49 protein-coding genes and 3 pseudogenes are annotated in these 57,671 nt (G+C 62.8%); 40 read left to right on the forward strand and 12 right to left on the reverse strand.

Going from position 1 to position 57,671, the window contains the following annotated elements; translation table 11 throughout:
• Positions 1 to 128: 128 nt before the first annotated feature.
• Both XH84_RS34425 and XH84_RS34430 read right to left on the reverse strand, forming a co-directional pair.
• Positions 129 to 752, reverse strand: a complete 624-nt coding sequence (locus XH84_RS34425) for an alpha/beta hydrolase (protein WP_245471968.1) — start codon at positions 750 to 752, stop codon at positions 129 to 131.
• A 455-nt stretch (positions 753 to 1,207) separates the two neighbouring features.
• A pseudogene (locus XH84_RS34430) lies at positions 1,208 to 2,143 on the reverse strand (alpha/beta fold hydrolase); the annotation flags it as partial.
• Between the two features lie 108 nt (positions 2,144 to 2,251).
• On the opposite strand from XH84_RS34430, the gene XH84_RS34435 reads away from it, so the two are divergent.
• Positions 2,252 to 3,169, forward strand: coding sequence for a LysR family transcriptional regulator (locus XH84_RS34435; RefSeq protein WP_128916165.1), 918 nt, complete (start codon positions 2,252 to 2,254; stop codon positions 3,167 to 3,169).
• Between the two features lie 137 nt (positions 3,170 to 3,306).
• Here XH84_RS34435 and XH84_RS34440 read toward each other — a convergent pair whose 3' ends face one another.
• The gene (locus XH84_RS34440) at positions 3,307 to 4,740 is read right to left on the reverse strand and encodes a DUF1254 domain-containing protein (protein ID WP_128916166.1); all 1,434 of its coding nucleotides are present in this window, start codon (positions 4,738 to 4,740) and stop codon (positions 3,307 to 3,309) included.
• A 303-nt stretch (positions 4,741 to 5,043) separates the two neighbouring features.
• Between XH84_RS34440 and XH84_RS34445 the strand changes: the two genes are divergently transcribed.
• Positions 5,044 to 5,805, forward strand: coding sequence for an IS5 family transposase (locus XH84_RS34445; RefSeq protein WP_128916167.1), 762 nt, complete (start codon positions 5,044 to 5,046; stop codon positions 5,803 to 5,805).
• On the opposite strand, the gene XH84_RS34450 is transcribed toward XH84_RS34445, so the two are convergent.
• Together XH84_RS34450 and XH84_RS34455 are read right to left on the reverse strand one after the other, a co-directional pair.
• Positions 5,773 to 6,270, reverse strand: coding sequence for an SDR family oxidoreductase (locus XH84_RS34450; RefSeq protein WP_128916168.1), 498 nt, complete (start codon positions 6,268 to 6,270; stop codon positions 5,773 to 5,775). The genes XH84_RS34445 and XH84_RS34450 overlap by 33 nt on opposite strands.
• Positions 6,267 to 7,220: an alpha/beta hydrolase gene (locus XH84_RS34455; RefSeq protein ID WP_128916169.1), complete on the reverse strand. Its 954-nt coding sequence runs from the start codon at positions 7,218 to 7,220 to the stop codon at positions 6,267 to 6,269. Before XH84_RS34455 ends, XH84_RS34450 begins: the two co-directional genes overlap by 4 nt.
• A gap of 300 nt (positions 7,221 to 7,520) precedes the next feature.
• Here XH84_RS34455 and XH84_RS34460 point away from each other — a divergent pair, with 300 nt between their 5' ends.
• The 13 genes and pseudogenes from XH84_RS34460 to XH84_RS34515 all read left to right on the forward strand — a co-directional run bounded on the left by XH84_RS34460 (position 7,521) and on the right by XH84_RS34515 (position 20,464).
• On the forward strand, positions 7,521 to 10,388 hold the full coding sequence (locus tag XH84_RS34460; protein ID WP_128916170.1) for an ATP-binding protein: 2,868 nt from the start codon (positions 7,521 to 7,523) through the stop codon (positions 10,386 to 10,388).
• Between the two features lie 157 nt (positions 10,389 to 10,545).
• The gene (locus tag XH84_RS34465; RefSeq protein ID WP_128916171.1) at positions 10,546 to 11,661 is read left to right on the forward strand and encodes an HlyD family secretion protein; all 1,116 of its coding nucleotides are present in this window, start codon (positions 10,546 to 10,548) and stop codon (positions 11,659 to 11,661) included.
• Entirely contained in the window at positions 11,658 to 13,262 is a 1,605-nt protein-coding gene (locus XH84_RS34470) for a DHA2 family efflux MFS transporter permease subunit (protein WP_128916172.1), read from the forward strand. Before XH84_RS34465 ends, XH84_RS34470 begins: the two co-directional genes overlap by 4 nt.
• A gap of 134 nt (positions 13,263 to 13,396) precedes the next feature.
• Positions 13,397 to 13,876 (forward strand): annotated as a pseudogene (locus tag XH84_RS41225) (epoxide hydrolase); the annotation flags it as partial.
• Between the two features lie 141 nt (positions 13,877 to 14,017).
• The gene (locus XH84_RS34475; RefSeq protein ID WP_128916237.1) at positions 14,018 to 14,434 is read left to right on the forward strand and encodes a cupin domain-containing protein; all 417 of its coding nucleotides are present in this window, start codon (positions 14,018 to 14,020) and stop codon (positions 14,432 to 14,434) included.
• A gap of 38 nt (positions 14,435 to 14,472) precedes the next feature.
• The gene (locus XH84_RS34480) at positions 14,473 to 15,159 is read left to right on the forward strand and encodes a VOC family protein (protein ID WP_128916173.1); all 687 of its coding nucleotides are present in this window, start codon (positions 14,473 to 14,475) and stop codon (positions 15,157 to 15,159) included.
• 71 nt (positions 15,160 to 15,230) lie between these two features.
• Complete coding sequence (locus tag XH84_RS34485) at positions 15,231 to 15,821, forward strand: NADPH-dependent FMN reductase (protein WP_128916174.1); 591 nt, start codon at positions 15,231 to 15,233, stop codon at positions 15,819 to 15,821.
• Between the two features lie 69 nt (positions 15,822 to 15,890).
• A complete protein-coding gene (locus XH84_RS34490) occupies positions 15,891 to 16,898 on the forward strand; it encodes an alpha/beta fold hydrolase (RefSeq protein ID WP_164935829.1) in 1,008 nt (335 codons plus the stop codon).
• 100 nt (positions 16,899 to 16,998) lie between these two features.
• Complete coding sequence (locus XH84_RS34495; protein WP_245471969.1) at positions 16,999 to 18,093, forward strand: redoxin domain-containing protein; 1,095 nt, start codon at positions 16,999 to 17,001, stop codon at positions 18,091 to 18,093.
• Between the two features lie 101 nt (positions 18,094 to 18,194).
• On the forward strand, positions 18,195 to 18,626 hold the full coding sequence (locus XH84_RS34500; protein ID WP_128916176.1) for an alpha/beta fold hydrolase: 432 nt from the start codon (positions 18,195 to 18,197) through the stop codon (positions 18,624 to 18,626).
• Positions 18,623 to 19,060 carry an Ohr family peroxiredoxin gene (locus XH84_RS34505; RefSeq protein WP_128916177.1) on the forward strand — a complete coding sequence of 146 codons (438 nt, stop codon included), beginning with the start codon at positions 18,623 to 18,625 and terminating at the stop codon, positions 19,058 to 19,060. The genes XH84_RS34500 and XH84_RS34505 overlap by 4 nt, the downstream gene beginning before the upstream one ends.
• A gap of 432 nt (positions 19,061 to 19,492) precedes the next feature.
• The gene (locus tag XH84_RS34510) at positions 19,493 to 20,203 is read left to right on the forward strand and encodes an SDR family NAD(P)-dependent oxidoreductase (RefSeq protein WP_128916178.1); all 711 of its coding nucleotides are present in this window, start codon (positions 19,493 to 19,495) and stop codon (positions 20,201 to 20,203) included.
• Between the two features lie 15 nt (positions 20,204 to 20,218).
• A pseudogene (locus tag XH84_RS34515) lies at positions 20,219 to 20,464 on the forward strand (tautomerase family protein).
• Positions 20,465 to 20,937: 473 nt separating this feature from the next.
• Here the strand turns inward: XH84_RS34515 and XH84_RS34520 are convergent.
• From XH84_RS34520 to XH84_RS34535, 4 genes are all read right to left on the reverse strand, one after another.
• The gene (locus XH84_RS34520) at positions 20,938 to 22,260 is read right to left on the reverse strand and encodes an epoxide hydrolase family protein (protein ID WP_128916179.1); all 1,323 of its coding nucleotides are present in this window, start codon (positions 22,258 to 22,260) and stop codon (positions 20,938 to 20,940) included.
• A 350-nt stretch (positions 22,261 to 22,610) separates the two neighbouring features.
• Positions 22,611 to 24,056 (reverse strand): IS1182 family transposase, encoded by a 1,446-nt coding sequence (locus XH84_RS34525; protein WP_128916180.1) that lies wholly within the window; start codon positions 24,054 to 24,056, stop codon positions 22,611 to 22,613.
• A gap of 609 nt (positions 24,057 to 24,665) precedes the next feature.
• Positions 24,666 to 25,706, reverse strand: coding sequence for a Bug family tripartite tricarboxylate transporter substrate binding protein (locus XH84_RS34530; RefSeq protein ID WP_128916181.1), 1,041 nt, complete (start codon positions 25,704 to 25,706; stop codon positions 24,666 to 24,668).
• 212 nt (positions 25,707 to 25,918) lie between these two features.
• Complete coding sequence (locus tag XH84_RS34535; RefSeq protein ID WP_128916240.1) at positions 25,919 to 26,890, reverse strand: LysR family transcriptional regulator; 972 nt, start codon at positions 26,888 to 26,890, stop codon at positions 25,919 to 25,921.
• A 177-nt stretch (positions 26,891 to 27,067) separates the two neighbouring features.
• Here XH84_RS34535 and XH84_RS34540 point away from each other — a divergent pair, with 177 nt between their 5' ends.
• The 23 genes from XH84_RS34540 (at position 27,068) to XH84_RS34650 (ending at position 53,837) form a co-directional block, all read left to right on the forward strand.
• Positions 27,068 to 27,688, forward strand: coding sequence for a UbiX family flavin prenyltransferase (locus XH84_RS34540; RefSeq protein WP_128916182.1), 621 nt, complete (start codon positions 27,068 to 27,070; stop codon positions 27,686 to 27,688).
• Positions 27,689 to 27,716: 28 nt separating this feature from the next.
• Entirely contained in the window at positions 27,717 to 29,138 is a 1,422-nt protein-coding gene (locus XH84_RS34545; RefSeq protein WP_128916183.1) for a UbiD family decarboxylase, read from the forward strand.
• Positions 29,139 to 29,265: 127 nt separating this feature from the next.
• Entirely contained in the window at positions 29,266 to 30,105 is an 840-nt protein-coding gene (locus XH84_RS34550; protein ID WP_128916184.1) for a helix-turn-helix transcriptional regulator, read from the forward strand.
• A gap of 143 nt (positions 30,106 to 30,248) precedes the next feature.
• On the forward strand, positions 30,249 to 33,251 hold the full coding sequence (locus XH84_RS34555) for a xanthine dehydrogenase family protein molybdopterin-binding subunit (RefSeq protein WP_164935831.1): 3,003 nt from the start codon (positions 30,249 to 30,251) through the stop codon (positions 33,249 to 33,251).
• Entirely contained in the window at positions 33,248 to 34,063 is an 816-nt protein-coding gene (locus tag XH84_RS34560) for an FAD binding domain-containing protein (protein ID WP_128916186.1), read from the forward strand. The genes XH84_RS34555 and XH84_RS34560 overlap by 4 nt, the downstream gene beginning before the upstream one ends.
• Entirely contained in the window at positions 34,060 to 34,578 is a 519-nt protein-coding gene (locus tag XH84_RS34565) for a (2Fe-2S)-binding protein (protein ID WP_128916187.1), read from the forward strand. Before XH84_RS34560 ends, XH84_RS34565 begins: the two co-directional genes overlap by 4 nt.
• On the forward strand, positions 34,571 to 36,115 hold the full coding sequence (locus XH84_RS34570) for an AMP-binding protein (RefSeq protein WP_128916188.1): 1,545 nt from the start codon (positions 34,571 to 34,573) through the stop codon (positions 36,113 to 36,115). Before XH84_RS34565 ends, XH84_RS34570 begins: the two co-directional genes overlap by 8 nt.
• Before the next feature lie 29 nt (positions 36,116 to 36,144).
• Positions 36,145 to 36,951, forward strand: coding sequence for an enoyl-CoA hydratase/isomerase family protein (locus XH84_RS34575; protein WP_128916189.1), 807 nt, complete (start codon positions 36,145 to 36,147; stop codon positions 36,949 to 36,951).
• Between the two features lie 71 nt (positions 36,952 to 37,022).
• The gene (locus XH84_RS34580; RefSeq protein WP_128916190.1) at positions 37,023 to 38,354 is read left to right on the forward strand and encodes an MFS transporter; all 1,332 of its coding nucleotides are present in this window, start codon (positions 37,023 to 37,025) and stop codon (positions 38,352 to 38,354) included.
• A 378-nt stretch (positions 38,355 to 38,732) separates the two neighbouring features.
• A complete protein-coding gene (locus XH84_RS34585; protein ID WP_128916241.1) occupies positions 38,733 to 39,617 on the forward strand; it encodes a helix-turn-helix domain-containing protein in 885 nt (294 codons plus the stop codon).
• 200 nt (positions 39,618 to 39,817) lie between these two features.
• Entirely contained in the window at positions 39,818 to 40,891 is a 1,074-nt protein-coding gene (locus XH84_RS34590) for an ABC transporter substrate-binding protein (RefSeq protein WP_128916191.1), read from the forward strand.
• A 61-nt stretch (positions 40,892 to 40,952) separates the two neighbouring features.
• A complete protein-coding gene (locus XH84_RS34595) occupies positions 40,953 to 41,777 on the forward strand; it encodes an ATP-binding cassette domain-containing protein (protein WP_128916192.1) in 825 nt (274 codons plus the stop codon).
• Entirely contained in the window at positions 41,774 to 43,030 is a 1,257-nt protein-coding gene (locus tag XH84_RS34600; RefSeq protein ID WP_128916193.1) for a sugar ABC transporter permease, read from the forward strand. Before XH84_RS34595 ends, XH84_RS34600 begins: the two co-directional genes overlap by 4 nt.
• Positions 43,031 to 43,057: 27 nt before the next feature.
• A complete protein-coding gene (locus XH84_RS34605) occupies positions 43,058 to 43,786 on the forward strand; it encodes an SDR family oxidoreductase (RefSeq protein WP_128916194.1) in 729 nt (242 codons plus the stop codon).
• A gap of 22 nt (positions 43,787 to 43,808) precedes the next feature.
• The gene (locus XH84_RS34610; RefSeq protein WP_128916195.1) at positions 43,809 to 45,434 is read left to right on the forward strand and encodes an FGGY-family carbohydrate kinase; all 1,626 of its coding nucleotides are present in this window, start codon (positions 43,809 to 43,811) and stop codon (positions 45,432 to 45,434) included.
• A 150-nt stretch (positions 45,435 to 45,584) separates the two neighbouring features.
• Complete coding sequence (locus XH84_RS34615) at positions 45,585 to 46,916, forward strand: extracellular solute-binding protein (protein WP_128916196.1); 1,332 nt, start codon at positions 45,585 to 45,587, stop codon at positions 46,914 to 46,916.
• Complete coding sequence (locus tag XH84_RS34620) at positions 46,913 to 47,950, forward strand: ABC transporter permease (protein WP_128916197.1); 1,038 nt, start codon at positions 46,913 to 46,915, stop codon at positions 47,948 to 47,950. The genes XH84_RS34615 and XH84_RS34620 overlap by 4 nt, the downstream gene beginning before the upstream one ends.
• A 3-nt stretch (positions 47,951 to 47,953) precedes the next feature.
• Positions 47,954 to 48,874, forward strand: coding sequence for an ABC transporter permease subunit (locus XH84_RS34625; RefSeq protein ID WP_128916198.1), 921 nt, complete (start codon positions 47,954 to 47,956; stop codon positions 48,872 to 48,874).
• Between the two features lie 9 nt (positions 48,875 to 48,883).
• Positions 48,884 to 49,645, forward strand: a complete 762-nt coding sequence (locus XH84_RS34630; protein WP_128916199.1) for a glycerophosphodiester phosphodiesterase family protein — start codon at positions 48,884 to 48,886, stop codon at positions 49,643 to 49,645.
• Complete coding sequence (locus XH84_RS34635; protein WP_128916200.1) at positions 49,642 to 51,171, forward strand: alkaline phosphatase D family protein; 1,530 nt, start codon at positions 49,642 to 49,644, stop codon at positions 51,169 to 51,171. The genes XH84_RS34630 and XH84_RS34635 overlap by 4 nt, the downstream gene beginning before the upstream one ends.
• 97 nt (positions 51,172 to 51,268) lie before the next feature.
• Complete coding sequence (locus XH84_RS34640; protein WP_206734051.1) at positions 51,269 to 52,216, forward strand: sugar-binding transcriptional regulator; 948 nt, start codon at positions 51,269 to 51,271, stop codon at positions 52,214 to 52,216.
• 146 nt (positions 52,217 to 52,362) lie between these two features.
• Positions 52,363 to 53,382 carry a zinc-dependent alcohol dehydrogenase gene (locus XH84_RS41510; RefSeq protein WP_128916201.1) on the forward strand — a complete coding sequence of 340 codons (1,020 nt, stop codon included), beginning with the start codon at positions 52,363 to 52,365 and terminating at the stop codon, positions 53,380 to 53,382.
• A 65-nt stretch (positions 53,383 to 53,447) separates the two neighbouring features.
• Positions 53,448 to 53,837 (forward strand): NUDIX hydrolase, encoded by a 390-nt coding sequence (locus tag XH84_RS34650; RefSeq protein ID WP_128916202.1) that lies wholly within the window; start codon positions 53,448 to 53,450, stop codon positions 53,835 to 53,837.
• A gap of 64 nt (positions 53,838 to 53,901) precedes the next feature.
• On the opposite strand, the gene XH84_RS34655 is transcribed toward XH84_RS34650, so the two are convergent.
• Together XH84_RS34655 and XH84_RS34660 are read right to left on the reverse strand one after the other, a co-directional pair.
• The gene (locus tag XH84_RS34655; RefSeq protein WP_128916203.1) at positions 53,902 to 55,518 is read right to left on the reverse strand and encodes an inositol monophosphatase family protein; all 1,617 of its coding nucleotides are present in this window, start codon (positions 55,516 to 55,518) and stop codon (positions 53,902 to 53,904) included.
• Between the two features lie 73 nt (positions 55,519 to 55,591).
• Entirely contained in the window at positions 55,592 to 55,939 is a 348-nt protein-coding gene (locus XH84_RS34660; protein WP_128916204.1) for a type 2 periplasmic-binding domain-containing protein, read from the reverse strand.
• Positions 55,940 to 56,046: 107 nt separating this feature from the next.
• Here XH84_RS34660 and XH84_RS34665 point away from each other — a divergent pair, with 107 nt between their 5' ends.
• Both XH84_RS34665 and XH84_RS34670 read left to right on the forward strand, forming a co-directional pair.
• Positions 56,047 to 56,415 carry a hypothetical protein gene (locus XH84_RS34665; protein ID WP_245471972.1) on the forward strand — a complete coding sequence of 123 codons (369 nt, stop codon included), beginning with the start codon at positions 56,047 to 56,049 and terminating at the stop codon, positions 56,413 to 56,415.
• Between the two features lie 93 nt (positions 56,416 to 56,508).
• Positions 56,509 to 56,799: a hypothetical protein gene (locus XH84_RS34670; protein ID WP_124157569.1), complete on the forward strand. Its 291-nt coding sequence runs from the start codon at positions 56,509 to 56,511 to the stop codon at positions 56,797 to 56,799.
• 213 nt (positions 56,800 to 57,012) lie between these two features.
• On the opposite strand, the gene XH84_RS34675 is transcribed toward XH84_RS34670, so the two are convergent.
• Entirely contained in the window at positions 57,013 to 57,492 is a 480-nt protein-coding gene (locus XH84_RS34675; RefSeq protein ID WP_347338712.1) for an ATP-dependent DNA ligase, read from the reverse strand.
• Positions 57,493 to 57,671: the final 179 nt, after the last annotated feature.

A 57,671-nucleotide genomic window follows, 5' to 3' on the forward strand; every position in this document is an offset into this window, starting at 1 on the left:
TGATGCCGACCGCGAAGACAACCATGCACCCGGCAGTGTCTCCTCAGCGATTAGATGCTTGACGCCCCGGTAGCGATTAGACAACAGCATCAAAAGCGGAAGTTGGCGCCAACACGTGCGACTAAACGCTAAAGAAAGCGCTTCAAGAATGTCAGCGCCGTCTGGGCCACCCCCGACCAGCCGCTTTCTACAGGCATAGAGCGACCGCGTCGCGGCAGTTCGATAAATTCGGTGACGGCGTGCTCGTAGCGCCACTGCTGGTCATAGGCCTCGCGGGTGACTGATGACGAGAGAGTTTGATCGCGCGCGAAGGAGATCATCAGCAACGGTCCGCGCCCGGCGGTCGCGGCGTCGACCGGAGCTTCGGCGCGGGCGTCGCGCGGAACCCCCCCGCCGAACGATGCCGGTTCGATCGCAATGGTCGCGGCAGAAAGCCCGCGCGCGGCCAGGATCTGCGCGATCAGTGCACCGAACGCATGGCCGATGAGCGCCGGGCGGCGCTCCAGCGCGCCGGCGATGCGGGCCAGATGCGCCGCGACCTCGCCGATGGTTTCCGGGCCCGCGGCGCCGCCCAGTTCCGCCGGCCATTCAGGTGCCAAGGGAGCATAGCCGGCTGCTTCGAACCCGTCATTCCAGCCGCGCCAGATCGCGGGCTTGGACCACAAGCCATGGATGAAGATGACCGGCGGCTTTTGCGATGCGTTGGTTCGCGCAATGATCGCAGCGTCGCCGGTCTCCATGATCATGATCATCGGCCCTTGTCTGGAGCAGGTCAGCGCGACGCGGTGGCGGGGACAGGCGAGGTGTCGCTGGGGCCGACGCCGCTCAGGCGGACGACGGCGCCCTCGGCGCGGGTGAAGGCAAAATGCGCCACGCCCCCGGGCTCGGTGTAGAGGCCGCCTGCACGCAATGACTTGACGAAGGCGTCGGACTCGTTGCTGCCGTAGCCGAAGTACCAGGTGCCGGAGATCACCGTGGCGGAGCGGTCATCGCGGTGGGTGTGAGGTGCGATCGTGGTATTCGGCGGCACGTGGATTTCGAGCACGTAGGGGCCGGGCTTCGCCGGGTCGCCGCTCAGCAGCACCGTACGGATGGCGCCAACTCCGGACGTGCCGGCACCCGCGCCGGACTGCGGCATAGCCTGCGTCTGCTCCAGCGTCAGGGTCGTCTGCCTCAGGTGCTCTCTCTCCGCGGCGCCGGGTCGCTCGTTGAGGAAGCTCTCGATCGCGGCTGCCGTGGCCGCGGGCTGCTCCTCCATCAGCCAGTGACCGGAGCCTGCGATGACGCGCTCCTGCACATCGACCGCGCCGGCCTGCATCACCGCCGCCATTGCAGGGCCGAAAGATGCTGCGCCCCCGACCGCGAGAACCGGCATGAGCAACTTGCCATGGGCGGAGAGCCAGGCGCGGTTGTCGATCGCGTCCTGATCGAAGGCGGCGAACTGGCGGAAGCCGGCGTGCATTCGCCCCGGCGCAGCGTAGAGCTGAGCGTAATGAACCCGGGCCGGCTCCGGAAAATTGGCCGGATTCGCTGAGAACTCATTCCAGAACCGGTCGAGATAGATTCGTTCGCGGCCCGCCACCAGGCGCTCCATATCCGGCCCGCCGAACCGGAAGTGCCACAGCAACGGGTTCTTCAGGATGTCTTCCCACGGACCGACGCCCGGCACCGGCGCATCCATCAGCACCAGCTTCGTCACGCGTTCGCCGTGCCGCGAGGCCACGGCAAAGGCGACCATGTTGCCAATGTCGTGCGCCACGATGTCGGCGCGTGGCGCGTGCAGCGTGTCCATCACGCCGACGATGTCCTCCGCTTGGTTGACCTTCTCGAAACCCGCGTCGGCGCGAGCCGAAAGGCCCATGCCCCGCAGGTCGGGCACGATGACGGTGTGATTGCGCGCAAGGTTCGCCGCGAGCGGCGCCCACATGTCGCCGGTCTCGCCATAGCCATGCAGCATCACGACCGCCGGGCCGGCCCCGCCCACCCGGACGTGCAGGATGGTGCCGTTGGTCGCGATCTCCTCGGTGCGGAACGTATTGGGAAAGTCCGTGGGCACGTCGGCCGCGGATGCGGCGGTGCCGGCCAGGGCGGCAAGTGCGGCTCCGGTCAGGGCAAACCGACGAAGCTGGGTGGGGACGGACATGGGCGGTCTCCTGTGTTTGTCGTCTTTCTCACAGACGCAAAACTAGACGAGGGAGATCGTTGGGATTAGCTAGGGCTCGGGCTAAGCATTTTTGAATGGAGCGCAAAGGTGGCAGCCGAGACCTCGGATCGAGCCCGGGAACTGGAAGTGTTCTGCGCCGTCATCGACGGCGGCAGCTTCTCAGCCGCGGGCCGGGCGCTTGGCCTGACACCATCGGCCGTGAGCCGCACCCTGGACCGGATCGAGCAGCGGCTCGGCGCACGCCTGCTGTTGCGGACGACGCGCGCATTGACCCCGACCGCGGAAGGTCGCGCCTATCTCGGCGCGGCCCGCCGTATTCTCGCCGACCTCGACGAAGCCGAGCAGGCGATCTCCGACCAGGGCTCGCCGCGCGGCCGCATCCGGGTCAGCGCCGCGGTCTCCCATGGGCGTCTCTGCATCGTGCCTCTGCTTGGCGAGTTCGTGCGGCGCTATCCCAACATCCTGGTCGACATCAATCTCAGCGACGGGATCGTCGATGTCGCTGCGGGGCAAGCGGATGTGGCGGTTCGCGGCGGGCCGCTGGCAGACAGTGCGCTCACGGCGCGTCGGCTCAGCGAGAACGGCCGAACCATCGTCGCCTCGCCGCACTACCTGGCGCGCTGGGGCGTGCCCGAAAAGCCTGAAGACCTCTACAACCACAACTGCCTGAACTTCAGTTTTCGCCGGGCCGAGCCGGTCTGGCCGTTCCGCCGGGACGGCGCCGACTTCGTCCTCAAGGTCCAGGGCGCCATCGAGGCGAACAGTGGCGAGACGCTGAGCCAATTGGCACTCGACGGCGTTGGCATCGCCCGCGTCGGCAACTTCAGCCTGGGCGACGCGCTTGCGAAGGGGCGCCTCGTCCCGCTTCTCGAACCGTTCAATCCGGGTGACAAGGAAATCTTCCATGCCGTCTTCGTGGGCGGCGCGAACATGCCTGCTCGTGTTCGGGTATTCGTCGACTATCTTGTGGAGTGCATGGGCGGCGGTCGCGCACGGCATCCATGAGCGACGGCATTCAATGGTCGATCTGCGCAACCTGAGAAGAACTCAGGTTGCCAAAATCTGGTCCGATCTGCCGTGGTGAGCGGACCTCGGTCAGGCGCGGCGCAACTTCGCAGGAGGGCCAATAGCGGTCAAACCTGCTATTGCGCCCCAAGACCGACTGTTGGTTGTACCCGCGAGATAACGGGCGGATTCCAGCGTCCGGTCAACACCTCGGACCTTGGGCCGTAGACTCGCATGGTGAGGTTGAAAGGCCCCTTCGGAGCAGGCAGCCAGTTGGCCTCCCTGTCCGTGCCTGGGCTCTCGTTCTGAAAGTAGAGCGTCAAAGAGCCATCCGTGTCGACCTTGAACGGCATCCAGCTGCTGACCGCAAAGCGGTTGAGCGCGTTTGCAACCTGAAATCCCTCTGAATCATACAGCGTGATTGACCAGAATGCCTGTGTCGGCGGCGTCGCACCTTTCTCGAACGTGATTGTGTATTTGCTCGACCCGTCGAGCGGCTTGCCGGTTTCGTCGCCGAGATTGAGCGGGTAGATGGCATCTTCGGGCAGATTCGCCCCAAGACCTAATTGGGCGACGATCGCGCGCTTAAGGTAATAGTTTCCGTAGACACCCATGGTGTCAGTATTCATCGACCAATAGTTCGCAACGCGGGCGAGTGTTGGCACTTTCCAGGCCATCAACTTCTGTGCAGCCTCCGGAGCAAGTTCGACGGCCTTCTTGACCGCAGGTGCAAGGCCCGTGAAATCAAAGGTCTTGCCAGGCTCGATGCCGATCCGCCTCATCTGTGCGATGATCGGCTGATCGGTGGCGTGCGGGGGATGCAACTTGAGAAGTTCGGCAGCATAGGCGAAGTATTTTTCGCCGCTCATGGTGTCGACCTGAGTCTTTGGCGGAGTCTTCACATCTACGGTCCGATCAATGGTCTGCTGGACTGGCTTGAGGGCCTGCCCCCATCCGGACAGGGGCGTGATTTTGTAGTTCGCCTGAATCCGTCGCACCGCCTCGTAGTCGGGCGGACCATCGGTCTTAGTGCGACCAATGATCCAAACGTAAGGTGTTGGCGCACCGATCCGTGTCATGCCAGCCGGAATTGTGCCGTTCCAACCCGGCGGCGTGATCAGATAATTTCCCGCTTGCGTGCCTGTGGTTCGCCAGCCGGGCGACGCGAAAACATCGGTCCACATGTCCAGCATGGGCATCAAATAGTAGCGCCCGTCAGTGTCAGGCACCGAGAGCACCAACGGCTCCGTGGTGAGATCGAGCCAAGCGGAAGAGTAAAGTGTGTCGAAGTTCGGCCGGACAACTGCTTTCATGTCCGCGGGCGGGAATGCGGGGATATTGACGAATGCGTTCATCGGGCCGCCGATACCCGTGCCAGGCTCCGAGTTGATAAGTTGCTTTCGAGTCACGTCCATGGATATCAGCGGGTAGAAATAGATGTAGCTGTCGGTGGCAATAACGATCGCCTCTTGCTCCGTGATGGTTGACGCGGTCTGCTGGGCTGCCGCCGGCGTGACTGGGACTGCACTCAGCAAGAGTGCTGATGAGAACGCGACTAGAACGCGATTCATGATTTGCTCCCTCCCTGCAATCCCGGCCGTGACATCGGTCTCAGACGCTTGTCGCGCCAAGACCTGTAGACAGCGAAGCGACCACCAACCCAAAAATTGACGTGGCTGTCTGAACGTGCAGCCTAGAAAATGATGGTCAGTAAACCCGGTGCCGTATTTGACTCAGATCAATGGAGTCCGCTTCGGGTCATGAACGACAAAACTCACTCTGAGCACAATAGTCCGCTTTCGGGTGCATGCGACCAGTTGAGCTTGGGCCCCGAACCATGATTCAAGCTCTCCACGTCGTCAGGGGCTCGAATCATGCGCTACGAACTCGCCGACCCTGAATGGACCGCCATCAAACCAATGTTGCCGAACAAGCCGCGTGGCGTTCCTCGGGTGAACGACAGACGGGTCCTGAATGGCATCTTCTGGGTCCTCCGATCAGGAGCACCTTGGCGTGATCTGCCGACTGCGTTTGGCCCATACACCACCTGCTACAACCGCTTCGTTAGGTGGCGGCGCGCCGGTGTTTGGGGCCGCATCATAGAAGCGCTTGCCACCGCCCATGATGCCGCTGTCCAGATGATCGACACCTCCATTGTCCGCGTGCATCAGCATGGAGCCTGCATCACAAGGAACCAGCGCCAATCGATGGGAAGGTCCCGCGGCGGCTTGACGAGCAAAATCCATGCGGTGGTCGATGGCAATGGTCTGCCGGTACGGCTGGCGCTGAGCCCGGGTGAGGCCCATGATGTTCGACTCGCCGGAAAACTGCTGTCTCGTTTGAAATCCGGGTCAATGCTGCTTGCCGACCGTGGCTATGATGCGGACTGGATCAGGGAGCTTGCCATTAAGAAGGGCGCGTGGGCCAACATCCCGCCGAAAAGCAATCGCAGCGATCCGATCTGCTTCAGCCCCTATCTCTATCGTGCTCGCAATCAGGTCGAGCGGTTCTTCAACAAGATCAAACAATGTCGTCGGGTGGCGACGCGCTACGATAGGCTCGCCGCGAACTACCTCGCATTTGTTCAACTCGCGTCAATCAGGCTATGGCTGCGTCTTAATGAGTCCGCATCCTAGTTCCTGATACGTGCCGACACGCGCTTCGACTGCGGGGGAGCCGGTGGAGATGAACGGGACAGTTTCATCTGCCAGCCCTACGCCCGGCGCATACCAAAATGCTGCGCTTTGCAGCAGATATCGGCGCACGCCGGCGTCGCGAAGCGATGCAAGCAGGTTTGCGTTGCCCTCCAAGCGGACTCTTCGATCGCGCGCTGCCGCTGCTTTCATTTCGGCTCTCGTGTAGTGCCGGGGCAGGGAGGTCAACTCATTGATCACGGCATCGGGCCGGATCCGTCCAAGGGCGGCCTTTACCGCGGGGCCATCCAACACGTCTGCAAGGATCACCTCCGCGCCGATGGCATTCAGGGTGGAGGCGGACTCAGGCGATCGGGTCAGCGCGAAAACCTCATGCTGGTTCGCTCTCAGGTGCCGAACTAACGGCCGGCCGATCGCGCCAGTTGCCCCGGCAATCAGAACTTTCATTGCGCTTCCCTCTCATCTTGCTTTGCGGCTTTAGCGGCGGAGGACCGATGCTGTTGCGCTGGAAGCGATTGGAGCTCTAGAGGCTTGTTTGCTGCCAACCGAGTGTCGATCCACTCTATTATGTCCGCTGTAACAGTCTCCCTGCCGAGATCGTTGAGCAGATCGTGGAACGCACCGGGATAAAGTTTCAGGGTTTTATCTTTCGAGCCGGCTGTCTGGAAAAATAACTGGCTCCCGCCCGGACTTGCCGCCTCGTCCTCAGTGCCATGCAAGATAAGAAGGGGCAAAGCAAGCCGGGGGAGGGCAGTCTTGAGCTGCTCATCTGCGGCAATCAATTCCGATATGGCTTTGGCCGTCTGACGTTCACCTGCGATTAGCGGGTCCCGGTTCCGGGATCGCACGATTTCGGGATTGCTCGAGAAGTCCTCGTTCTTGAGCTTCACCAAACGAAGATGCGGCATCACACGACCGATCAGATTAAGCGTCGCGAGTGCAACTGCCGGAGCAGGCACCTGCAACGCGGAGCTTTCCGAAATGAGACCCGCGAGTTCGGATTGCTGGTCAAGCGCGTAGAGAGCTGATATCACGCCGCCCGCGCTGTGACCGAGAAGGAAAACCGGAAGTCCCGGCTGGCGGGCCTTAACGACACGAACGAACGTCGCGAGGTCATCGACATAATCGGCAAACGCATCGACATGGGCTCTCTCCCCTCCGGACTTGCCACGTCCGCGATGGTCCATCGCATGGACTGCGAAACCTGCCAGTACGAACTGCTCTGCCGCCCAAGCGTAATGTCCGCTATGTGAATTGAAACCATGGGCAATCACAATGGCCGCGCGCGACCCTGCCTCTGGCAGCCATGAATGAGTGAAGATCGTGACGCCGCCCACGCCTTTAAACGTGCTTTCGGCAAAATCAGACCGCGAGTTGAGCGTGTGTGAGAGATACATTTTGTGTTCCTGATGGCTTGACTTACTGTTCGACCGCACTTCACGGTCGTAGCTAGGTCCATCAGCCAGAAATTGCGCGTTATTGGTTGTGAGATGCTGTTAGCCGTTATCAAGCTGCCAGGGCGCACTGCCAGTTCCTCCGCGGCGGGAACGGGCGGCATGAGAGCCTGATAACGGTCGTCTGTGCCGGGTGGGGATCGCTCGCCCGGGAAAGTCATGGTCATCAGCAGTTGTCGTTGCCCCAAGGTGTCGCTTGTTGCGCTATAATGCCGCCCGAACCAGGATCTTGAGCCAATCAGGATGACGACAGCAGCAAGTCAGAACAAGGACGTGTGGTCGTTCGGTCCATTCACCGTGGTCGCTGGCGAACGACTCCTCGCGAAAGAGGGAGTGCCAGTCGAGCTAGGTGCACGGGCTCTCGACATGCTGATCGCGCTGATTTCCAAGCCAAATGAGGTCGTCAGCAAAAAGGAGCTGATGTCGCGGGTGTGGCCTGACGTCACCGTCGAAGAAGCCAGCCTGCGGTTCCATATGGCGAGCCTGCGCAAAGCCCTCGGCGACGGAAAGGAGGGGGCTCGCTATATCACCACCCTTGCAGGTCGGGGCTACTGCTTCGTGGCCCCTGTAACGCGCGGAAGCCGCGCGCCCGAGGTGGCACCGGCAGCGGCCGTCAACTTCCCGCACGCCAACCTTCCGAGCCGCCCGAGCCGAATGGTCGGCCGCGATGATGATGTCGTGAAGCTGGCAGCGGAGCTGATCAGCTGTCGGTTTGTGAGCATCGTCGGCACGGGAGGCGTAGGCAAGACGACAGTTGCAACTGCCGTTGCACATCACCTGCTGGACTCCTTCGCAGGTTCTGTGCTTTTCGTCGATTTTGGGATGCTAATCGATCCGAAGCTTGCCTCGACGGCCGTGGCATCCATGCTGGGGCAGTCGGTTCAGTCGGAAGATGCATCGCAGGGCCTCATTGCATTTCTGCAGAGCCGACGGACTCTCTTGATCCTGGACAACTGCGAACATCTGCTTGAAACGGTTGCTCCATTGGCGTCGAGGATCATCGAGGTCGCGCCGCAGGCTCATATCCTTGCTACCAGCCGTGAGGCCTTGCAGGTCGAGGGTGAGCACGTTTACCGACTGGATGCACTTGCGTGTCCCCCAGAGGAGCCAGGTCTCACTGCGGCTTCCGTTCAGCAGTTTCCGGCAACCAGACTTTTTGCGGAGCGAGCCTTAGCCAGTGGCGCGCGCCTGGATCTCAGCGATGAAGAAGCGCGCGTTATCGCGGACATCTGCCGTAAGCTCGATGGTGTGGCACTTGCAATTGAACTCGCAGCCAGGCGCGTTGAGTCTCACGGGTTACAGCAGACCGCAGCGCTCCTCGACGAGCGCCTGGCACGGCTGTGGCGCGGGTCGCGCACCGCGCCTCCACGGCAGCAGACCTTGCAGGCCACGCTCGACTGGAGCTACGGGCTTCTATCCCAGCAGGAACGGCTGGTGCTGCGCCGGCTCGCCGTTTTCGTTGGCCATTTCACCCTGGATGCGGCGCTGGAGGTCGTTACCGGCGCTCTCCTCGATCGGTCGATTGTTTTTGAAGCGATCGACAGTCTGGTTGCCAAGTCAATGGTCGCTACTCGCCCAATAGGAGCGATGATGCGCTACCGGCTGCTTGATACGACGCGCGCCTACGCTCTCGACATCAGCCTGGATGCGGCCGAGGCCACTGATCTCGCCGTCCGCCACGCAAACTACTACCGGCGCTGGCTGGAGCAGACCGGAAAGGATTGGGAGACCCTGTCGACCGGAACGGAAAAAGCGCCATATTTCGCCGGCCTCAACAATGTCCGCGCCGCCCTGGATTGGTGCTTTGGCGAAGAGGGCAATGCAACGGCCGGTATTGAACTGGCATCTGCTGCCACGCCCGTTCTTTTGACGATGTCGCTGTTAACGGAAAGTCAGCGCTGGTCGGAGCGGGCCTTGGCCGCTCTCGATGAACAGCGCCGAGGTGGCCGCGAAGAAATGCAGCTTCAGGCTGGCTTGGGGATTTCACTCATGTTCACGCGTGGCAACAGCGATCAGGCCCGCGCCGCTCTTACCAGAAGTCTCGCAATTGCGGAGGATTATGGCGATGCCTTTCAAAGCTCGGGAATGCTGAGCATGCTGCACTTGTATCATTTGCGCAGCGGTGACTACGATCTCGCGCTGCGATGTGCAGAACACGCTTCCGCCATGGCCAGCAAACTTGACGATCAAATGCTGCGCACGGTGTCACATTCCCTGTTAGGGATTTCACGCCATTTGGCCGGCGATTTGAATGGGGGACGTACAGAGTTGGAAACAGCGCTGCAGTCCAGCCTTGGAAAGACGGCCGGCCGCGCGATCTATTTTGGGTTCGATCACCTCAGTTTGTCGAGGGCTTCACTGGCGACGACCCTCTGGCTGCAAGGTTATCCGGCTCAAGCATCTGCACGAGCGCTTGAAGTTCTCGACGACGCCGAACACATGAATCATCCGGTGTCTTTGGCTATTGCGCTGACTGCCATGATAACGCTGTTGTGGACCGGCGAGCTTGATGCCGTCGAGCAGCATCTGGAATGGTTTGTTGCCCGTGCGAAAACTCAGAGCTTCGGGCCGTATGTCGATGTGGGGGGCGGCCTACAGGCCGAGCTCGCGATCCGCCGCGGCGATTTCAAAGCCATCGATACGTTGATAGAGTGCCTCGAGAAGCTTCACGGGGCGCATTACGAGCGTTTTACCGCGCGGTTCAATACAATGATCGCTCAGGGTTTCGCCGCCACCGGTCGATTTACGGAGGGGATCGCCCTCGTTGACAAGACGATGCAGTTGGTAGAAGCGAAGGGAGGCATCCCTTACATTCCCGAGCTCTTGCGCCTGAAAGCCAGCATATTGCTGACGATGCCGACGCCCCGCGCCTCAGAGGCGGAGAGGTGTTTCGAAATGTCCCTCGAGTCGAGCCGCGCCCAGGGCTTACGTGCCTGGGAGCTACGAACAGCGACGGATCTGGCCGCGCATTGGGCCGGACAGGGACGGGCCAAGAACGCCCGCACGCTGTTGCAGCCGGTATTCGGGCAATTCACCGAAGGTTGGGACACGCCAGACCTGTTGGCAGCTAAGTCCTTGTTAAACAAGCTGGATTTGGCTGCGAGCTGTTGATTGGCGGCCAGTAGATGTTGGCTCGGCTTTGGACGCCCCAACACCGTACCGCCAGTTCCTAATAACGTCTCACAACCGCTAACGGGCGTTTTTCGCGTCGCGGACCTAGTCCTTGAGCAGCCAGAAATCAGATGGCTTTCCTCGAAGGACCACGATCATGCACGGAGTCATTCCTGCCCACCTCACCGAAAGTCAGCCGATCGGGCGGTTCAGGCATCTCGGTAAACGAGCGATTCTAGTCGCGGCTGTCGCGCTGATGGCTGCAGGGGCTGCCTGGTATGGCAGGTACTGGTTGACCGAAGGCCGGTTCATCCAGTCGACAGACGACGCGTATGTCGGTGGTGAAGTGACGACCATCGCGCCAAAAGTTTCGGGTTTGGTGCAGACTGTCGCGGTTACGGACAACCAGCAGGTCAGGGCTGGTGATCTTCTGATCAAGCTCGACGATCGCGACTACCGCGCTCAGCTCGACAGGGCCGAAGCCAGCGTCGATGCGCAGAACGCCGCACTTGCAAACCTCGAAGCCAATCTGCGCCTGCAGCATGCGGCAATCGAGGAGGCGAGGGCAGAGATCTCGGCGACCGTGGCCGAGGTGGAGCGCGCCAAATACGATGCTGATCGGTATCGCGTATTGTCTGACGGACAGAACGCCTCGCTGCAGCGCTATCAGCAGGCGGACGCAGACTACAAAAAGGCCGTGGCGGCTGACCAGAAGGCACATGCTGCTCTGGAAGCCGCGGAGCGCAAGCTGGACGTTATCGAGACCCAGAAGCAGCAGGCCCGCGCTCTTCTAGATCAGGCTGTCGCCGAGCGCAACCTTGCGCAAATCAATCTTGGCTATACCGAAATCAGATCGCCGATTGACGGAATAATCGGCAACCGTGGTGCGCGCGTAGGCTCTTATGCGCCTACCGGAGCGAGGCTGCTCTCGATCGTGCCGAACCACGATCTCTGGATAGATGCAAATTTCAAGGAAAACCAACTGGCGCGGATCCGCGAGGGCCAGCCCGTCAAGATTGCGGCTGACCTGCTGCCGGGAGCTGCTCTGCGTGGCCGCGTCGTGAGCGTGGCGCCAGCTACTGGCGCACAGTTCAGCGTCATCCCGGCGGAGAACGCCACCGGCAATTTCACCAAGATCGTCCAGCGCGTGCCGGTGCGCATTGCGATTGATGAGCGCGGCGAGGCAACAAATCTACGGCCGGGACTGTCGGTCGTGGTGCGGGTTGACGAGCGGCCGCAGCCCGGCTCTTCGCTTCAGGAGATCCGGCAATGAGCGCCATCGCGACACTTGGACCGGCCGACATGGCGCGCTCCGCGTCCCCGTCCGATCTTCCGACGGCCCACAAGGTGCTGGCGCTCGGAATCATGAGCGTCGGCTTCTTCATCGCTTATCTCGACATTCAGATCGTTGCCGCCTCGATCAAGGAAATCGGCGGCGGTCTCTCGGCCAGCCAAGACGAGGTGAGCTGGGTGCAAACCTCCTATCTGATCGCCGAGATCATCGTGATCCCGTTGTCCGGCTGGCTCAGCCGGGTGATGTCCACGCGCTGGCTGTTCACGGCCTCTGCGGCAGGCTTCACGGTGGCAAGTCTGCTCTGCGCCTATGCCTGGGACATCCAATCAATGATCGTATTCCGGGCGCTGCAAGGCTTTCTCGGCGGCTCGATGATCCCGATGGTGTTCACCTCGGCGTTGACATTTTTCGACGGGAAGCAGCGGGTGATCGCGGCCTCCCTGGTCGGAGCCCTGGCATCGCTCGCGCCGACGTTCGGGCCCGTCGTCGGAGGATGGATCACCGACAACTGGTCGTGGCATTGGCTCTTCTACATCAATGTGGCGCCCGGCCTGCTCGTCACGCTTCTGGTGCCGCTCCTGGTCGATATCGACCGGCCCAATCCCGGACTGCTGAAAGGTGCAGATTACCTCGGCATCGCGCTTATGGCACTGTTCCTCGGATGCCTAGAATATGTCCTCGAGGAGGGGCCGCGCTGGGACTGGCTCGGGGACGATACCATCCGACACTGTGCCTGGATTTCGGCGCTGGCCGGCGCAGGATTTATCATCCGTAGCCTGACCTATTCGCAACCGGTGGTTGATCTCCGGGCGCTGAAAATTCGCAATTTCGCGCTCGGGAGCTGGTTTTCCTTCATTACCGGCCTCGGTATCTTCAGTACGGTCTATCTTACGCCTCTGTTTCTCGGCCGAATCCGCGGCTTCGACGCCTGGCAGATCGGGACGGCATTGCTGTCCGCCGGAGTGTTCCAGCTTTTCGCAGTTGCCGCCTATAGCGCAGTTGCCAACCGCATCGACATGCGCTGGCTAATGATGTTTGGGCTGGCCTGCTTCGCCGTGGCGATGTGGCTGCTCGCCTCGGTGACTCACGAGTGGGGTTGGCACGAACTTCTCATCCCGCAGGCCTTCCGCGGTTTCGCGCAGCAGTTCTGCGTCGCGCCCGTCGTGACGCTGACGCTTGGAACTTTGCCGCCCGAACGCCTGAAATCAGCGAGCGGCTTATTCAATCTCATGCGTAATCTTGGCGGCGCAATCGGTATCGCAGGCTGCGGCACGATCCTCAATGACCGGGTCAACCTGCACTTTCTGCGGATTGCCGACCACCTGAGCGCTGTCAATTCAAACGTCACGGAACTGCTCAACTCGGCCGTGGCAGGCTATGCACAGGCTTGGAGCGACCCAATCCACTCGCAGACCGCCGCGCTGAAGAGCCTTTGGCTTCTGGCATTCCGTGAAGCGCAGGTCCAGGCCTTCGCCGACGCTTACCTCGCGATCACAGTCTGCTTTGCGTTAGCATTCTTCATGGTGCCGCTGATGCGTAAGGTCGCGCCGCCGAAAGCCCCGTCCGCAGACGCGCACTGAGCTCGTAGCTTCATCCTGGCGCCAACGCTGGGGCGAGGCGGCTAATAACGTCTCGCAACGGATAACGAGCGTTTCTGCGCGGGGGGACGTAGTTTCGGGGATCGCGTAGTGACCGATGGAGTGCACCATGAACACCGATAAGGCTATTGAATTCTTGGGCCCGACTGATGATGCGCCCTGGTTATACTCGCTATGACGCCCAGGGGCGAATGGGGCGCTCCCGTGTCCAGCGCGATGGCGCGTCAGGCCGTCCCAGGGTTGCTCGGCATCCATATCAACCTGCCGGCAGCAGTACCACCAGATGTCGCCGCGGTGCTCGCAACCGGAGGTGCCGCGCCTGCCGGGCTTTCTGACAATGAACGCGCTGCATTCGACTCGCTCATCACATTCTTCAAGAAATATCGCGCCTATGCGTCACGATGGGCGCACGGCCACAGACGATCGGCTACGCGCTGGCGGACTCTCCGATCGGGCTCGCGGCCTGGATTTACGATTGCAACAACGGCGAGCCTGCGCACTTGCTCGACCACGATGATGTCCTCGATGACATCACGCTGTACTGGCTGACGAACGCCGCAACCTCGGCGGCCCGGATCTACTGGGAGGCGGCTGGTCAAACGCACACGACCTGTCGGCCACCAGCAACAACAGCGGCTAACACGATCTCACAGCGCATAACGGGTGATTCTCGATCGACCAGCGTACATATCGGACAACAGATCGCACCGCAGATCGAACCGAGAAGGGAGTGTCACATGAAAAAGTATCGCATCTTAAGGGCAGCAGCTGCTGTGCTGGTCGCCGCGACCAGCCTGGCTCTGCCTGTGGCGCAGGCTCACGACATGAGCTTGGGCGACCTCAAGCGCACCAATCTGCTGCGCGACGATCTCAGTGCCCCCGGACGCGAGGTCATTCAGGTTCTCGTCGAATTCGTGCCCGGCGGAACTGCTGTTCGGCACTCTCATCCGGGCGAAGAGATCGTCTACGTGACCGAAGGCTCGTTGGAGTATCAACTCGACGGCAGATCGCCTGTGATCGTTAAGGCGGGCGAGTCACTGTCTATTCCGTACGGAACGGCTCACGCCGTGAAGAACGTCGGCACCGGCAGGGCTGCCGAGCTCGCCACGTACATCGTCGAGAAAGGCAAGCCGCTTGTCGCGGTGAGCGAGTGAACAATCAATCTGCAAACTTAAAACTTAAGGGAAACATCATGAGCACTATACAATCGCATAAGTCTGCAATCCGCAACGCGAAGGCGCAAACCGTCGAGACCAAGCTCGAGGTCGTCGTCATCCCCGTCTCTGATGTCGATCGTGCCAAGGAATTCTATGCCAGGCTCGGGTGGCGGATCGACGCTGACTTCTCCGGCGAAGGCTGGCGCGTCATTCAGTTCACGCCGCCTGGCTCACCGGCGTCGGTCATCTTCGGCAAGAACGTCACCGCGGCCGCGCCCGGCTCCGCGCAAGGCCTTTATCTCATCGTGTCGGATATCGAAGCCGCACGCAGGGACCTCATCGATCGCGGCATCGAAGTCAGCGAGGCCTTCCACGCCGAAGGCGATGTGCATGTCGGCAGAGACGAGCCCTATCTGTTCGGCAGCGTCCGCAGCAAGGGTCGTGATCCCGCGCGCGGCACGTATCGCTCCTACGCCTCCTTTAATGATCCCGACGGCAACGGCTGGCTCTTCCAGGAAGTCACCGCGCGATTGCCCGGACGCGTGGACACGGACCAGACGACCTTTGCTTCGGTGGCGGAACTTGCCTCGGCATTCCGCCGCGCCGCCGCGGCGCATGGAGAGCATGAGAAGCGTAATGGGGGCACCTACGACGCCAACTGGCCGGACTGGTACGCCGAGTACATGGTGGCTGAGCAGTTGGGCAAGGAGCTGCCGCAATAGGGACGACACACGGTCCCCGGGGTTCATCCCGGTGACCGTCACAACTACCCGAAACTCGGAGTCTAACGGCCATGAGCAATCGCATCCTCGCCTTCTACGGTTCCTATCGATCCGACCGGATGGGCATCCGGCTCGCGGAGTACGTCGTCGAGCGGCTGCGGCATCGCGGGGACGACGCCGAGCTGATCGACGCTAAGTCGATCAATCTTCCGATTCTCGATCGGATGTACAAAGAGTATCCGAAGGGCCAGGCCCCCGAGGTCCTTGAAACGCTTGCGCGCAAGATCCGAGAAGCTGACGGCTTTGTGTTCGTGACTGGCGAGTACAACTGGGGGGTCCAGCCCGGACTGAAGAACCTGACCGATCATTTCCTCGAGGAGTGGTTTTGGCCTCCAGCCGCGATCGTCAGCTATTCAGCCGGTCGTTTGTCCGGTGCGCGCGCTGCAACGGCCTGGCACGGCACGCTCTCGGAGATGGGCATGGTGGTGATCTCCAGCACGATTGGGGTTGGTTTTATCGGGCAAGCCCTGGCGCCCGAAGGCGCCCCCCTGGGTGAAAACGGGCAGGCGCTTGAGCAGGCATTCCCGCGCTTTGCCGCCGATCTCACGTGGTGGATGGCGGCGGCGAGGGCGCAGCGACATCGAAAGGCGCCGCCGTACTGAGCCCCGAAGCAAAGGCCAGCAGAGATATTGCCGCTGAAAAGCGGGAGACAGCCATAAAGGAGACCGATCATGACCACCCGTTCTGAAAAGTTCGACGCCCATCGCCGCGAGCGTGCCGACGTCGCGACCGTAACCACCGCCGAAGATGGCATCCTCGCACCAGTGGCGGTGCTCTCTTCTACGCCAGCACCCGCCGGAGTTCTCTCTGAGCAAGATGGGAAACTCGAGATCGGTTTGTTCGAGATCGACAGCGACATCGCGCTCCGAAGAATGGTGGTTCACAACCCGAGCCCGAAGGGGACTGTTCTCTTCCTGCACGGGTTTCCGGAGACCCTGTATGCCTGGAAGGACATTTCCCTCGCTCTCGCCGAGGACTACGAGATCCACGCCTTCGATTGGCCGGGCTATGGTCTTTCGTCGCGGCCGGCCGTCGAGAGGTTCTCTTACGCGCCCAAAGACTACGCGCGTGTTCTAAACGACTACATAGCCAAAGCAGACATCGACACGTCGAAGCTCACGATCTACGCAACCGACATTGGCGCGCTGCCAGCCCTTCTCCTGGCCCTGGAAAAGCCGGACATTGCGCAAGCGCTCATTGTTGGCGATTTCGCGCCGTTCGACAGGCCCGCTTACATGTACGAGAGCCTGCAAATGCTGAAAGCGGGACCAGCGATGGACCAGGTGCGTGCCATCCTGAACAAGAATCGCGACGAGATTCTCGAGAATACCTTCACGAGAGGGTTGCCCGAGCAAGCGCATTTCAAAGTTTCGAGGGAATTCAAGGACGATATGTCCCGCGGATGGAGCCACGGCGCAATGACGACGGCAGACGCGTTCTCGCACTACTATTCTCACTTTACGCGGGATCAGGATCAGTTCGAATCGCAAATGACCCGGCTCAACACGCCGGTGAAGGTGGTGTGGGGCGAGAAGGACCTCTACATCAACAAAGAAATGGGCGTCGAGTTTGCCAAAAAAGCAGGCGCTGAACTCACCCTTCTATCCGGGATCGGGCACTTCCCTCATCTCCAGAACCCGAAGCAGACCATCGATGAGGTTCGCGCCTCGTTCACGTGAGTTCGCAACGGCTCATGAGGCCTCGATCGATGAGGCCCGCTGCATGCGCCCGGCCGTTCCTGGCGGCCACAATTTCCTTCAGCTCCGGAGGGCAATACCGATGAACACGTCCAAACTGCTGGTGGCAGCAATCCTCGCGATTGCGGTCGCAGCACCGATCGCCGGCTTTGTAAGCGAAATCAAAGGTCAGCCGATGATGTCCGCTGAATCACGAAGTTTGTTTGCACAGGAATTCCCAGGTGGCCGGTTTTCCGGCCAAAGGGAGCTGGCATCCCTTGGCCACGCAAGCGAATGGCTGAACTCGCCGGCCCTGACGCCCGAAAGCCTCCGCGGCAAAGTGGTCTTGATCAATTTCTGGACTTACACCTGCATTAACTGGCGTCGTCAGCTTCCTTATGTCCGTGCCTGGCAAGAGAAGTACAAGGACCAGGGGCTGGTGGTGATTGGCGTCCACGCGCCTGAGTTTGAGTTTGAAAAGGACTCGGCAAACGTTCGCTGGGCGGCCGAAGACATGAAGATCCGCTACCCGATCGCCGTCGACGCATTCAACAACCAGGCATGGCCGGCGCTCTATTTCATCGATGCGCAAGGGCGGGTTCGCCATCAATTCTTCGGCGAAGGCGATTACGAGCGGTCGGAGAATGTCATCCAGGGGCTGCTGCGCGAGGCCGGCGCCGCCAACGTCAGTAGCGAGCCGGCTGTGGTGGAGCCCCGCGCCCAGGAGGCTACGGCGGACTGGCCCAACCTCCGATCCCCGGAAAACTACCTGGGTTTCGCGCGCACCGAGAGCTTTGCATCGCCAGGTGGGCTCTTGCAAAACAGGCCACATATGTATGAAGCGCCCACTCACTTGAACCTAAACGAGTGGGCGTTGATCGGCGACTGGACAGCGAGGAAAGATGCCACCGAACTGAACGAGCCTGGAGGGAGCATCAATGATCGCTTCCATGCCCGCGATCTCCATCTCGTCATGGGTCCGGCCGCGCATGGATCGCCCGTGAAGTTCCGCGTCCTGATCGACGGACACGCGCCAGGCTCCGCCCATGGGGTCGACATCGACGCGCAAGCCTACGGCACGCTGACCGAACAGCGGATGTACACGCTGCTCCGGCAACCTGGCCAAATCGTCGACCGCCGTTTCGAGATCGAGTTTTTCGACGCGGGCGCGCAGGTCTATTCCTTTACGTTCGGCTGATTGTTCTGGCTGAAACCGACGGCATCTCACAACGCATAATGGGCCGTTCCCAACTTTCGGACACACTCCAAAGCATCGAAAACACCGGCAGGAGACCGACCATGGATACCTCAAAGACCAGAGAAAGCATTGACGAACGCCGACGGTCCTTCATGAGCGGAGCGGCCATAATTGCCGCTGCCACGACGTTCGGAACCTTGTCTTCCTCAAGGTCGTCGCGGGCGGAAGCGCCGCCGCCCTCTCGCACGAACGCCTCACTTGGCCCAGTGAAGCACATTAACCCAGGCCTCCTGGATCTCGCTTATGCAGAGGCTGGTCCGACCGACGGCGCAAATGTCATTCTCCTGCATGGCTGGCCATACGACATTCACAGCTTCGTCGAGGTAACCCCGATGCTGGCGGCAGCCGGCTATCGCGTGCCGGTGCCCTATTTGCGTGGTTACGGCCCGACGCGCTTTCTTTCGAACGAGACTTTCCGCAACGGGCAACCCGCGCGTGAAGCGGACATGCCAGAAGGACATTTTGCTCCATGAGCGACAATTCAAAGATCGTGCACACTGCGAGGACCTACACCAGAGGCGGCCGCGAGCATGGCGTGGCGCGTAGCGCGGATGGCTACTTGGACGTCAGGCTTGCCGCACCGCATTCAGGCAACATCGGCACCAGTCCGGAGCACCTGTTCGCCGCAGCTTGGTCGGCCTGCCTGCAGCACGCAATCAAATCCGCGGCCCGAAGAACGAACGTCAATGTTCCGACCGAGATCGCTATCGATGCAGAAATGCGTTTAAATGTCTCGGAGGCCGGTGGTTACTTCCTCAGCGCTGACTTCAATGTCAGCATCCCAGGCATCGGGCGTGAGCAAGCCCAGGTGCTAGTCGACGAAGCCCACGCGACTTGTCCATACTCAAAAGCCACACGGGAGAACATAGATGTACAGATCAAACTTCGCGAACCGCCCTCTCGCTGAATTCGCTGCTGCGTTGCTATAGAGCCGGATGCCGTCTCAGTCGCCTGTTTCCAAACGGCATAGCGGGCTTCTTAGTGAACAATAGCCGCGGCCCCAGGCAGTGGTCTGCAACGGCACCAGATTATGATGTTTTGGGTACCTCGGTCGCCCATTATTCGTACACACATCAGGCGTTTTACGGGATACGCGGTCACGACCCTTGCACGGTCGTCGACCCTTCAGCCTGATGAGACCGTGACTTGCGAGCCGTCCTGTCGATGTGTTCGACGCCAGTTTTAGTAGCTGATTCAGTGGCTCGGCTCTCGCGCAAACCCTTTGCTCGCAAAGTCTAATAACGCCTAACGAGCCAACAGTCCGACTTGGGTGCAGAGTACAGGTGCAAGTCCCGACCACGATCGGTTGCAGGAAAAACCCAAAACATGGAGACCTATCATGAGTGTAGAACGAAAAGTTGCCATCATCACCGGTGCATCGCAGGGCATCGGCGAAGCCCTCGTCAACGGATATCGCGATCGCAACTATCGCGTCGTCGCAACCTCCCGATCGATTAAGGCGTCCTCGGACACTGATGTCCTGGCGGTCGCCGGCGATATTACCGATCCGAAGACCGCTGATCGTCTCGTTACGGAAGCGCTGGAGCGCTTTGGCCGTATTGACACGTTGGTCAACAATGCGGGCGTTTTCGTCGCCAAGCCGTTCACCGACTACACCGACGAAGATTACGTCAATGTCCTTGCTATCAATCTCAACGGGTTTTTCCACATTACCCGGCGCGCCGCCAAGGAAATGTTAAAACGGGGCTCAGGGCACGTTGTGCAGATCACGACCAGCCTCGTCGATCACGCCAACAGTCTCGTGCCCGCGGCACTCGCCTCACTCACGAAGGGCGGCCTGAACGCTGCGACAAGGGCGCTCGCAATCGAGTACGCAAGCAAGGGAATTCGTGTCAACGCGGTTTCGCCTGGCGTGATCAAGACGCCGATGCATGGGCCGGAGACGCATCAGTTCCTCGCAAATCTGCATCCGGTCGGCCGGATGGGTGAGATCCGCGATATCGTCGACGCCGTCTTGTATCTTGAAGGCGCAGGATTCGTGACAGGCGAGATCCTGCACGTTGACGGCGGTCAGAGCGCCGGTCACTAAGTGGGCTTTATGGCCCTGCCAATTGTCACTATCCAGGTCACCCGCGAGGGTATCAGCCCAATGACCACTTTCGGCACTTCGGAGCAGAAGGCGGCCCTTATCAAGGGAGCGAGCCAATTGGTTCTTCAACGTTCTCAACAAGCCGCTCGACTCGACTTTCGGGTCATCGAGGAGATTGAGTTGGATAATTGGGGCTGGGGTGGATTGCCGGTCGCCGAGCTTCGAAAGAAGCTCGCCAATTCGGCTCCTGGCAAGTCCTGAGGAATACGACAATACATCTCGCAAACACTATCGAATCGAGCTCCGAGATGAACCAAGATCGTGATGAGCGGCCTCACGATCTTCACTCGTTCGTGGCTGCCGATCGCGTACTTTCCTCGCTCGTCGAAATGCGGCAGCGCGGCTCGAAGGTCAGTCAGCCTATGGCTCAAAGTGGGCCTGCGGTTCAGCGCCGACCCGTTAACGGGGGAGGCGCCCTTTTTGCGCAGTTCCAAATCAATCGCGCGAGCATGCATCCGAAGTCAAGGTACGGTCTTGTCGGCGCGTCTGTGCAATTCCCGGCGCGAAATTGGGGTGATAGTCAGCCCGCCGTGAGCCCCCACATCGGATGATCGGATCGGTACGAATCTTTAAATGTGCAAGACGCGGCCGAAGGTCATCACCGAGACAGCGGGTGTGTGCTGATCTACAATCAAACGCGTGCTCAACATAATCGGCGTCGAGCCTCGGGTCCGTTACTTGCGCAACGATTTGAAGGCTGCGCGTAGCTCATTTGAAAACAGCTTCGGCTCCTCCCAGGCGGCGAAATGTCCGCCACGTTCGGCCTCGCTGAAATAGGCGAGGCTGGGGTACATAATCTCGACCCAACTTCGGGGCGCAGCAAAGAGTTCGCCTGGGAATGTCGTAAATCCCACGGGAACCGCGACCGGCGGAGGAGACTTGCCGGCCGCACGGGCTGCGGCCTGTCCGGCCTCCCAGTACCACCTTGCGGCCGAGGCTCCGGTGCCAGTCAGCCAGTACAGCGTGATGTTGTCGAGGATGTTGTCCCGGGTGAGATTGCCCGCGGGCTTACCCTCCACGAACGCTCGGGAAATCTTGTAGTAGCTGTCTGTGTCATGGTCGAGCATCCAACTTGCGAGGCCGAGGGGTGAATTCAGCAGGGAGTAGCCGATCGTCTGCGGCCGGGTTGCCTGCTCCAGGAAGTAGCCAGAGCCACTCGCCCTGAAAGTCGCGGCCGCCTTCCGTGCCGCGCGTTCCTCCTCGGATTCTGCGGGCAGCTTGTCGGACATGGCCGCCACACCTGCGAGCAAGTTAACGTGGATGCCGAGAAGTCCCTTGGGCGCCTGGCGTCCCATTGCATCCGTTACTGCCGCTCCTACGTCGCCACCTTGGGCGACGTAGCGCGTGTAGCCGAAGCGATCCATCAGCACCGCCCACGCACGCGCGATGCGGGCGGCGTCCCAGCCGAGTTCGGTCGGCTCACCCGAGAAGCCGTAGCCCGGCAAGGACGGCAGCACCAGGTGGAATGCATCGTCGGGAGTACCACCGTACTTTGTTGGGTCGGTCAGGGGGCCGATGGTATCGAGCAGCTCGATGACCGAGCCGGGCCAACCGTGCGTCATGATTAGCGGCAGAGCGTTCTCATGCCGAGACTTGACGTGAATGAAATGGATCTTCACCCCGTCGACCACTGTCGTGAACTGTGGCAGCCTGTTCAGCCGTGCCTCGCACTTGCGCCAGTCGTATTCAGTCGACCAGTGGCGGGCGAGCGCCCGCAGTGTCGCCAGCTGCACACCCTGCGACCGATCCTCAACGAGCTCTTTGGTGGGCCAGCGCGTGGCCGCGAGGCGACGGCGGAGATCAGCGAGGTCTTCACCCCGGACATTGACGCGGAAGGGAAGAATTGCGTCGTTTTTGGTCGAACCAAGCGGGGACCCTCCTTGCTTCGATTGCGCGCGTGCGGCGGCGAAATGTATTGGAAGCAAGCTGAGGGCACCAGTTGCGGCTGATACTGCGAGAAAGCTGCGCCGGGTGGGCGAAGAGGAGATTGCGGTCATGGTCGACCTCCTTGTTTACAAGCCCGTCGTGGATCTGCTCAGACGAAAAATTGCTGAGCTGAGGAAGAGCCACACTCCGGAGGGGCCTCGAATGGTGACACAACTGAGTCCCAGGAGAAACAAGAGACAATAGGCAAGCCTCACCCAAATATAGGGGCGAGAAACTCAGAAGGGAGGGGCAGCGAAGACCTCGGCAGCCGGACCGCGAGAGTCCGGTCAGGGTCTTGGTTGTGTGCAAACGGATAGGAGGGCCCGCAGTCGTCAGTCGATGTTCTCGCGTCGGATCGCCCATAACCGGTCAAAATGGGCATCGCTAGGCGGTATTGCGCTTTTGGACGCACTTCCGGCCTTCAGGCGGCGCGGATGGCGGCAATCAGGCTCGATCTGCCGATGATGTTCATCACCCTTGTGAGGTTATAGGCGAGAACATGCAGCGCCATCTCAGCGGCGACATTCCGTAGGCGCTTCATCAGGAAGTGGGTCGCACCCATACGGGCTTTGATCGTGCCGAAGGGATGCTCGACGGTCTCGCGCCGCGTCCGCATGGCCTCGGGATTGGAATCGAGCCGTCTCTGGACTTCCTCGACCACATGCTCATGCTCCCAGCGCGTGATGCGACACTCCTTGGACGGCGTACATTGGCTCTTGATCGCGCAGCCTTGGCATGCCGCCGTCGACCAGTAACGGCGCAGCGTCATTCCGTGCTCGATGTTGGTGAAGTGATATGGCAGCAGCTGACCGGATGGGCAGCGGTAGACGTCCTCATCAGGCAGGTAGGCAAAGTCCTGCTTGCCGAACCGGCCCTCCGCCTTGGCATTCGACGTCATGGGCTTGGGCAAAGTGACCGCAACGCCAGCCTCTTTGCAGGCTAATATTTCCTCTCCGTCGAAGTAGCCACGGTCGGCGACCGCCTCGAGTTTGTCCACTTCGAGCACTTCCTTGGCTTGCTTCGACATCCGAGCAAGCTGCCCTCGGTCGTTGCCGACGTTTATGACCTCGTGCGTAACAATCAGATGGTGTTCGGTGTCCACCGCGACCTGGACATTGTAGCCGACGACACCCGATCCGCGTCCGCTGGTGGCCATCGAACGGGCATCCGGATCGGTGAGCGATATCTGCTGATCCGGCGTGTTGCGCATCTGCGCATCAAGCACTTCCAGGCGGCTCATCTCCTGTTTCAGCCGAGCGATCTTTTCCTTGATCCTCGTCGTCTTGATGCTGATCGCTTCCGATGGCTCCTGCCGATCGGCGCTATCGAGTTGACGCAGGTATCGACCGACGCTTTCCTCAATCTGCGCCATCCGCCTCGCCATCTTGGCATGCGTGAAGTTGCGGTCGCGGTTGTTCACCGCCTTGAACTTGCTGCCGTCGATTGCGACGCTTGGGGTCTGCAACAGGCCCATTTGCCGGCATATTGCAATGAACTTCGCACAAACCTTCCGGATCGCCGCACCATTGTCCTTCCGGAAGTCGGCGATCGTCTTATGATCAGGAGCCAGGCGGCCGATCAGCCACATCACCTCGATATTTCGGCACGCCTCACGTTCCAGGCGGCGACTGGACTGCACCCGATTGAGATAACCGTAGATGTAAAGCTTCAGAAGGACCGCCGGATGATATGAGGGCCGGCCCGTCTCCTTGGCGATCACGCGCTCAAACCCCATTCCATGCAGGTCGAGCGCCTCGACAAACACATCGATCACATGGACCGCGTTGTCCTCGCCTACCCAATCCTCCAGACATTCCGGCAAGAGCGTCAGCTGGGATCTGTCCGCGCCTTCAACGAAGCGTCCCATCCGTGTCCTCCATCAGGAAACGGAGGAATCATAGCCGACTCGTGGCTTTTCACACAGCCAGGGTCACGAACCGAACTGACGGAGAGGGCGGATTTTGAATACGAAGCGAACTGTATGGCTGGCGCGCGCACTAAGGGCGAGCGGCGTCGGGATCAAAGGTGTGTTCCTGATCTTTGACGGTATCTGAAGCTCTGGGTCATTGCGAGCAGTGTCAGTGTGATTACGCACGCGGCGCGCCATCCAATCGATAGACTCTGATAGCTAGCGGAATTGCCAGCGCTTTGCGAGACGCAATTTTTCCTGTGAATTCAAGACCAAAAAATTGCGGCGGGTATACCGTCGGCGTTTGTCCGTCAGTCTTGAAGAATTGTGCTTGCAAATCAACGACGAAGCGTCGTTCGAAATGATAGAGTGGGAGTAGTATGGGCGGCGGCTGTCGCGCAATTTGGCGTGGTTTGGTGGGGAGGTTCTCACTTCCTCTCATGTTCGAAGCGTTGACCCCACTTAACCTCGATCGGTGCGTGAATTCCACGTGCTTCCGCGGGCAGAGTATTGTGGCGCATTATAGTGTGCAGAACGGCCAGAGCCACGAGGAGCGAAGCCTCGGAGTCACATCGGCTCAATGCCAATCTTCTTGATGATCCACGCCCATTTCGCGGCTTCCGAGGCCATAAAGTCCTTCAGGCCTTGCGGGTCGATCAGCAGCGGCTCGGCGCCCTGTTCGACGAAAAGGGCGCGCACTTTCGGATCGTTCACGGCTTCGACCATCGCTTTATACAGCTTTTCGACGACGGCTTTCTCAGTATTCGCCGGCGCAAGCAGCGCGAGCCAGGCCGCGCTCTCGTAATTTTTAAGGCCGGCCTCGGCCGCGGTCGGCACATCCGGCAGTGCCGTCATGCGCTTGTCGTTGGCAACAGCGAGCGGACGGGCATCACCGCTTTTGATCAGACCGAGGACATTCGGCAGGAGTTGGAAGCCGAGCGGAACCTGTCCGGCGATGAAGTCCGGCGTGTAGGCGGCGATGTTGCGGTAGGGCACATGCGTTAGTTCGGCACCGGTGAGCTGCTCGAAGTAGGCGGCTGCCAGGTGCTGCGAGGAGCCGACGCCGACCGTCCCGTAGTTCAGCTCGCGCGGATGCGCCTTGGCATAGTCGATCAGCTCGGCCAGTGATCTTGGCGGCAGTTTTGAGTTGATTACGATGACATTCGGCAGCGTCGCGAACAGGCCGATTGGGGCGAGATCCTTCAGCGGATCGTAGGGGAGATCTTTGTAGAGCGACTTGTTCGCGGCCAGCGGACCGGAGGTGCTCATCAGCAAGGTGTAACCGTCAGGCGATGCATGAGCCGCCGCGGCAGTGCCAATATTGCCGCCGGCGCCGGGGCGGTTGTCGACCACGAAGGCCTGCCCGAGCGATGTGGACATACGGTTGAGCAGGATGCGCGTGACGACGTCGCTGGCGCTGCCGCCGGCAAAGGGCACGAGCACTTGCACCGGCCGGGCGGGATAATCCTGTGCTCGTGCAGGATGAAGTCCTGTGGCGGCGAGCACAGCGCCCGCGCCGAACGACAGCAAGGACCTGCGGTTGAGGTGAAAGCCGTTGGCGCATGGCGCCGTGCTGTCCGTGATCTTGCTGCGACCGAACGGTGTCATTCCGAACTGGACCTCCCGACTGTGTCTTGTTCTGCAAGACCTGGAACAGTCCGGGACAGGAGTCGTCGGGGTTGAGCGCCAGGTTCGCGAGTTTCTGCGCCTGGACCGTAGTTAGCAGGCCATTGCGGTCGTCATGCCGGCTGGTCTCAAAACTTACCAACGCGTCTCATTTTGCAGCGGGCGCGACATCTTGTCCGTGCGGAATTCTGCATTCAAGAGATCGGTTTCCGCTTCGGCTTCCTGCGCTCGTTGCGTGAAGGCGAAGTTGCGTTACGCGAGGCGGGCTCCACGAACCCGCTCGCCACGGCGGCGGCCTGCGCAAGGTCCTGGCTGATGACATCGAGCACGGCCTTGGCCGCGACCGACACGGCGCGCCTGGGGTGATGCACCCAGGCAATCGAGCGCACGATCCTCTGCTCGTCGAAGCGATGCGCCCGGATGCTGCCGCTGGCCAGCGATTGCCGGAGCGCAATGGTCGGCAGCACCGTCGCGAAATCGGTAGTTGCGATCACGTCGCAGAGCGCGGGCAGGGTGTCGAGCTCCAGGCGTGGCCGCAGGTCGATTCCGATTGCGGCGGCATGCTCGTCGAGGATCAGGCGCAGGCCGTGGCGCTTCGACGGCAGCACGAGATCGACATTGGCGATGTGGTCGAAGCGTAGTTTTGCAGGCGGCCTGATCGGGCCGTCCTTCCGGCAGGCGAACACCATCTCTTCGTCCATGACGTGGTACGCGGCTAACGGCGTCTTGCGGCGCGGCACGTTGATCAGTGCGAAATCGAGTTGGCCGGTGCTGACCCAGTCGACCAGCGTTTCGGTATAGCCCTCGCAGACCGACAGCGTGATCTCGGGATAGCTGCTGGCGACGGTCGCCGACGACCTCGCCATCGTGCTCTGCGCAACCGAGGTGATGAGGCCGACCGAGACGCGGCCCGAGATGCGCCCGCCGAGCTGCGCCATCTCCTGCCGCGCATATTCGGCGTCGCGCACGATCGGCGCCGTCAGCCGCACCAGGGCCTCCCCGGCGCTGGTCAACGTCATGCCCTGGACGCTGCGGTCGAACAGTTTCTGGCCGAGTTCGGCCTCGAGCTTGGCGATCTGCATGCTCAGCGCCGGCTGCACGATGTTGAGCTGGCGTGCGGCGCGGGTGACGTTTCTCTCCTCGGCCAGGCACAGGAAATATTGCATCTGCCTGAGTTCCACGGGGCGTGTCCTTCGTTCAGCGATCCGCGCGCGGAGGCCATCATCTCAGATGATGAATGATATAATCAATGATTATTTGTGGTGATGGATGAGGTTGCCTAATCTTGCGGCGGATCGCCTGGCCTTGAAAGGTGCGGGCTCCCAGGGAGCGCAACCAGAAACATGCAGGACGCCGGCCCCACGCGAATGATCATCGGCATTTCCGGCGCCTCGGGCGTCACCTATGGCGTGCGGCTGCTGCAGCTGCTGCGCAATGCCGGCGTCGAGACGCATCTGGTGATGTCGAGGACCGCCGAGCAGACCTTTGCCTATGAGACCGATCTGAAGATCGCGGAGGTGAGGGCGCTCGCCAATGTCTGTCATGCCATCGACGACATGGCCTCCGCCATCTCCAGCGGCTCGTTCCGCACTGCCGGCATGATCGTGGCGCCGTGCTCGATGCGGTCGATGTCCGAGATCGCCGCGGGCGTGACCACGACATTGCTGACCCGGGCTGCCGACGTCGTGCTCAAGGAGCGCAGGCGTCTGGTGCTGATGGTGCGCGAGACGCCGCTGCATACCGGCCATCTCCGGACGATGACCGCGCTGTCGGAGATCGGCGCGATCATCGCGCCGCCCGTGCCGGCCTTCTACGCCAAGCCGGAAAGCCTCGACGACATGGTCGAGCACACTGTCGGCCGCGTGCTCGACCTCTTCGACATCGATGTCGGCGTCGTGCGCCGCTGGGGCGAGGACGAGGCGCTCAAGCGCCGCTCGCCGACGCTGCGCAAGGTTGCGCCCTGATCTGAACGCCTAAGGAAAGACCCGTTACATGCAAATGGAAACTCCGGCCAGAACCGCTGCGAAGGGGCAGGCCGATCTGCGCGGCTGGCTCGCCTACCTCGCCGAGCGCGACAAGCTCGCCATCGCGCGCGAAGGCATTGGCCTCGCCGATGAGCTCGCCGCAGTCGCCAAGCGGCTGGAGCGCGACAGCGCCGTGCTGTTTCCGCGCCCTGATGGCCACGAGATTCCCGTCGTCGCCAACCTTTTTGCCGGGCGTGGCTGGGTCGCCGATTCCATTGGCGTGACTGAAGACCAGTTGCTGCCGCGTTTCCTGGCGGCCGCCAGCCATCCGCTCCCGACACACGAAGTGCCGAGCGGGCCGGTGCAGGACGTTGTCCATAAAGATGTCGACCTGCTGCGCCAGCTTCCGGTGCCCAAGCATAATGAGCGCGACAGCGGCCCTTACATCACGGCCGGCCTGCTGATTGCGCGCAACCCGAAGACCGGCGTGCAGAACGTCTCGATCCATCGTTGCCAGATATCCAGCAGGAACCGCATCGGCGTGCTGTTGCTGCCGCGGCACACGTTCTCCTACTATCGTCTTGCCGAAGAGCTCGGGCAGGCACTTGAGATCGCGATCGTGATCGGTGCGCATCCGGCCTTGATGCTGACCTCGCAAGCGATCGCAGCGCTCGACGAGGACGAGATGGCCATTGCCGGCGCGCTGTTGGGTTCGCCCGTCGATGTCGTCAAATGCCGCACCAATTCGGTTCGCGTGCCCGCCCATGCGGAGATCGTGATCGAAGGGCGCATTCTGCAGGGCGTGCGCGAGCCGGAAGGTCCGTTCGGCGAGTTCCCGCAATATTACGGTCCGCGCGCCAATCGCGAGGTGATCGAGGTCGACGCGATCACGCATCGCAAGAAGCCGATCTTCCACACCATCGTCGGCGGCGGCTTCGAGCATCTGATCCTCGGCGGCGTGCCGCGCGAGGCGACGCTGCTCCAGCATCTGCGCCGTAGCTTCCCCAACGTGCTCGACGTTCGCCTGACGCGCGGCGGCACCTGCCGCTATCATCTCGCGATCAAGATCCACAAGGCCAATGACGGCGAGCCCAAGAACATCATGATGTGCGCCTTCGGCGCGCATTACGACATCAAGCAGGTGGTCGTCGTGGACAAGGACGTCGACATCTCCTCGTCGGACGAGATCGAATGGGCGGTGGCGACGCGCTTCCAGGCTGATCGCGATCTCATGGTCGTCTCGGGCGCGCTCGGCTCGAAGCTTGATCCGACCACCGACAACGGCATCAGCTCGAAGATGGGCCTGGATGCGACCGCACCGGTCAGCGCGCCCGAGCTCGCCTTCAAGCGCATCCGCGTCAAGGGCGAGGAGCATGTCGATCTCGCCACAGCGTTGCAGGCCGACCCCAGCGCCGCCATCGTGCGGCTTCTTGCAGAGGCACGAACGTGATCCGATCAACGCGTGCGAGAAACTTGCGTTGGTTTGCGCGGTTGGAATATGAAGCGGGTGCCGCTTATGGTATCGCGCCAATGAGCCAATCGTGTTGCAGCGCAATGCTGCCGGGAGGAAGGAACTGATGTCGACGGCCCTGCGCATCGCTCACGGCGCTTTCGGCAGGGTCGCTCTGCTTGACATGGACCGTTCGCTGGTCCGCCACGCCCACCATCACTGTCACGTACTGCTCAAGGTCGAGGGCGCCGATACGCAGTTCATGGTCGGCGACCAGGTCACGCCGCTTACCGATACCGCGGCCGTGCTCGTCGACGGCTGGAAGCCGCATGCTTACGTGCACGACGTCAATCGTCCGCGCACGCTGATCATGGCCCTCTATATCGAGCCGGAATGGCTGAAGGAGTTTCGCCCCGGTTGGGCCGCCAGCGGCGCGCCGGGCTTTTTCGAGCGCCCTTCGGGCGAGGTGTCGCCGCGCATCCGCCAGCTCGCGCTGCATCTGGCCGCTGAAATGATGGCGAATCCGGATGCGGTGCGCACCCATGAGCAGACGCTGTCTGACCTGATGATCGCGGTGATCGAACGCTTCACGCCCTGGCGCAGCTTTCCGACCTCGATCCGTGGCATGAGCACGGTGGGCTGCGACTGGCGCATCCGCCGCGCCATGGACGCGATGCGCGTCCACGATTCCTATTCAAATGTCGATCAGTTCGTGAAAGGCGCGGGCCTCTCGCGCGCGCAGTTCTTCCGCCTGTTTGAGACCTCGCTCGGCGTCTCACCAAAGCTCTATCTCAACGTTGTCCGCATGGAGCGCGCGCTCGAGGCCGTGATGCGCGAGGATACGCCGCTCGGCGAACTCAGCGAGCGCTTTGGTTTTCCGGAGCCGGCGCATTTCACGCGCTTCTTCCGTGACCATGCCGGCGTCAGCCCGCGCGAGTTTCGTAACGTTTCGCGTCTTGCCGGTTGAGTCCCGCGAGCTGATATTGCGCTGCACAGTCTCTAATGAGACGATTTGGTAAGTGGTGAGAGCGGGCGGTATGGCCTGCGCACCCGCCGTCCTGACATCTGTCACCGTCGCGTCAAAGAGCGCGTCGGGAGGTATGCCGGGACATGTTGCAGGCGGTCAAATCCGCAAATCCGGGAAGCGGCGACGTACCGTGGGTCGGCCGTTCGATCGAGCGCGTGGAGGATGCTGCGCTGCTCACCGGCCGCGGCCGCTTCATCGACGATCTCGGCGTTGCGCCCCGCACGCTGCATGCGACGATCCTGCGATCGCCGCATGCACATGCCGATATTCTCTCGATCGATGCTGAAGCTGCAAAGCGCCTGCCGGGCGTCGCTGCGGTTCTGACCGGCAGCGACGTCAAGGCCGTCACCATGAGCCTCGTCGTCGGCGTGAAGGCGCCGGTCGAGTGCTGGCCCATTGCAATGGATCGTGTGCGCTATGTCGGTGAGCCCGTTGCCGTGATCGTGGCGACCGACCGCGCCCGCGCCGAGGACGCGGCCGAGCTCATCAACGTCGAATATCGCCCGCGCGGCGCAGTGGTCGATCCGCTCGGCGCGATCGCACCGGGGGCGCCGGTGCTGCACGACGGCTTTCCCGGCAATCTCGCCAGCGATCGCTCCTTCCGCTATGGCGATCCGGAAAAGGCCTTTGCGGATGCGAAGCGCCGGTTCTCCATCGACATCCGCTATCCCCGCAATTCCTGCACGCCGATCGAGACCTATGGCGTCGTTGTCTCGTACGACGCGGGCGAGGATGCCTATGAGGTTCTCGCCAACTTCCAGGGTCCGTTCAGCATTCACACGGTGATTGCGCGGGCATTGAAAGTGCCGGGCAACCGGCTGCGGCTGCGCACGCCGCCGGATTCCGGCGGCAGCTTCGGCGTCAAGCAGGGCGTGTTTCCCTATATCGTGCTGATCGCGGCGGCGGCGCGCATCACGGGCCGACCGGTCAAATGGATCGAGGACCGGCTTGAGCATCTCACCGCATCGGTGTCGGCCACCAATCGCGCGACCAAGCTATCGGCGGCAGTGGCCGCGGATGGCAAAATTCTCGCGCTGGACTGGGACCAGGTCGAGGATTGTGGGGCGCACCTGCGTGCGCCCGAGCCGGCGACGCTCTATCGCATGCATGGCAATCTGTCCGGCGCCTACGACATCCGCCATGTCAGAATCCGCAACCGCGTCGTCGTCACCAACAAGACGCCAACCGGCCTCAACCGCGGCTTTGGCGGCCCGCAGGTCTATTTCGCGCTGGAACGCCTGGTTCAGCGCATTGCAATCGGCCTGAACCTCGACCCGCTTGATGTCATCAAGCGCAACCTGATCGAGGCGAACGCGTTTCCCTATCGCACTGCGACGGGAGCCTTGCTCGACTCCGGCAATTACCAAGAAGCGGTCGCGCGAGCGGTCGAGCAGGGCAGGCTTGCCGAACTGAAAGCCAAGCGGGACGAGGCGCGGGCAGAGGGGCGTCTCTACGGCATCGGCTTTACCGCGGTGGTCGAGCCCAGCGTCTCCAACATGGGCTACATCACCACCGTGCTGACCGCGGCCGAGCGTCGCAAGGCCGGTCCCAAGAACGGCGCGCAGGCGACCGCGACGGTCGGCCTCGATCCGGTCGGCAGCGTCACCGTGCACGTCGCCTCGGTGCCGCAGGGGCAGGGCCATCGCACCGTGCTGTCGCAGGTCGTTGCCGATGTCTTCGGCCTGCAGCCGAATGACATTCGCGTCAACACCGAGATCGACACGGCCAAGGACGCTTGGTCAATCGCGTCAGGGAATTACGCCAGTCGTTTTGCCGCGGCCGTGGCAGGCACCGCGAAGATTGCGGCCGAGCGCGTCGCCGGCAAGCTTGCGCGGATCGCCGCCAGCCAGCTCAACGTCGAGGCTGCCGAGATCGTTTTTGCAAAAGGGTTCGTCGCCTCAAAACATAATCCAGAGAACCGGATCGCGTTCTCGCGCGTCGCAGCCCTCAGCCACTGGTCGCCGGGCTCGCTGCCTGACGATGCCGGCCAGACCATCCGCGAGACCGTGTTCTGGACGCCGCCGGAACTGACGCCGCCCGACGACGAGGACCGCATCAACTCCTCGCTCTGCCACGGTTTCATTTTCGACTTCTGCGGCGTCGAGATCGATCGCACCACGCTGGAGACGCGGATCGACCGCTACGTCACCATGCACGACTGCGGCACCATCTTGCATCCCGGCATGGTCAACGGCCAGATCCGCGGCGGCTTCACCCAGGCGCTGGGGGCCGCGCTGCTTGAGGAATATGCCTATGCCGAGGACGGCAGCTTCCTGACGGGCACGCTCGCCGACTATCTGCTGCCGACCACGACAGAGGTGCCGGAGCCCGAAATCTTCCACATGGAGACGCCGTCACCGTTCACGCCGCTCGGCGCCAAGGGCGTCGGCGAAGGCAATTGCATGTCGACGCCGGTGTGCCTCGCCAACGCGGTGGCGGATGCGCTCGGTGTTGCCGACGTCACCTTGCCGCTGGTGCCGGCGCGGCTCGTGGAGCTCGTGCGCGGCGCCGAGCCGCCGCCTCCCGCGGGTCGCGCGACCGCTGCCCCCGCGCGCGATGCTGATCGGCGCTTGCGCGGTGAGGGGCAGGCTGTGGTGAAGGGCGCGCCCGAACAGGTCTGGGCCATGCTGCTCGATCCCGCGACGCTGCAATCGGTCATTCCGGGCTGCCAGCGCGTCGACAAGGTCACCGACACCCATTTCCGCGCCGATGTCACGCTCGGCATCGGTCCCGTCACCGGCCGCTATCGTGCCGATGTCGAGTTGTTCGACCTCGACCCGCCACGCGCGGTCACCTTGCGGGGCGGCGCCACCGGTGCACTCGGCTTCGGCAACGCGGAGGGACGCATCACGCTGGCACCCGTCGGCGATGGCGGTACCAAGCTGACCTACAGCTACGACGCCGCGATCGGCGGCAAGGTCGCCAGCATCGGCGGCCGCCTGCTCGACGGCGCAACACGCGTGATCATCGGCCAGTTCTTCACCGCGCTCGCCCGCAAGGCCGGCGGCGGTGGCGCGGAGGCTGGCGGCTTCTCGCTGTTCGCGCTGCTCGCGAAGGCGGCTAGCCTGTTCGGAGGGCGCCGATGAAGCCGTCCGCATTCGACTATCTCCGCGCCGAAAGCGTCGGTGACGTTCTCGAGGGCCTCGCGCAGCAGGGCGGCGATGCCCGCGTGCTCGCCGGCGGCCAGTCGCTGATGGCGATGCTGAACATGCGTCTGGCCAAACCGAAGCTGCTGATCGACATCATGGGGATCAGGGAGCTGCGCCAGATCGAGCGCAAGGGCGATGCCGTCATCATCGGCGCCGGCGTGCGTCAGGCCGATCTGCTGGCCTGGCCGGATCTTGCCGAGACGCTGCCGCTGGTGGCGCTGGCGCTGCCTTGGGTCGGGCACATGCAGACTCGCAGCCGCGGCACCATCTGCGGCTCGCTCGCGCATGCCGATCCCAGCGCAGAGATGCCGCTGACGCTGGTCGCACTCGGCGGCGAGGTGCTGTTGCGCAACACCAGGCGGCGCCGCCGGGTCGCCGCAAAGGACTTCTTCGCCGGCATGATGCTGACAGCCCGTGCCGACGAAGAATTGATCGAGGGTATCTCGCTGCCGGTCGTCAAGGGGGCGCGTGTCGCCTTCCGCGAGGTCGCGCGCCGTCACGGTGACTTCGCTATCGTCGCCTGCGCCGCGATGAAGATTCCGACGGGCGTGCGTCTTGTCGTCGGCGGCGTCGCGGATGTCCCGACCGCGCGCGACTGGCCGCGGCTGGAGGGCAGTGCGCTCGACGATGCGCTCAATGCTTTTGCCTACGAGCTCGGGGCCCGCGACGACGTCCACGCCAGCGCACGCTACCGCCGCGACCTCGTCCGCATGATCGGGCGCGATCTAATCGGCGAGGTGCTGCAATGACACGCCTTAGGGCAGATCAGCGGCATCCCGTCCGCTTCACGCTCAACGGCAAGTCCGTCCAGGGCGAAGCCGAGCCGCGCATGCTGCTCTCCGATTTCCTGCGCCACCAGCTGGGCGCGACCGGCACCCATGTCGGTTGCGAGCATGGCGTCTGCGGCGCCTGCACGATTGTCGTCGACGGCATGCTGACGCGGTCCTGCCTGACGCTCGCGGCGCAGGTCGATGGCTGCGAGCTGAAAACGGTGGAGGGGCTCGCCCCCTCGGCCGACCGGCTGGGTGTGCTGCAGCAGGCGTTCCGCCGCCGCCACGCCCTCCAGTGCGGCTTCTGCACCGCCGGCATCCTGATATCGCTCGACCATTACCTCGCGAAGAATCCGTCGCCGACCGAAGCGGAGATCCGCGATCTCCTCAGCGGGCATATCTGCCGCTGCACCGGCTACACCCCGATCATCCAGGCGGCCTTGGAGGCCGCCGCCGAGCTTGCTCCATCCAACAAAGAGACGTCCGATGCTTGATCTCGCAAGCAGCTTCATGGCCAGCGCCGCGCGCGATCCCAACGCTATCGCATTGGTCGATGGCGACCTCCGGCTGAGCTACCGGCAATGGTACGACAAGATCTCCGCGCTGGTGGCCTCGTTCGACCGCCTCGGCCTCAAGCCCGGCGATCACGTCGTCACGCTGCTGCAGAACCGCTGGCAGGCGGCGACACTGCACTGGGCCTGCCAGTTCGCAGGGCTCGTGATCACGCCGATCAACTGGCGCGCCAAGGCCGACGAGCTCGATTACTGCATCGACAATGCCGAAGCTTGCGCGGTGTTCTATCAGGACATCTCCGCCGAGGCCGTGCAGGGCTCGGCGTTGGCAGGCAAACTGCTGCGAGTGTCCGTCGATCCCGGGACCGGCGATGCGGCCAGCTTCGCCGATCTGATCAAGAACAGCGCGCCGGACACCGAGCCGCGCGTCGGCGCCGATGCCTGGTCGATCATGCTCTATACCTCCGGTACGACCTCGCGCCCAAAGGGCGTGCCGCGGCGGCATCGCGCAGAACGCGCCGCCGCGATCGCCCATGTCGCGCAAAACCTCTACGGTCGCGGCGAGCGCACGCTTGGCGTGATGCCGCTCTACCACACCATGGGCGTCCGCTCGCTGCTCGCGATGTCGCTGATCGGCGGCACATTTATTTGCCTGCCGCGCTATGACAGCAGCCACGCGCTGGCGCTGATCGAGAAGGAGGCGATCACCAACCTTTATCTGGTGCCGACGCTCTATCACGACCTCGTCCATCACGAGGCCTTTGCCAAAACCGACGTCTCCACCGTGCGCAAGCTCGGCTTTGCCGGTGCGTCGATGACCGATGGCCTGCTGAAGAAACTGAACGAGGCGTTCAAGCCAGAACTGTTCGTCAATCACTACGGCAGCTCCGAGATCTACACCTTTACGATCGACCAGAACGCCGCCGCAAAGCCCGGCTCGGCCGGCAAGGCGGGGCTGAACCAGCACGTCAAGGTCGTCCGCATCGGCGCGCGCTCGGTTGCGGAGCTTGCCGCCGTTGGCGAGGAGGGTGAGATCATCGCGACGCTGGCCGGCGACGAGGCCTTCGAAGGTTACTGGCGGCGTCCCGAAGCGGACGCCAAGTCGCTGCGCGAGGGCTGGTATTTTACGGGCGACACCGGCTACGTCGATCCCGACGGCGATCTCTTCGTCACCGGGCGCGTCGACGACATGATCATCACCGGCGGCGAGAACGTCTCGCCGGTCGAGATCGAGAGCTGCCTGTCGCTGCATCCCGCCGTGGACGAGGTCGCGGTGGTCGGCGTCACCGATGAGAAGTGGGGCAAGGTCGTCGCCGCTTTCGTCAAGCGCAACCGCGCCGTTTCGGAGGGAGAGCTGGAGCAGTTCTGCCGCACCTCGGGCCTTGCCAATTTCAAGCGGCCGCGCCGCTACGTTTTCGTCGACGCGATCCCGAAATCGCCGGTCGGCAAGCTGCTGCGGCGACTGCTCGTCGCCGGAGAATACGAGGCCGAGTGCCTGCCGCCGTCCGACGCGGCCTGATCATTCCCCATCAACAGAAGGAAACCAAAATGCCGTCAGCCTATAATTTCACCGATCCCCGGCTAGCCAAGCTCGACGGGTTCAAGGTCGAGATCGACGAGGCGCACGAGCGCGCCGACATCATCCTGGGCCGTCCGCCCTACAACGTCGTGGCGATGCCGCAGCGCGACCAGCTGCGGCTGACCTTCGAGACGCTGGACGAGGACCCGCGCGTGCGCGTCATCGTGGTGCGCGGCGAGGGCGAGCACTTCTCCAGCGGCGGGAATATCGGCGGCTTCATGGAGGCGAGCCCCGAGCACGTCTCCAAGCTCGCCTGGAACATAGCCGCGCCCGCGCGCTGCGCCAAGCCCGTGATCGTTGCCAACCGCGGCTATTGCTTCGGCGTCGGCTTCGAGCTGTCGCTCGCCTGCGACTTCCGCATCGCCTCCGAAACCACGCAATACGCGCTGCCGGAGCAGAAGCTCGGCCAGATCCCGGGTTCGGGCGGCTCGGCGCGCCTGCAGAAGATGGTCGGCATCACCCGCACCAAGGACATCGTGATGCGCTCCAAGCGCATCTCGGCCAAGCAGGCCTATGCATGGGGCATCGCCACCGAATGCGTGCCGGATGCCGAACTGGAGAAAACGACCGACAAGCTCGTCGACGAGCTCCGCACCTTCTCGCCGCTGGCGCAGCGCACCGCCAAGAAGCTGCTCAATGACACGGAGGACTCGACGCTCGCGATCGCCATCGAGCTCGAGGGCCATTGCTACAGCCGCCTGCGCCAGTCCGAGGACTTCAAGGAGGGCGTCGAGGCCTTCAACGCCAAGCGCCCGCCGAAATTCGTCGGCCGCTGACACGCAACTGAACTGCCGCGGTTCGCACGACGCGGACCGCGGCGCCATTCAAACGGGGGAGGTAAAACAACATGGTTGAGATGGATATGCCGGTCGCGGGTGCGCAAGCATCGGCCGATAACAAGCAGATGGTCAATGCGATCATCGCGTCGGTGCTCGGATGGGCGCTCGATCTGTTCGATTTGTTCATTCTGCTCTACGTGGCGCCGGTCGTCGGCGCGCTGTTCTTTCCGGCGAGCAATGCGGCGCTGTCGCTGGCGGCGGTCTACGGATCGTTCGCCGTCACGCTCTTGATGCGGCCGCTGGGCTCGGCGGTGTTTGGGCATTATGCCGACGTGCACGGCCGCAAGCAGGCCATGCTGATCGCCATCGTCGGCGTCGGCCTCAGCACGGCGGCGTTCGGCCTTTTGCCGACCATTGCGCAGGTCGGCGTGATCGCGCCGATCGTGTTCCTGGTCCTACGCCTGGTGCAGGGCGTGTTCGTCGGCGGCGTCGTGGCGTCGACCCACACGATCGGCACCGAGTCCGTGCCGCCGCAATGGCGCGGTGCGATGTCGGGCCTGGTCGGTGGTGGCGGTGCCGGCATCGGCGCTCTGCTGGCGTCCTTCATCTTCCTGATCACGTCCTCGGTGTTTCCCGGCGATGCCTTCGCGGTGTGGGGCTGGCGCTTCATGTTCTTCTCAGGCCTGCTGAGCTCAATGCTCGGCTGGTTCATCTTCCGCAACCTTGAAGAGTCCCCGTACTTCAAGGAGCTCAAGCGCCAGCAGGGCAACAGGCAGGCGAAGGTCTCGAAGGCGCCGGTCAAGGACGTCTTCTCCGGCGAATATCGCGGCGTGCTGCTGGTCAATCTGCTCATCACCTTCGGCGGTGGCGCCGGCTATTACCTGACCTCGGGCTATCTGCCGAGCTTCCTGAAGGTCATCAATGCGGTCCCGAACCAGACCTCGTCGCTGATCCTGATGGCGGCGAGCGTCTCGGCGTTCTTCTCGGCCGTTCTGGTCGGCGCACTGAGCGACTGGATCGGCCGCAAGAAAACGTTCCTGCTGATCGGCGCGCTGGCGGCGGTGCTGTTGCCGCTCTGCTATCTCAACCTTGCGGCGACCAAGGACACGACGCAGATCACGCTTCTTGCGCTCGCCATCGGCTTCATCGGCAATGCCGGTTACGCGCCGGTGCTGATCTTCCTCAACGAGCGTTTCCCGACCGCGCTCCGCGCCAGCGGCACCGGCCTGTCCTGGAACATCGGCTTCGCGCTCGGCGGCATGATGCCGACCTTCGTCTCGCTGGTGAGTGCCAGCCCGGCGCAGATTCCGATGTCGCTGGCCTACTTCGCGGTCGGCGTGTTCGTGATCTACCTGATCGGCGCGATCGTGATCCCGGAAACCAAAGGCGACTTCAAATAGCCGCAGGCCGCGCTGCGAACGACCGACGATGCCCGCCGGGTCGAGGCGGGCTCGTCACCTGGGTGATCCCCGTCGTTGCTTGTCTTGGTCCAGCGGCTCGAATTGCACCCAGCTCGCTTCGCTCGGTGACAGGCCGACGGTGACGTCCCGGCACTCCCCGGAGCTGCGGCCGAAGCTGATCGGCCCGCGCGGCGCTACGGGGGCCCGGGACTGCGGGCAGCACATCAAAAAAGTATCAGTTGCACATTTAAAATCGTGGTGGCGGGCCTGAATACCGGTCGTTACGATCCCTTGGAGAGAGGAAGCGCTGAGCAAATTCAGCCGATAAAGGAACAGGGGCGGATCATGACAAACCGCACCGGCCCGAAGGGAGCGGACATGGAACCGGACCTGGAAGTTGTCCAGATACGGCGCGGCGAGTCGTTCAAGGCGTGGTCGCACGGCTACCCATTTCACACGGTCCGCTGGCATTTCCACCCCGAATACGAGCTCCATCAGGTTGTAGCCACCTGCGGGCGCTATTTCGTCGGCGACTTCATCGGCGAGTTCGAGCCGGGCAATCTCGTTCTGACCGGCCCCAATCTGCCGCACAATTGGGTGAGCGATCTGCCGGCGGGGAGCACTATTCCGCTGCGAGGACGCGTCCTCCAGTTCAGCGAGGAGTTCATAGGCGACCTGATGAAGGTCATGCCTGAACTCTCGGGCCTTGCCCCGCTGCTGGAAGTCTCCCGCCGTGGCGCGCTCTTCACCCGCAGCACAAGCGAAGCGGTCGCCCCACTGGTGGAGGAGATCGTGACGGCGAACGGGGTGCGCCGGATCGAACTGTTCCTGATGATCCTGGGGACACTCAGTCGCGCGCGAAATGCGCGTCCGCTCTCCAGCCCGAAATACCTGCCCGATCCGTCCGGCTACATGTCTGCGGGCATGAACAAGGCGCTCGCCTTCATCCGGCAAAATCTGACGCAGCCGTTCGGTGAAGCCGAGCTTGCAGCGATCGCCGGTCAATCGCAAAGCGGATTTTCGCGCTCCTTCCGCCGCCACACCGGCATGTCGCTGGTGAAATACGTCAAGCGGCTGCGCATCAATCTCGCCTGCCAGCTCCTGATGAGCGACGAGCAGGCGTCGATCACCGACATCTGCTTCGAGGTCGGCTTCAACAATCTCTCCAACTTCAACCGGCAGTTTTTGGCCGAGAAAGGCATGCCGCCTTCGCGCTTCAGGCGATTGCTCGCGCAGAACATCGATACGGCACGCGCGGCCTAGCCGGCGAAAAAGCAAAGGAGGAGACCAAAACAGGAAGAATGACGTGGGCATGCCGATGGCAGCCCGCGACAGGAATCGCTTGTCCAGGAATTCCGTGCGGCTTCAGAGCCCCCGGCACTCATCGCCGCCGGCAGGGGAGCCGCGAAGGCCCATCTTCAAGGATCAACCACAGCACTCCAGTTCTGGAAAGGAAAGTCCGAATGAAAAAGTTCTCCCCGAAACATGCAGGCACGCTTGCCCTGGCGGTATCGCTGCTCGGCACAACGGCCATTATCTCGCAGGCCGCAGAGGTGAAGGATGCGACTGTTGCCTTCCTGATGCCGGATCAGGCCTCCACCCGCTACGAACAGCACGACTATCCGGGCTTTGCCGCGGAGATGAAGAAGCTCTGCGAGAGCTGCAAGGTGATCTATCAGAACGCTAGCGCCGATGCCGCGCGGCAACAACAGCAGTTCAACTCGGTCATCTCGCAGGGCGCCAAGGTGATCGTGCTCGACCCCGTCGACTCCACCGCCGCAGCCTCCCTCGTCAAGATGGCGCAGTCGCAGGGCATCAAGGTCATTGCCTATGACCGGCCGGTGCCCGACGCCAGAGTCGATTTCTACGTCTCCTTCGACAACGAAGCCATCGGCAAAGCCATTTCCGACTCGCTTATCAAGCATCTGAAGGCCGCCAACGTCACGGCGAAGGAAGGTGAGGGCGTGCTCGAAATCAACGGGTCGCCGACCGATGCCGCTGCGGGCCTCATCAAGAAGGGCATCCACGCGGGCCTTGATAAGAGCGGCTATCCGATTCTCGCCGAATACGACACGCCGGACTGGGCGCCGCCGAAGGCGCAGCAATGGGCGAGCGGCCAGGTCACCCGCTTCGGTAAGAAGATCCTCGGTGTGGTGGCCGCCAACGACGGCACCGGCGGTGGCGCAATTGCCGCTTTCAAGGCCGCGGGCGTCGATCCGGTGCCGCCGGTGACGGGCAACGATGCGACGATCGCAGCGCTTCAGCTCATCATCGCGGGCGATCAGTACAACACGATCTCCAAGCCCAGCGAGATCGTGGCCGCTGCGGCGGCCCAGGCGGCGGTGAAGTTCCTTTCCGGCGAGACGCCCAAGGCGGAAACCACGCTCTTCAATGCGCCATCGAAGCTGTTCGTGCCGGCGGTCGTCACCCAGGAGAACCTGAAGGCGGAGATCATCGACAAGAAGATCCAGACGGCCGACCAGCTCTGCACGGGCCGCTATGCCGCCGGCTGCAAGAAGCTCGGCATCACGCAATAACTGCGTTCGTCCCGGCCGCCGCGCAGCGGCCGGGACGAACGACCGGAGGACGGACTGGGACATGACCACGATCTCGGATGTCGATCACGTGCAGGGCGGTGAGCGCAAGCCGGTCTTGAGCCTTCGCGGAATTTCCAAGCATTTCGGCGCCGTGTCCGCTCTGACCGCTGTTGATCTCGACGTGCACGCCGGCGAGGTCGTGGCGCTCGTGGGCGACAACGGTGCGGGAAAATCCACGCTGGTGAAGATCCTGGCCGGCGTGCACCAACCGTCCTCCGGAACGATCGCCTTCGGCGGCGGCCCTGTCGTCCTGTCCGATCCGGCCACCGCACTCGGCCTCGGCATCGCGACCGTTTTCCAGGACCTGGCGCTCTGCGAAAACCTTGATGTGGTCGCAAATATCTTCCTCGGCCGCGAGCTCAATCCCCTGCGGCTCGACGAGGTCTCCATGGAGCTCCGCGCCTGGACGCTGCTCAACGAATTGTCGGCGCGAATTCCGAGCGTGCGCGAGCCGGTTGCGTCGCTCTCCGGCGGACAGCGCCAGACCGTGGCGATCGCGCGTTCACTGTTGACCGAACCGAAGCTCATCCTGCTCGACGAGCCGACTGCCGCGCTTGGCGTTGCCCAAACCGCCGAGGTGCTCGACCTCGTCGAGCGGGTGCGCGCCCGCGGCCTCGGCGTCATCATGATCAGTCATAACATGGAGGACGTCCGCGCCGTCGCCGACCGGATCGTGGTGCTGCGCCTCGGCCGCAACAACGGCGAATTCGAGCCCGATGCGTCGAACCAGGATCTCGTCACCGCGATCACCGGTGCGGACGAAAACTCGGTCTCGCGCCGCGCCAGCCGGCGCCGCGCCCAGCAATCGCCGGAGCTGGGGCGATGACCGACGACACGCAACAGATCTCGACCGCGCGGCTGCTCGATCGCAGTGACGAGCGGGTCAGGCATGCAGACACGCTCGGCAACACAATCAGCGCCTTTGTGGACCGTGTGCGATCAGGCGACCTCGGTTCGCTGCCGGTGGTCGTCGGGCTCATCGTCATCTGCACGGCATTCGAGAGCCTCAATCCGGTTTTTCTCGCGCCGAACAATCTGGTCAATTTGCTGTTCGATTGCTCGACGGTCGGCGTGATCTCGCTCGGCATCGTCTGCATCCTGATGGTCGGCGAGATCGATCTCTCGGTCGGTTCGGTGAGCGGGTTCGCTTCGGCCCTTGTCGGCGTGCTTTGGGTCGGTCAGGATTGGCCGGTGGCGGTGGCGATTGTCACGGCCTTGGTGCTGGGCGGCGCCATCGGCGCGCTCTATGCGTTCCTGTTCAATCGCCTGGGAATGCCGAGCTTCGTTTCGACGCTGGCTGGCCTATTGGGGTGGCTCGGCCTGCAGCTGTATCTGCTCGGCTCCTCGGGCTCGATCAACCTTCCGTACGGATCGCCGCTGGTCAATTTCGGGCAGATGCTCGTCATGCCGCCGATCGTGTCCTACGTGCTGGCGGCGGTCGCGAGCCTGGTGATGTTCGTGACCGGCTACCGCACGGCGGCGCGCCGGCGGCAGGCGGGGCTATCGGCCAGTTCGCTCGGGCGCATGGTGCTGAAGGCGCTGCTGGTGACCGTCTTGCTCGAATTTGTCGTCTATTATCTCAATCTCGGGCGCGGCGTCCCCTGGATGTTCGGCCTGTTCGTGGGCTTGTGCGTGGTCATGAACTACGCGTTGACGCGGACCAAATGGGGCCGCTCGATGTCCGCGGTCGGCGGCAATCGCGAGGCGGCCCGCCGGGCCGGCATCAACGTTCGCCGGGTCTATCTATCCGCGTTCGTGCTGTGTTCCACGCTCGCAGCCGCCGGCGGCATTCTGGCCGCGGCGCGCCTGGCATCGTCGAGCCAGCAGGCCGGGACCGGGGATGTGAACCTCAACGCGATCGCCGCCGCCGTCATCGGTGGCACCAGCCTGTTCGGCGGCCGCGGCAGCGCCTATTCCGCACTGCTCGGCGTTATCGTCATCCAGTCGATCGCGAGCGGCCTCACGTTGCTCGATCTCTCCTCGTCGCTACGGTACATGATTACGGGCGCGGTCCTTGCCATTGCGGTCATCGTCGATTCGCTGGCACGGCGCTCACGCCTTTCCCATGGCCGAGCTTGAAGAACGCGAACAAGAAAAGGACAAGCCTTGGCCCAGGAACTTGCAGGAAAAGTTGCCGCGATCACTGGCGCCGCATCGGGCATCGGTCTCGAATGCGCCAGAATATTGATCGGCGCGGGCGCGCGGGTGGTGCTGATCGATCGGGCGGAGGAAGCGCTGAGCAAGGCCAGCGTCGAGCTCGGCGACCAGGCGATTCCGTTACGCATCGACCTCACAGATCCCCTGAGCATGCATGCCATGATGCCGCAGCTGCTAGAGAAGGCGGGGCAGCTGGACATCTTTCATGCCAACGCCGGCGCCTATGTCGGCGGCGAGGTGCTCGGCGGCGATCCCGACGCCTGGGACCGCATGCTCAATTTGAACATCAATGCAATGTTTCGGTCGATCCATGCGGTGTTGCCGCACATGGTCGAACGCAAGAGCGGCGACATCATCGTCACCAGCTCGATCGCAGGTCTCGTCCCCGTGGTCTGGGAGCCGATCTATACGGCGTCCAAGCACGCCGTGCAGGCTTTCGTGCATACGCTGCGCCGTCAGGTCGCCAAGCACGGCTTGCGCGTCGGCGCCGTTGCGCCGGGTCCGGTCGTGACCGCGTTGATCAAAGACTGGCCGAAAGCGAAGGTCGAGGAGGAGATGGCGGCCGGCGGCCTGATGCAGCCGGTGGAAGTCGCAGAGGCCGTGCTCTTCATGCTGACGCGTCCGAGGAACGTCACCATCCGCGACCTCGTCATTCTGCCGCAGAGCAACGATCTCTAGCATTCTCCGACCGGCGATCCAGATGACCAAGCAATCCGACGAGCGCCATTTTCTCGGCATCGATGTCGGCACCGGCAGCGCACGGGCCGGCGTGTTCGACTGCTCCGGCAATCTCCTTGGGAGTGACAGCGCACCCATCGCACTTTGGCGAGAGGCCGGCGACGTCGTCGAGCACGCGAGCGAGGATATCTGGCGTGCCGTGTGCCGCGGCGTGCGCGGCGCGGTGGCGCAGGCCGGCATCGCGCCCGACAGCATCGCCGGCATCGGCTTCGACGCGACCTGCTCGCTGGTGGTACTGGGCGAGGGCGGCGCGCCGCTACCCGTCGGACCGTCCGGCGATCTTTCGCGCAACGTCATCGTATGGATGGATCACCGCGCCGCCGATCAGGCGCGCCGGATCAATCAGACGGGCGAAAAAGTTCTCGACTATGTCGGCGGAACGATCTCACCCGAGATGGAGACGCCGAAACTGTTGTGGCTCGCCGAAAACATGCCAGACACGTTCTCCCGTGCATGGCAGTTCATGGACTTGACCGACTTTCTCACCTGGCGTGCGACGGGGAGCCTGTCCCGCTCCATCTGCACCGTGACCTGCAAGTGGACCTATCTGGGCCACGAAAATCGTTGGGACGACCAATTCTTCCGCAAGGTCGGCCTCGGCACGCTGGCGGACGAGCAGTTTCGCAGGATCGGCACCGAGATCGTGCCCGGCGGAACGAGGCTGGCGGCGGGTCTGACGGCGGACGCCGCGGCCGATCTCGGCCTCACCGCGGGTACGGCGGTTGCCGCCGGCCTCATCGACGCCCATGCCGGCGGCGTCGGCACGGTGGGCGCGCGCGGCACCGCGGGCACGGTGCTGACGCGCATGGCCTATGTGTTCGGGACGTCCGCCTGTACCATGACGACCACGTCGGCTCCGTCCTTCGTCCCCGGCGTGTGGGGACCCTATTTCTCCGCCATGGTGCCCGGGCTCTGGCTCAATGAAGGCGGGCAGTCCGCCGCAGGCGCCGCCATCGAGCATCTGTTGCAGATGCATCCGCATTCCGCGCAAGCGACCCAGGCTGCGCGCCAGAAGCAGCAGTCGCTTGCCGATTGGCTGGCCTCGGAAACCGAATCCCGCGGCGGTGCCGAAATGATTCCGCAATTGATCGGCGAGGTTCATGTCGTCCCCGAATTTCTCGGCAATCGCGCCCCGTTCGCGGATCCTGACGCGCGTGCGCTGATCGCCGGGCTCGATATGCGCTCGGATCTGGACAGTCTGCTGGCGCTTTATCTTGCCGGGCTGTGCGGCCTCGGCTGCGGTGCGAGGCAGATCGTTCGCGCGCAGCAGGACAAGGGCATTGCCGTCGATACGATCGTGGTCAGCGGTGGCGCCGCAAGGAGTCCCCTCGTGCGGCAAGTCCTCGCCGATATGACGGGCCTGACGGTCGCTGCGTCGGCATCCCCGGAGGCCGTCCTGCTCGGCTCCGCGATGCTTGGATCGGTGGCCTCCGGCGACCATGCCGATCTCGGCGAGGCGATGCAGGCGATGTCGGTCTTGGGAGAGATATCTCGACCCCAGGCCGCTCTCGCAGACTGGGCCGATCGGCGTTTTGGAGCCTTCGAGGCTCTGCAGAAGGTCGGTCGCACCATCAGAAGCGCGTCGTAGCCCCACTGCCAACTGGGCCCGACGTGCCCGGGCCCGGCTGCCTACGCGGAAGAGGGCGTTCGACCCCCCTTTCATCATATCGACACATATGTCATGATAAAAATACAAATGTATAGGCCGGGCCTTTTTGCCCGGTGAGGGAGGGTGGCCATGGGTAGGAAAGTCGCATTCATTGCGGCCTCGTTCGGCGCGTTGGCATTGGTTGGTCCGGCTCAGGCGCGGGTCGAGGTCCAGTGGTGGCACGCCATGAGTAGCGTCCTCGGCGACAAGCTCAATGAGCTGGTCGAGAAGTTCAACACGTCGCAGGACAAGTACACGGTCGTCGCGGTCGCCAAGGGCAATTATGACGAGGTGACCAACGGGGTGATCGCCGCCTACCGTGCCAAGCGGCCGCCGGAAATGGTGCAGATCGCCGAGCGCGGTTATATGACGATGCTGCTGTCAGGGGCCATTGTCCCCGTGCAGGATTTGGTGGAGCAGAAGGGTTACAAGATCGATTTCCTGGACTTCATTAAGCCGGTGGCAAGCTTCTGGAGCTACAAGGGCCGGATGTCGGCGATGCCCTTCAACTCGTCGACGCCGATCTTCTGGTACAACAAGGATCACTTCCAGAAGGCCGGTTTCGATAAGCCGGCCGAGACCTGGCAGGAGTTGGAGAAGCAGCTCTACGCCATCAAGTCCAAGGGAATCAGCGAGTGCGGCACGGTGCTGCCCGGCGATTTCTACTGGAGCCTGCTCGAGAACTACAGCGCCATCAACAACCAGCCTTATGGGACGCTCGCGAACGGCTTCGACGGGCTCGGCACCGAGTTCGTCTACAATAAGACGAAGGTGGTCTCGCAAGTCGCGCGGCTGAAGAAATGGCTCGATGACGGGGTGATGCAGATCGCAGGCCAGGGCTTCAGTCCCGAACAATTGTTCACCTCGGGGCGGTGCTCGACCTTCGTCAATTCGACCGCGTCGCACGGCAACATCGAGCGCAATGCGACCATCAATTGGAGCGCCACCTTCCTGCCGCACGAGAGCGACATCAATCCGCCTTTCAACAGCACCATCGGGGGCGGGGCCATCTGGGTTATGAAGGGTCACACGCCGGAGCGATACGAGGCCGTCGCGGCCTTCCTGGATTTCGTCGCGCAGCCGGAAACCCAGGTCTGGTGGCACGGCGCAACCGGCTACGTTCCGGCCACCAACCGCGCCTATGCGCTCGCGCGGGAGCGGGGCTATTACAAGGATCATCCGACCAGGGAGATCGCGGTGCTGCAGCTCTCGCGTGGCACGCCGAACGAGAACTCGCGCGGCTTCCGCTTCGGCAACTTCGTGCAGACGATGCTGGCCCAACGCCAGGAGGTCGAGGCGGTATTTGCCGGTCAGAAGCAGCCGCAGCAGGCCATGGATGACGCAGTCAAGCGGGGTAACGAGATCCTGCGGCAGTTCGAAAAGCTGAATGCCGGGAAGACTCCGGAAACCGAGCGTCCATGACGTTGCGCCTGTCCATCCCGTGGCGCGAGCCACGCGCACCCGTGCTGCAGCGAAGGCACGGGCGTGGTGGGTCCAAGGCCGTGCCGGCGGCAGCCGCCGGCACCTCGCGTCAGTCGGGGAGGGCGCGGCCGCGTGAGGAGGTCGGGCTGAAGCGCGCCAATTTCGGCGACGGTCCCGGCCTGCCGACGCTGCTGTTGCTGCCTCAATTGCTGATCCTGCTGTTCTTCTTCTTCATTCCGTCGCTGCGGGCGCTGATGCAGTCCGTTCTGCTCAGCGATCCCTTCGGGACCAGCGTCCAATTCGTTTGGTTCGAAAATTTCAGGTCGCTGCTGGCGAGCAGCGACTACCGCCAATCAATCGCGGTGACGTTCTGGTTCACGGTGGCGCAGAACGTGCTCACGTTGGGCAGCGCGCTGGTGCTGGCCTTTGCCACCGACCGGATCGTGCGCGGCCGTTCGGCCTATCGCACCATCATCCTGCTGCCCTATGCCATTGCGCCCGCGATCGCCGGCATTCTGTGGGCTTTCTTGTTCAATCCGGCGGTCGGCCCGCTCGCGCAGGTGCTGCACGGACTCGGTATTGCCTGGGACCCCAACCTCAATCCGACCGATGCGCTGATCCTGGTGACGCTGGCCGCCTCGTGGAAGCACATCTGCTACGACTATATCTTCCTGGTGGTAGGCTTGCTCGCAGTGCCGGTGTCGTTGATGGAGGCGGCTGCCGTGGATGGCGCGGGACCGATCCGCCGCTTCGTTTCGATCGCGCTGCCGATGCTCGGGCCCACCATCTTTTTCCTCACGGTGATGAACTTCATCTATGGTTTCTTCGAAACCTTCGCCATCATCGATGCCGTGACCAAAGGCGGACCCGCCGGCGCAACCAACATTCTGGTCTACAAGGTCTTCGTCGACGGCTTCGTCAATCTCGATCTCGGCTCTTCGGCCGCACAGTCGGTTCTCTTGATGAGCTTTGCGCTGATCTGCACGCTGCTGCAATTCCGCTACTTCGACCGCAAGGTCAACTACGGGGTCTAGCGCATGGTGGAACGCTCACCGGTCCTCAACATGCTCTGCCACGCGATCCTGATCGCGGGCGCACTGACGGTCTGCATACCCTTGTATTTCGCCTTCGTGGCCGGCTCGCTCACGGTGGCTGAGGTGCAGAAGGTGCCGTTGCCATGGCTGCCGGGAAGCCAGTTCTTCGACAATCTGCAGCTGGCCTGGAGCAAAGGCAATTTCAGCCGCACCTTCGCCAACTCGGTTATCGTGGCACTCGGCATCACCGCCGGCAAGATCGCGGTATCCCTGCTCTCGGCCTTCGCCATCACCTACTTCCGGTTTCGCTACAGGATGCTCGCATTCTGGCTCATCTTCATGTCGCTGATGCTGCCGATCGAGGTCCGGATCGTGCCGACCTTCGAAGCCGTGGCAAATGCGGCGTTGCCCCTGCAATGGCTCCTGGACACGTTGCATGTCGCAGATCTCTGGCGCTGGATCAGCGGGCACGAGGTCGCGATCGCCCTGGAATGGAACATGGTCAACACCTATCCCGGGTTGATTCTGCCGCTGATCGCCTCAGCCACAGCCACCTTCCTCTTTCGCCAGTTCTTCCTGACCATCCCGGAGGAGCTGTGCGAGGCGGCCAGGCTGGACGGCGCCTCGCCACTGCACTTCTTCTGGAGCATCCTGCTGCCGCTGTCCGTCCCGAACATGGTGGCGCTCGCCATCATCCTGTTCCTGTTCGGCTGGAATCAGTATCTCTGGCCATTGCTGTTCACGACCGATAAGGACATGGCGACGGCGGTTATTGCGTTGAAGGGCCTGATTCCCCGCTCCGACAGCGAGCCGGCCTGGAATATCGCCATGAGCGGCGCGCTGCTCACGATGCTGCCGCCGGTGTTGGTCGTCCTGCTGTTGCAACGCTGGTTCATCAAGGGTCTTGTCGACAGCAGCAAATAGGAATTGATTATGGTTTTCATCGCCGGGCATCGCGGCGGACGCAATCTTTGGCCCGAGAACAGCCTGACAGGCTTCCGCAACCTGTGCAAGGAGGGCGTCGACGCAGTCGAGTTCGATGTTCATCAGAGCACGGACGGCGGCGTTGTCGTGATCCATGATCCGCTGCTCGACCGCACCACATTCGAGAGCGGGCCGGTCGGCGATCGGAGCCTGCGACAACTGACGGCAACACGTCTCCGCAATGCCGGCGATGAGTGCATTCCGACGCTGGACGAGGTGCTCGATGTGTTCAGCGAAACCACACTCGAGCTCCATATCGAGATCAAGACGGATGCGCTTGGCAATGCCTATTCGGGCCTCGAAGCGCGGCTGATCGAGCGGATCAAACGCCGAGGCCTGGAACGGCGCACCGTCTTCACCTGCTTCGTGCCAGGCGTGGTCGAAACCTTGCGGCGGCTGTGGCCGGAGGCGCGGGTGCTCGTTTCGCTCGATCGCCGTTCGGCAGAGATGATGGGCGGAATAGAACCCGCGTTGGTTCAATTGGCCGCCATTCCCCGCTGCATCGTCGCGGTCGAAAAATCGCTCCTGGGGCTTGCGTTCCCGCTTGCCCTCAATCTGCTCGGCTCCGACCGTCTCGGCGCATGGGTCACCAACGAGCCGGAGGATCTCGCCTACTGGCTTGCCCAAAAGGTGCGGCAGATCACGACCGATCGGCCGGATCTCGCCGTGAGCATTCGCCGCCAGCTCGAAACGATGCCGGCCCGCCCATGATTGCCCGCCGTCGCTTTCTCGCGGGATCGCTGGCGAGCGCTGCGCTCGCCGCGCCCGCCGGGTTCGTGCGGGGAGCGCCGGTGTCGTTCAGCGCGGATCCTTTCACGCTCGGCGTTGCCTCAGGGTGCCCGCGGGAGGATCGCGTTATCCTGTGGACCCGCCTTGCGCCGCAGCCGCACGACGGAGGCGGCATGACGAATGCACCGGTCGAGGTGGAATGGCAGATTGCCGAGGATGAGGCTTTCTCGTGCATCGCCTCCCACGGCATCGTGCGGACGAGCGCCGAGCTTGCGCATTCCGTGCATGCCGAGGCGACGGGGTTGCGGCCGGACCGCATCTATTGGTACCGCTTCCGCGCAGGTCCAGCGCTCAGCCCGGTCGGGCGCACGCGCACCGCGCCGGTCGGGTCGGCACGGCCTTTCCGCTTTGCTTTCGCATCGTGCCAGCAATACGAGCAGGGTTACTTCACCGCCTATCGCGATATGGCCACGCGCGATCTCGACCTCGTCGTGCATCTCGGTGACTACATCTATGAGAAATCCTGGGGATCGCGTCACGTCCGCCAGCACGGCGTCGGAATTCCGACGACGCTCGAGGAATTCCGCAACCGCTACGCGCTCTACAAGAGCGATCCCGATCTGCAGGCCGCGCACGCCGCCTTTCCCTGGCTTTCGGTCTGGGATGACCATGAGGTGATGGACGATTATGCCAATGATCGCTCCTACACCGTGCGCGATCCCGTCCAGTTCCTGAAGATCCGCGCGGCAGCCTATCAGGCCTATTACGAGCACATGCCGCTGCCGCCCTCGGCGCGCCCACGCGGCGCGGCTGCCACGATCTACGCGCACTATACCTTTGGCGACATGCTCGACGCGCTGCTGCTCGACGACCGGCAATACCGCTCGGCTTCGGCCTGCGTCGGAAGCGGGCGACCGACCTGGGTGGCCGACTGTGCAGGCCGGTCGGACGAAACGCGGACGATACTCGGCGACCAACAGGAGCAATGGCTCGATGCGCGCCTGCGCGACTGTCGCGGCCGCTGGACGATCGTCGCGCAGCAGACATTGATGGCGCAAGACAAACGCGAAGGGGACGACGGCGCGCGTTTCTGGATGGACGGCTGGGACGGCTATCCCAATGCCCGCCGCCGCCTCCTCGATTCGCTCGTGGCGTATCGCCGGCGCAATCCGATCGTGATCGGCGGCGATCGTCACGCCTTCTTTACCGCCGATCTGAAATATGATTTCGCCCGTCCGGATGGACCGACCATTGCGACCGAGTTCGTCGGCACGTCGATCACCTCGGACGGACCGAGCGAAGCCAGCGTGCGCAAAGCGCTGGCGGAGAATCCGCATCTGCTCTATGCGCGGGGCGACAGGCGCGGCTATGCGACAGTCGAGCTCGACGCCCGGCATTGCACTGTGGGATTCGAGGCGCTCGACGATGTCAAGGATGCCGGAAGCGCAATGCGCCGGCTGGCGAGCTTCGTGGTCGAGGATGGTGTGCCGGGCGCGAAGGCCGCATGACGAGATCCGCGCGGCACAGATTTGACGACCAACGAAAGATCGCCTCAAATGCTTCGACATCCGACTGTGCCTTGAGGCCGCTGCGGGGGGGTGCGCCGTGACTGAACAAACCATCCTGCGGGTCGCCTGGCTCTACTACATGGAGAACCTGACCCAGGCCGAGATCGGCGAGCGGCTGGGGCTGACCCGCGCCCGGGTCAACCGCATGCTGTCGGATGCCCGGCAGACCGGTATCGTCAACATCCGCCTCAACTCCGCCTTTGCCAGCTGCACGGAGCTGGAGCACCGCTTGCGCCGGGAATGCGGTCTCGAGGACGCGGTCGTCATCCCGAGCCCGGAGAATCCGGAGCAGGTCGGCAGCCTGATTGGGATGGCAGCGGGAGCTTATCTGTCGAAATTCCTCGAACAGAAGCGGCCGCGTATCATCGGCATCGGCTGGGGCGCGACCTTGCGCGAGACCATCCGTTACGTCACGCCGGCGGACTATCCCGACCTGTCCATCGTCTCCATGATGGGAGGCCTGTCGCGCGGCCTCGAGCTCAACACCTTCGAGATTGCCGGTGAGCTCGCACACCGGCTGCATGCCCAGTGCAGCTATCTGGCCGCGCCGATCTTCGTCAGCAGCCGGCGCTCGCGCGATACCTTTCTGGCTCAGGAGGTCTATCAGGAGGTGCTGAACAGCGTCGAGAAGATCGATCTGGCGCTGTTGAGCATGGGAGATCTGACACCGCGCTCGCTGCTGATGCGGCATGGGCTGCCGCCGGACGTTCGCGCCGAGCATCTGCGGGCGGCCGGCGCCGTCGGCGACGTCCTGGCGCAATTTCTCGACAAGGCCGGCCGGCCTATCGATCATAGCATCAACAGCCGCGCCATCGCGCTGCCGCTCGAGAAGCTGGCGCGCGTGCCGACGTCGATGCTGATCGCCGGGGGGCTCAACAAGGCGCCGATCATCGCCTCCGTGCTGCGGGGCCGGATCGGCAAGGTGCTGGTGACGGACGAGAACACCGCTGTCGCCGCGCTGAAACTGGTCGACAAGCAGAAATAGCCGCAGTCCTGCCACGGAGAGGAGGTCCGCGCCTCGGTACCGGGGCGCGAGCCCCATGCGCGCCGAACGGCGTGCAAAAGCATTTGTCATAGCTAAATTACATATGTAATATAGGCGAGACAATTGCTCAGAAGGATGGCGTCGACATGCGCGCTGCGGTGCTCCAGGACATTCGTGATATTCGTGTCCTCGATATTCCTGAGCCGAAGCCACTCGCGGAGGACGAGCTCATCGTTCGCGTCAAGGCCGTCGGTGTCTGCGGCAGCGATTTGCATTCCTATCTTGAGGGCGGAACAACCGGCCCGACGCAAGTCAGGCCGTTCGTGCTGGGCCATGAGTTCTCAGGTGTCCTCACGCCGGACTCGGCGCGCAAAGCGGGACTCTCGGCCGACGCGTTGGTGGCGGTCGATCCTTCCATTCCCTGCGGGCATTGCGAATGGTGCCACCGCGGTCACACCAATCTCTGCCCAAACGTGAAATTCCTGGGCTACGCGCCTCACAACGGCGCCATGGCCGAATTCGTCTGCGTGCCCCGATCCGCCGTGCATGTGGTGCCTGATAGCATCGATCCGGAGGGTGCTGCGATCCTGGAAACGCTTGGCGTCGCGATCCATGCGATGGATCTGGCGCGCCCGCGGCTTCTGGAAAGCGTGGCGGTGCTGGGCTGCGGGCCGGTGGGATTGCTGCTCGTGCAATTGGCGCGGCTCGCGGGGACCGGAAAGATCATCGCAATCGACCCGGTCGAGCAGCGCACGGCGCTGGCCTGCGATCTCGGTGCGGACGTGGCATGCCGCAGCTATGCCGAGGTCGGGGCGGCCACCGAAGGCCGCGGCGTCGATCTGGTGATCGAGGCAACCGACTCCTCACACGGCTTCGAGCATGCGGCGCGCTGCGCCCGTATCGGCGGCCGGGTCGTCCTCGTCGGCATCCCCGAGAATAATCACTATATCCTGAGCGGCGCCGAGTCGCGCCGGAAGGGCCTGTCGATCAAGTTTTCACGGCGCATGCCAGAGGTCTATCCGCGGGCGATCGCCCTGACGCAGTCGGGGAAGATCAAGCTGGCGCCGCTGGCCACGCATCGCTTCTCGCTTGACCAGACGCCTGCCGCGTTCGAGCAGCAGGTTGCGCGGCGCGACGGCATCATCAAGGCGATCATCTGCCCGTAGGTCGAGCGCCATCTCGCCAAGAGCCTGGGGCAACGGAAGCAGGCATTGAAGCAGGGCCGGTGGTGATGGCGAAATCGTCGAAGCTGGTCGTTGCCCGAAAGGGGCGCGTGCTGATGGTAAGACGCAGGCGCGACGGACTCTGGATGTTTCCAGGTGGCCGAAGGCGGGCAGGCGAGAGCGCCAGAAGCTGCCTGCGTCGCGAGATCAAGGAGGAGCTTCCCAAGCTGAAGCTCGGGCCGTTGAAACTCTGGAAGAAAGTGAAAGCGAGGAAGAGTCGAACCGGCCGGCGGATGAGCGATGCGATTTTCGTGGCCAAGAAAGTCTCGGGGAGGCTGAAGGTCGGCGACAAGAAGGAAATCGATCGAGCAATCTGGCGCAAGCCGCGCGGCGCCAGACTGACGCCGACTTCGCGCTACATCCGCGATAAGCTGTTTCCCAGGCGAGGTCGCCGCTAGGTCGCTTCAAACGGTTCCTTCAGCTCAAGGATCGCCCGTCAAGCTGGTCTGAGACTGCTCGTCATTACAGCGCCTGGCGCAGGAGAGCGAGCAACTCCTCGTGGATCAATCCGTTGGAGGCGATCTTGTCGAGATCGTCGTTGCGGCACGGGCGCCCGGTCAGCGTCGTGACCTGCCCGCCGCCGGCCCACACCATCGGCATCGCGGCCGCGTGCGAGACGATGTCGGCCTTCAGTGAAACGAAACCGTCTAGACGTCCCGAGGCGACCATCGCCGTCTCGAGGGCGCCGGAGACGACAATACGCACGCCGCGCACCACTCTGCCGAGCAGTTCAATGACGCGCGTAGTCCGCCGGACCTCCTCGGGCGAGAAATGCGAGGTCAGAATCACCGAAAGGACCGCGTCCGACAGCGAGCGCGTCGTCGAGACGCATGCCGGCACGCCATCGATCGTCGCGCCGTCCCCAGCGAGATAGCGTGCCGTCAGTCCGATCTTGGGCGCGTTGATCAGGCCAAGCCTCGTCTCACCGCCGACCTCGTAGGCGACCGTCACGGAAAACCACGGCAACCCCCGCGCGTAGTTGATCGTGCCGTCGAGCGGATCGATGATCCAGCGCGCGCCGTTATCCCCGGGGCTCGCGCCGCTCTCTTCCGCCAGGATGCCGGCACCCGGCGTCAGCGCCTTCAAACCCGCGACGACGATAGCCTCTGAGGCGAGATCCGCCTCGGTGACGATGTCGAGATGGTCCTTGCGCTCGGTGCGCAGCGGCGTGGTTTGCATCGCGACCAGTTTGGCTGCAGCCTCATTGACGACGGCGCCGGCGCGGACGAGCAGGGTCGGAAGACCGTTGTCTCGATCCTTTCCCGGATGGTCCTGGTCGGTCGCGATCTCGAACGGAGGCCCGTAGTCTCCGACCGGAACGAGGTGACTGCTGATGCCCATGTCCGGCCGCCAAACGTGCAACGCAAGCCCCGGCGGCTCCATGATGAAGCGGTTGCCGCGACCGGGCCGAAGGTCGAGCGCGACCTGGTGCGCCGTGCTTGGCGCCACATAGCCCACGGTGCCCGCGTAGCGCGCTGTGATCAAGCGGTGATAGTGGCCGCACAGGACGCGTTCGATTTCGGGATGGTCTTTGATGATTGCGTCGAGCGCGTCGGCCCCGAGGAGGCGCAGATCGTCCATTCCGTCGGCCCCGACCAGGAACGGCGGGTGATGAATGACGACGACCGTCGGCTTGCCCCGCCCGGCCGCGAGCGCGTCGCGCAGCCATTGTTGCCGGGCCGCGCAGAAGGTTCCGTGGATACTTCCAGTCTCGAGGCTGTCGAGGAAGACGAGACGCAGCGGAAAATCGTCCACAACGAAGTTGATGAATCCGTCGGGCGGAAGATAGCGGTGGTGCGGGCCGAGCGAAGAGACCAGTTGCTCGCGCCGGTCGTGGTTGCCGGGAATGACGAATACCGGCATCGGCAACCTTGCCAGGCCAGCGGCGACGACCTCGTATTCCTCTTCGAGCCCGCAATCCGTCAGATCGCCGCTGACCACGACGCAGTCGGGCCGCAGGTCGAGGCTCAGCACGGCGTCGATCGCATTCTGAAACATCGCGTTGGTGTCAACGTCGCTGTAAGCGAGCTTGCCTGGGGGGCGGACGTGCAGATCGCTCAGCTGGGCAATGGTGAACACAGAATTTCCGCCTTCCGAACAGAAGAGTTGCGGCCCTCATCCGGCCGCTCGCCGCAATTGATTGCCATACCTCCTACGAGCTCTTCATCAAGGCATTGCTTTCCTTGACCATGCGATCGAGCCCGGCCTCGACGGGCGTCTCGCCGCGCATGACGGCATGGATGATCTCGCGCTGGGTACGCCAGATCTTTACAGACTGTCCGCCCGGATAGCCTTGCCAGGGCTTCGCGCGCTCGATCTGCTGCGACACGGTGCGGAAGTTCGGGTTCTTGTCATAGAACGGCGCCAGGAATTCGGGCCCCGAGGCGCGCAAATTGGTCGGCATGTAGCCCGTGGTCTCGACAACGATCTTCTGCGCTTCCGGACCGCTCACGAACTTCAGAAACTCCCAGGCGGCCCGCCCACAGCTGCGGCGCGGCACGGCGGCCTTGCTGTACCTTCACGCCGAGGTGATCTAGAAATATATTTCCTGATACCCGGTCCAGTATCATAATAGGTCATCGTGGGGCGTGGGTCAGGGGGACTCCAATGCACCGGTTTGTTTCCAAGGCCAACGTAGATCATTTTATCAACCTACTAAATGGCAGCGATCTCACGGCCGACCAGCGAGCGAACATCACCAAGCTATTGATCGATGAGCTCGATAAGCTCGCGCATGATCTTGAGCACCTCGAATTTGCCGAGAGAAAAGTGGCAGACGGGCGTGACCAGGTGAACCGTGTCAGAGACAAGCGAAATAGTCATCCCTTCGGCACCACGGAGCGCGAACAGGCCGAACGGCTCCTAGTAAGCTGCGAAAACTTGCAAACGACGCTTGAGGATTTTTGCCATCACCTGCGCACAAAGGTCTACAACTCGCCGGGCAAAACTATTTCTACAGCTCCACGGCAAACCTGATATATTGATTTGATCACTGGCCAGGCTCTGCCCGTAGGCGTCAGTGGCAGAGAGACCGATCGCGCTCCCGCCTGCAAAGAAGGGGAGCGTGCCATGTGGCAATCCGCAACAACGGCACCGTTTGATCGTGATCTGCAATTAGCGGTCATCGACAGCACCGGTGAACACGCGCTCGTATTCCCCTGTCGGAGAGTGCTTCGTGGTTGGATAAACTCGCAGACAGGTTCACCGGTCCATGTATTCCCGACACATTGGCGCGAGTGGGATGGCCGTATAGAGGAAGCACCGATTGGCGAGCCAGAGCAGGAACGGTTAGCCATTGTCGAAGAGTACGCGGACGATCAGCGAGCGATCATCAAGAAGGATCGTGATGGTTTCAATTAGCCAGCTCCGCCCCGCGAAAATGCGTAGACCGTGAAAAAAATTTGCGGCACGCCAAGTTCTACCGTCTGGACTGGCCGTGAGTTCTGCTCGTGGCCCTTAGCGGCCCATGCCGGTGGTTGGCCCGACCGACAGCTCGTGTGGGCACAGCGGACACGCAAGGTAGGCTGCTAGCAGCTCACAGCCCCCGCTCCATCGCCGGATGACTCCGGTTCTTCACCTTGACCCAGTGCTTCTGCCGCCCTCCACGGTACGGCTGGTCCCGGTGCTTGGAGACCCGCCCCTCCAGCCCCATCCGGCAGGCGGCCGGAAAGAGATCGGCGCGATGTCGCCGGTCTCGAACGGCGCCACGAAGATGCCGTCCGCGCACCGCGCCAGCAGCCGATCCAGCTCGGTCTTGCGCAGGTGCAGCGGCAGGTCTCGCAGGTCGTCACCGCCCATGGCGAGAACGTCGAAGGTGTACAGTTGTACCTCGTGGTCGTGCTTGCGGGAGTGCAGGGCATTGAAGTCAGAGACGCCGTCCACGCCGAGCACAACGGCCTCGCCGTCGATCACGAACTGCTGGGTCCGGTTCTTGAGCGCCGCCTCGACGATCCACGGGAACCGTTTGCTCCAGTCGTGGCCGCCGCGCGTGATCAGACGCACGCGGTCGTGGTCCCGGATGTAGTCCGGGCCGGAAGGCACCGTCTTGGCCACGGTGGGCAGGCATAGCTCGAAGGTGCTGCACATGGGGCGGAGATAGGAATTGCCGCCGAGATTGGGAGTCGGGAACAGCTGGCAAACGTCGGCCCTGACGACGTCCGGTCTCCGAGCCAGATATCACTGCGCTGCACGGCTGATCGCCGGCTTGTAACCCGAAAGGCGACCACGATCGC

Origin of the sequence: Bradyrhizobium nanningense, from assembly GCF_004114535.1 — a bacterium.
Taxonomy (GTDB): domain Bacteria; phylum Pseudomonadota; class Alphaproteobacteria; order Rhizobiales; family Xanthobacteraceae; genus Bradyrhizobium; species Bradyrhizobium nanningense.

Coding starts and splice junctions, on each gene's coding strand:
- XH84_RS34585 (WP_128916241.1), top strand. CDS start 38,733: ATGGAACCGGACCTGGAAGTTGTCCAGATACGGCGCGGCGAGTCGTTC.
- XH84_RS34425 (WP_245471968.1), bottom strand. CDS start 752: ATGATCATGATCATGGAGACCGGCGACGCTGCGATCATTGCGCGAACC.
- XH84_RS34455 (WP_128916169.1), bottom strand. CDS start 7,220: ATGTATCTCTCACACACGCTCAACTCGCGGTCTGATTTTGCCGAAAGC.
- XH84_RS41510 (WP_128916201.1), top strand. CDS start 52,363: ATGCGCGCTGCGGTGCTCCAGGACATTCGTGATATTCGTGTCCTCGAT.
- XH84_RS34540 (WP_128916182.1), top strand. CDS start 27,068: ATGCAGGACGCCGGCCCCACGCGAATGATCATCGGCATTTCCGGCGCC.
- XH84_RS34480 (WP_128916173.1), top strand. CDS start 14,473: ATGAGCACTATACAATCGCATAAGTCTGCAATCCGCAACGCGAAGGCG.
- XH84_RS34650 (WP_128916202.1), top strand. CDS start 53,448: ATGGCGAAATCGTCGAAGCTGGTCGTTGCCCGAAAGGGGCGCGTGCTG.
- XH84_RS34530 (WP_128916181.1), bottom strand. CDS start 25,706: ATGACACCGTTCGGTCGCAGCAAGATCACGGACAGCACGGCGCCATGC.
- XH84_RS34595 (WP_128916192.1), top strand. CDS start 40,953: ATGACCACGATCTCGGATGTCGATCACGTGCAGGGCGGTGAGCGCAAG.
- XH84_RS34525 (WP_128916180.1), bottom strand. CDS start 24,056: ATGGGACGCTTCGTTGAAGGCGCGGACAGATCCCAGCTGACGCTCTTG.
- XH84_RS34575 (WP_128916189.1), top strand. CDS start 36,145: ATGCCGTCAGCCTATAATTTCACCGATCCCCGGCTAGCCAAGCTCGAC.
- XH84_RS34560 (WP_128916186.1), top strand. CDS start 33,248: ATGAAGCCGTCCGCATTCGACTATCTCCGCGCCGAAAGCGTCGGTGAC.
- XH84_RS34630 (WP_128916199.1), top strand. CDS start 48,884: ATGGTTTTCATCGCCGGGCATCGCGGCGGACGCAATCTTTGGCCCGAG.
- XH84_RS34485 (WP_128916174.1), top strand. CDS start 15,231: ATGAGCAATCGCATCCTCGCCTTCTACGGTTCCTATCGATCCGACCGG.
- XH84_RS34555 (WP_164935831.1), top strand. CDS start 30,249: ATGTTGCAGGCGGTCAAATCCGCAAATCCGGGAAGCGGCGACGTACCG.
- XH84_RS34545 (WP_128916183.1), top strand. CDS start 27,717: ATGCAAATGGAAACTCCGGCCAGAACCGCTGCGAAGGGGCAGGCCGAT.
- XH84_RS34495 (WP_245471969.1), top strand. CDS start 16,999: ATGAACACGTCCAAACTGCTGGTGGCAGCAATCCTCGCGATTGCGGTC.
- XH84_RS34535 (WP_128916240.1), bottom strand. CDS start 26,890: ATGCAATATTTCCTGTGCCTGGCCGAGGAGAGAAACGTCACCCGCGCC.
- XH84_RS34565 (WP_128916187.1), top strand. CDS start 34,060: ATGACACGCCTTAGGGCAGATCAGCGGCATCCCGTCCGCTTCACGCTC.
- XH84_RS34450 (WP_128916168.1), bottom strand. CDS start 6,270: ATGAAAGTTCTGATTGCCGGGGCAACTGGCGCGATCGGCCGGCCGTTA.
- XH84_RS34465 (WP_128916171.1), top strand. CDS start 10,546: ATGCACGGAGTCATTCCTGCCCACCTCACCGAAAGTCAGCCGATCGGG.
- XH84_RS34580 (WP_128916190.1), top strand. CDS start 37,023: ATGGTTGAGATGGATATGCCGGTCGCGGGTGCGCAAGCATCGGCCGAT.
- XH84_RS34625 (WP_128916198.1), top strand. CDS start 47,954: ATGGTGGAACGCTCACCGGTCCTCAACATGCTCTGCCACGCGATCCTG.
- XH84_RS34620 (WP_128916197.1), top strand. CDS start 46,913: ATGACGTTGCGCCTGTCCATCCCGTGGCGCGAGCCACGCGCACCCGTG.
- XH84_RS34615 (WP_128916196.1), top strand. CDS start 45,585: ATGGGTAGGAAAGTCGCATTCATTGCGGCCTCGTTCGGCGCGTTGGCA.
- XH84_RS34445 (WP_128916167.1), top strand. CDS start 5,044: ATGCGCTACGAACTCGCCGACCCTGAATGGACCGCCATCAAACCAATG.
- XH84_RS34510 (WP_128916178.1), top strand. CDS start 19,493: ATGAGTGTAGAACGAAAAGTTGCCATCATCACCGGTGCATCGCAGGGC.
- XH84_RS34475 (WP_128916237.1), top strand. CDS start 14,018: ATGAAAAAGTATCGCATCTTAAGGGCAGCAGCTGCTGTGCTGGTCGCC.
- XH84_RS34600 (WP_128916193.1), top strand. CDS start 41,774: ATGACCGACGACACGCAACAGATCTCGACCGCGCGGCTGCTCGATCGC.
- XH84_RS34440 (WP_128916166.1), bottom strand. CDS start 4,740: ATGAATCGCGTTCTAGTCGCGTTCTCATCAGCACTCTTGCTGAGTGCA.
- XH84_RS34635 (WP_128916200.1), top strand. CDS start 49,642: ATGATTGCCCGCCGTCGCTTTCTCGCGGGATCGCTGGCGAGCGCTGCG.
- XH84_RS34665 (WP_245471972.1), top strand. CDS start 56,047: ATGCACCGGTTTGTTTCCAAGGCCAACGTAGATCATTTTATCAACCTA.
- XH84_RS34550 (WP_128916184.1), top strand. CDS start 29,266: ATGTCGACGGCCCTGCGCATCGCTCACGGCGCTTTCGGCAGGGTCGCT.
- XH84_RS34470 (WP_128916172.1), top strand. CDS start 11,658: ATGAGCGCCATCGCGACACTTGGACCGGCCGACATGGCGCGCTCCGCG.
- XH84_RS34590 (WP_128916191.1), top strand. CDS start 39,818: ATGAAAAAGTTCTCCCCGAAACATGCAGGCACGCTTGCCCTGGCGGTA.
- XH84_RS34460 (WP_128916170.1), top strand. CDS start 7,521: ATGACGACAGCAGCAAGTCAGAACAAGGACGTGTGGTCGTTCGGTCCA.
- XH84_RS34610 (WP_128916195.1), top strand. CDS start 43,809: ATGACCAAGCAATCCGACGAGCGCCATTTTCTCGGCATCGATGTCGGC.
- XH84_RS34570 (WP_128916188.1), top strand. CDS start 34,571: ATGCTTGATCTCGCAAGCAGCTTCATGGCCAGCGCCGCGCGCGATCCC.
- XH84_RS34505 (WP_128916177.1), top strand. CDS start 18,623: ATGAGCGACAATTCAAAGATCGTGCACACTGCGAGGACCTACACCAGA.
- XH84_RS34670 (WP_124157569.1), top strand. CDS start 56,509: ATGTGGCAATCCGCAACAACGGCACCGTTTGATCGTGATCTGCAATTA.
- XH84_RS34520 (WP_128916179.1), bottom strand. CDS start 22,260: ATGACCGCAATCTCCTCTTCGCCCACCCGGCGCAGCTTTCTCGCAGTA.
- XH84_RS34490 (WP_164935829.1), top strand. CDS start 15,891: ATGACCACCCGTTCTGAAAAGTTCGACGCCCATCGCCGCGAGCGTGCC.
- XH84_RS34500 (WP_128916176.1), top strand. CDS start 18,195: ATGGATACCTCAAAGACCAGAGAAAGCATTGACGAACGCCGACGGTCC.